The organism is Achromobacter sp. JD-1 (assembly GCF_038594925.1).
Lineage (GTDB): Bacteria > Pseudomonadota > Gammaproteobacteria > Burkholderiales > Burkholderiaceae_B > Achromobacter > Achromobacter spanius_C.
Genome location: NZ_JBCGCS010000025.1, coordinates 1 through 56,267, shown reverse-complemented (window position 1 = coordinate 56,267; position 56,267 = coordinate 1). Strand labels below are relative to the sequence as shown.

Genomic DNA, 56,267 nt, shown 5'->3' with positions numbered 1-56,267 from the left:
GGCCGGAAAGAGAGCATGAACGGACGCCAACGATTGCGGCGCCATGATCGCCGCCGATATCCCTTGCAGCAAGCGGCCGACGATAAGCAGGTCTGGCGATGGCGCCAGGCCACACAATGCCGAAGCAACGCCAAAGCCAAGCATGCCGCTCACGAATACGCGCTTTCGGCCGTAAAGATCGCCCAAGCGCCCGCCCAGGATCAGCGTGACGGCATAGGCCGCGGCATAGACCGAGATCACCAGTTGCGAAACATCCGACGTGGCTTGCAGGCCAACGCGGATGGCAGGCAGCGCCACGTTGACAATGAAGAAGTCCAGGGGCGGCAAGAGGGTGCCGGTCAGAAGGACAAGCAAGGCAAGCCAGCGGCGCGAGTCAGGGGCAGCTACCGCGCGGGTTTGAGTCAAGGTCATGGCGGGCTCGCGAGGTTCGAGAATCAGTGGGTTCGCAGGTGATCGGACGGGGGTGGGCGTTAACGATTGGGGCCATCATGCCACCCACAATGTTGTTTGTTCACTGCCATTTCTGTATATTTTTCGTACATATTTGAACGGGAAGGTGGGAGCATGGAATGGAGTGACGTACGCATCTTCCTGGCGGTGGCCCGTGGCGGATCTTTCGGCGAGGCCGCCCGTAGCCTGGGCGTAAGCCATCCAACCATTGGCCGCCGAATCAAGGTGCTTGAAGACGAAGCCCAACAGGCGCTGTTTCGTAGAACGAAGGACGGCCTGGTGTTGACGGATGCGGGTGATAACGTGCTGGCGCTGGCGGAATCGATGGAAGATTCCGCCTTGTCGATGGAAAGGCGTCTGGCCGGCAACCACCAGCGCCTTGAAGGCATTCTGCGGATTTCGTCAGCGGACTGGTTTGCCGGTTATGTCCTGGCGCCCGTGCTGGTTGAGTTGGCGCGCCGCCATCCAGCCGTGGTGCCGGAAGTGATTGCCAGTTATCGCTTGCTGGATCTTTCACGGCGCGATGCCGACGTGGCCTTTCGCATCGTTCCCTTCAGCGAACCGGATATTGTCCAGCGCCGCCTGATGCGGATCCCATACGGTCTTTATGCATCGGCGGAGACCGCACAGGCATTGCAGGACGATCCGGCTTCCGTCGGACTCATTCTGATGAATACGGCGCAATCCCATTTTCCCGACGTGGCCTGGGTGCTGGACACGTTCCCGCGCTCCCGGCGGGTGTTCACCAGCACGAACCGCACGGTCCAGGCGCAGATGTGCCTGCGGGGCCTGGGCTTGGCGGTGCTGCCACGGCCGCTGGGCGATGCACTGGCCGGATTGCAGCGCATCGACACGCCGGATCAACCGCCGATGCGAGACGTCTGGGTGGGCTATCACCACGACTTGCGGCATATGGATCGCTTGCGGGCCATGCTGGATATCGCGGACATGATGCTGTCGGATTCGCCCGCACAGTGACGCCGGCCCGGGCTGCATAGGTCGGTAAACCTGTCCGTCGCCGAACGCTCCCAACCGGTGCCGTTCATGCCCACATTCGGCGCATGACGCGCACCACATCGGGGCAGGGTTCACGCGCTTGGCGCCCGCGCTCCGGGCGTGCGCGAATGGCACGGAACTTGCTTTTCCAGTTTTGTATACCGAATTGGTGTGCAACGCATCGACCCGCCCCGGGGCGATGCGCGCCCTGGAGAGTCCCCTCATGAACCGTAGAACCCTGTTGTTGTCCCTTTGCACCGCCGCCACCCTGCTGGCCGCGCCGCTGACGCATGCCGACACGCTGGACGATATCGTCAAAGCCGGCACCATCAAGATCGCCGTGCCGCAGGATTTTCCGCCCTTTGGGTCGGTGGGCGCCGACATGAAGCCGCTGGGCTATGACATCGATACGGCAGCACTGATCGCCAAACAACTGGGCGTGAAGCTGGAGCTGGTGCCGGTCACCAGCGCCAACCGCATACCGTACTTGCAGACCCGCAAGGTGGATCTGGTGATTTCCAGCCTGGGCAAGAATGCGGAACGAGAAAAAGCCATCGACTTTTCCGATGCCTACGCGCCGTTCTTCAATGGCGTGTTCGGCCCGGCCGACCTGAAGGTGTCGTCGGCGGCGGACCTGGCCGGCAAGACCATCGGTGTCACGCGCGGCGCGGTGGAAGACATCGAGCTGTCGAAGATTGCGCCGGCATCCGCCACGCTCAAGCGCTATGAAGACAACAACGGCACCATCACCGCCTTCCTGTCTGGCCAGGTGCCGATGATTGCCACCGGCAACGTGGTCGCGGCCGCCATCCTGGCGCGCAACCCGCCCAAGAAGCCCGAAACGAAGTTCCTGATCAAGAACTCGCCTTGCTACATCGGCTTGAACAAGGACGAGCCCAAGCTGCGCGCCAAGGTCAACGACATCCTTGCCGCCGCCAAGCGCGACGGCTCGCTGTCGGCGATCTCGCAGAAGTGGCTGGGGGCCGAGCTGCCCAAGGACCTGTAAGTTCCGAAGGCGGCCATCATGGCTTATCAATACGACTTCACGTCGGTGTTCGACTACACGCCGGTGCTCATCAAGGGCATCGGCGTCACGGTCGAGCTGATTGCCTTCGGCGCGGTGGCGGGCGTGGCGCTGGGCATCGCCTGCGCATGGGTCCGCACGCAGGGGCCGCGCGCGCTACGCGCCCCCGTCACGGCCTATGTCGAGGTCATCCGCAACACGCCGTTCCTGATCCAGTTGTTCTTCGTCTTCTTCGGCTTGCCGTCCTTGGGCGTGCAGCTGGGCGAAATGCAGGCCGCCTGCCTGGCGATGGCCTTGAACCTGGGCGCCTACAGCACCGAGATCATCCGCGCCGGCATCGACGCCACGCCCAAAGGGCAGTACGAAGCCGGCGCCAGCCTGGCGATGACGCGCTTTCAGGTGTTTCGGCATGTGGTGCTGAAGCCCGCCTTGCAACGCATATGGCCGGCGCTGTCGTCCCAGATCGTGATCGTGATGCTGGGCTCGGCGGTGTGTTCGCAGATTGCCGCTGAAGACCTGACCTTTGCCGCCAATTTCATTCAGTCGCGCAACTTCCGCGCGTTCGAGGTGTACCTGGTTACGACCGGCATCTATCTGGCGCTGGCCATCATCTTGCGCCAATTGCTGCGCATGACGGGCCGGCGTCTGTTTCGCAAGGCGGCGCGATGATTGAATTTTCAATGTGGGACATCGTCCGCAACCTGCTGCTGGCCGCGCGCTGGACGATAGTGCTGTCGCTGGTGGCGTTCGCGGGCGGCGCGCTGATGGGCGTGCTGGCGCTGATGATGCGCACATCGCGCGTGGCGCTGATGCGGCGAGCCAGTTGGGCGTATATCGAACTGTTCCAAGGCACGCCGCTGCTGATGCAGCTGTTCCTGGCGTTCTTCGGGCTGTCGCTGCTGGGCCTGGAAGTGCCGCCGTGGCTGGCCGCGGGCGCGGCGCTGACGCTGTGGTCGGGCGCGTTCCTGGCCGAGATCTGGCGCGGCTGCGTGGAAGCGATTCCGAAAGGCCAGTGGGAAGCGTCGGCCAGCCTGGCGCTGGGTTACGTGCAGCAGATGCGCTATGTGGTGCTGCCGCAGGCGCTGCGCATTGCCATTGCACCCACCGTCGGCTTCGCGGTGCAGATCGTCAAGAGCACCGCGCTGACCTCCATCATCGGGTTCACCGAGCTGTCCAAGGCCAGCACGGTGATCACCAACGCCACCTTCAGTCCCTTCACCGTCTATGCCTGCGCCGCGCTGATCTACTTCGCGCTGTGCTGGCCCCTGTCGCGCCTTAGCCTCCGGCTGGAAAGGAAGTTGCATGCCCCTCATCGCCCTTGAAGACGTCCGCAAGAAATTCGGCGACAACGAAGTCCTGAAGGGGGTGACGCTGCGCGTCGAACCCGGTGAGGTCATCGCCATCATCGGCAAGAGCGGCTCGGGCAAGAGCACGCTGTTGCGCTGCGTGAACGGGCTGGAACAGATAGACGGCGGCGCCATCATGGTGGCCGACGCGCAACTGGGCGACGATGAACTGCGGCTGCGCGCGCTGCGGCTCAAGGTGGGCATGATCTTTCAGCAGTTCAACCTGTTCCCGCACCTGACGGTGGGGCGCAACGTGATGCTGTCGCCCATGGTGGCCAAGCGCATGCCGGAAGCGGAAGCGGCCGACATGGCGCGCGCCATGCTGACCCGCGTGGGGCTGGCGCACAAGTTCGATGCCTGGCCCGAGGAACTGTCGGGCGGGCAGCAGCAGCGCGTGGCGATTGCGCGCGCGCTGGCGATGCAGCCGCTGGCCTTGTTGTGCGATGAGATCACGTCGGCGCTGGACCCGGAGCTGGTCAACGAAGTGCTGGCGGTGGTGCGCGAACTGGCGGCCGATGGCATGACGCTGCTGATGGTCACGCACGAAATGCGCTTTGCGCGTGAAGTCTGCAACCGCGTCGTCTTCATGCATCAGGGCCGCGTGCATGAGATTGGCCCGCCGGAGGAATTGTTCACGGCGCCCGCCACCCCGGAACTGCGGCAATTCCTGGGGATGACGAATCTGTGATCAGTCGTCCGGCGGCGATCAGCGCGAAAAGCCGCGCGCCGCGATTTCCCAGATATCTTGCACCACGCCGTCGCGCACCACCACCAAGCCGTCATGCAAATTGAACGTCGGGTCCACATGCGAGGGCACCAGCCGCAGCACATCGCCCAGCGCGGGCGCCTGCGTGCCGGGGGCCACGCTCACCACGCCGTGTTCGTCGTTGATGGCGACATAGGTCAGGCCGTCCACGCCGAAGACGGCGGGCGGGCCGCATTCGGCGGTGGTGGATTTCAGGCCCGCATCCAGGATCACGCGCTCGGGCGCGGGCACGCTCATCACCGTGGACAGCACGAACAGGCTGTTCTGGAAGCTGAGCGGGCCGTCCCATTCATTGGCGCCGTAGTCGCCGTCCATGAAGGCATAGGACCCGGCCTGCAGTTCCGTATAGACGCCGCTTGCCGCGTCGAATTCCACGCTGCCCGTGCCGCCACCCGTGATGACGTCGCAGGCGATGCCGCTTTCACGCAGCAGTTGCGCGTAGGACGCGGCGATGCGCGCCGCCTGGCTGCAGACCTGGGCGCGCTCTTCGCGCGTACGGGCATGCTGCACCGAGCCGTGGTAGGCCTGCAAGCCCACGAAATTCACGCCGGGCAGGTCGCGCGCCTGCTGCGCCAGGGCCAGCACCAAGGCGTCGTCCGACACGCCGCAGCGGCCTTGCCCCACGTCAACTTCCACCAGCACGTCGATCTCGGCCCCGGCTTGCACCATGGCTTGGGAAATGTCCGCCAGGTTCTTGGCGTTGTCCACGCAAACGCTCATTTTGGCGATGCGCGCCAATTGGCCCAGCAAGGCCAGCTTGGCCGGACCGACCACTTCGTTGCTGATGTGGATGTCATGAATGCCGGCGGCCACGAAGGGCAGGGCTTCACTGACCTTCTGGCAGCAGATGCCGCGCGCGCCCAGGGCCAGTTGGCGCAGGGCGATCTCTGGGCATTTGTGCGCCTTGGCGTGCGGGCGCAGGGCCACATCGTGGCGGTCGGCCCAGGCCTGCATGGCGCGCAGATTGGCCTCGAACGGCGCCAGGTCCAGCACCAGGCTGGGGGTGTCGACGCGGGCCAAGGGATCGCCGGGTTGCGCGGCTGGGGGCAGCGCTATGCCGCGTATGACTTCCTGGGACATCGGGGGAAACTCCGTTATCTACTGCGCGTGGAATGTAACCGTGGGGCGGGACGCCATAACCAAAGCATGAGCATCCATAACCAAAGGGTTCATTGACCCCCAGGTAAACGATAGCTCCGTAACCATTGGCTACGTCCCCCCCTCATGCCAGAATTTCAACATGAAAACGGCCCCCAAGGGGAGGCCCATTTTTGCGCCAAGGCGGCGTTTTTTTTGAACCGCCAAGCGCAGGAATGACAAGACGATTTTCGTCACACGAACCCTACCTAACAACACCCGGAGAAGCACGCATGAAACTCAAACACTGGATCACCGCCCTGACCGTCGCGGTTGCCGCCGTCGGCACCGTGGGTTCCGCACAAGCCCAACAGTTCTTCCGCATCGGCACGGGCGGCACGGCCGGCACGTACTACCCCATCGGCGGCATCATCGCCAACGCCGTGTCGCAGCCGGGCAAGCTGGTCGCCACGGCGGTGGCGTCCAACGGTTCGGTGGCCAACATCAACGGCATCCTGGGCGGCTCGTTTGAAGCCGGCTTCACGCAGTCGGACGTGGCCTACTGGGCCTACAGCGGCACGGGCACCTTCGAAGGCAAGCCCAAGGCGCAAGACCTGCGCCTGATTTCCACGCTGTACCCGGAAAGCATCCACCTGGTGACGCGCAAGGGCGCGGGCATCAAGAGCGTGGCCGACCTGAAGGGCAAGCGCGTGTCGATGGACGAACCGGGCTCGGGCACGCTGGTTGACGTGCGCCTGATCCTGGGCGCCTACGGCATGACCGACAAGGACATCAAGGCCGAATACCTGAAGCCCAACCAAGCCGGCGACAAGCTCAAGGACGGCGGCCTGGATGCGTTCTTCTTCGTGGGTGGGGCACCGGCTGGCGCCATCGCCGAGCTGGCCTCCAGCGGCAACATTGAGCTGGTGTCGCTGGTTGGCCCCGAGATTGACGCGCTGCGCGCCAAGCAAGAATTCTTCACGCCCGATGTCATTGCGGCCAACACCTACCAGAACCTGCCTGAAGTGAAGACCATCTCGGTCAACGCGCAAATGGTCACGTCGGCCAAGCAGTCCGAACAGGTGGTGTACGACGTCACCAAGGCGCTGTACAGCGACGCCACGCGCAAGACGCTGGACAACGGCCACGCCAAGGGCAAGCTCATCACGCGCGAAAACGCCATCAAGGGCGCCGGCATCCCGTTCCACCCGGGCGCCGCGAAGTTCTACAAGGAAATCGGCCTGCTGAAGTAAGCCCAAGCCGATCTCCAACCGGCGATACGCTGGCGCGCCGGGTCACCCCGGTGGGGCGCCAGCATTGCGCAGGGCCGCCTAGTGCGGCCCTGTTTGCGGATTCACCTGAGAAATACGTCGATGGAAATAGACCACGAAAAGACCCAGCAACTAGCGGAAAAGTACGATTCCGAAATCCGCTTCCGGCCCCTGGACAAGACCGCCACCTGGATCGTTTCCGGCCTGCTGGTCACGCTCTCGATCTTTCACTACTACACCGCCGGCTTTGGCCTCTTGCGCGAAGCCACCCATCGCGGCGTGCACCTGGCCTTTGTGCTGAGCCTGATTTTTCTGGTGTTCGGCTTTTCAAAGTCGCACTACAAGCGCGAGCCGAAGTCCACCTGGTACGCGCCGGGCGGCATCCCGCTGTATGACTGGATCATCGCCGTGGCGCTGGCGCTGTCGGTGATGTACATCCCGTACATCTTCGAAGACCTGGCGTTCCGCGTGGGCAATCCACTGCCCATCGACGTGTTCATGGGGTCCATCCTCCTGATCGGCCTGTTGGAAGCCACGCGCCGCGCCATGGGCTGGCCGTTGCCAATCATCGCCATCGTGTTCATGGCCTACGCCATGTTCGGCCAGTACTTCCCCGGCCTGCTGCAGCACGCCGGCAACACCTGGTCCCAGATCGTCAACCACATGTACCTGACCAGCCAGGGCGTATATGGCGTGGCGGTCGGGGTGGTGGCCACCTACGTGTTCCACTTCGTGCTGTTCGGCGTGCTGGCTACCCGTATCGGCCTGGGCCAATTGTTCCTAGACGTGGCCTCGACGATTGCCGGCCGCTACGCGGGCGGACCCGCCAAGGTGTCAGTGTTCGGTTCGGCCATGTTCGGCATGCTGTCGGGTTCGTCGGTGGCCAACGCGGTCACGGTCGGGTCGCTGACCATTCCCGCCATGATCCGCGTCGGCTATCCCCGGCATTTCGCGGCGGGCGTCGAAGCCGCCAGCAGCACGGGCGGACAGATCACGCCCCCCATCATGGGCGCGGCCGCGTTCCTGATGATCGAGTTCCTGGGCATTCCGTACCAACAGATTGCGATTGCCGGCGTTTTCCCGGCCTTCCTGTATTTCTTCGGCCTGTTCATGCAGGTGCACTTCGAAGCCAAGCGTGAAGGGCTGCGCGGGCTGACGGCCGAAGAAATGCCGAAGCTGAAGCAGTCGCTCAAGATGCGCTGGCCCACCTTGATCCCCCTGTTTCTGCTGATCGGCGTGCTGGCCAGCGGCCGCACGCCTTATCTGGCGGCGTTCGCGGGCATTACGGGCTGCATCGTGGTGGGCTTGCTGAATCCGTTCCAGCGGTTGCGCCTGCGCGACCTCTACGAAGCCTTCGAGACCGGCGCCAAGTACGCGCTGGCCGTGGGCGCCGCGGCCGGCACCGTGGGCATCGTCATCGGCGTGGTCACGCTGACGGGCGTGGGCTTCAAGGTGTCGTACATCGTGATCTCGGCGGCGCAGTCCATCGCGGGCGTCGCCTCGGTGGTGATCCCGGAAGCCATCGCCAACACGCAATCGCTGACGCTGGTGGCCGCGCTGATCATGACGGGCATCGTCTGCATCCTGATGGGCTGCGGCATTCCCACCACGGCCAACTATCTGATCATGGTGGCGGTGGCCGCCCCCACGTTGGTGCAACTGGGCGTGCAACCGATTGCGGCGCACTTCTTCGTGTTCTATTTCGGCATCCTGGCCGACATCACGCCACCGGTGGCCCTGGCGGCGTATGCGGCAGCGGGCATGGCGGGCAGCGACCCGTTCAAGACCGGCAACACGGCATTCAGGCTGGGCATCACCAAGCTGATCGTGCCGTTCGTGTTCGTGTTTTCGCCGTCGCTGCTGATTTCGGTGCAGGGCTTTACCTGGTACGCGTTCTTCGTGACCTTGTTCGGCTGCATGGTGGGCCTGGTGCTGCTGTCGGCGGCATTCTCACGCTACATGCTGGTAACGATGAAGAGCTGGGAACGCTGGCTGTGCACCTTGGGCGCCTTGCTGACCATCTTGCCGGGGCTCACCAGTGGCTTGATCGGAATAGCCATCTGCATACCGGTGTTCATCCGCCAACTGGCCGGACTCAAGCTGGAGAACGGGGCCAAGATGGCGTAACGCGAACGCCAGGCACTTAATCTTGCAGAAGATAAAACAGGGGCGGACCTACGTGTCCGCCCCTGTTTTTCTTTCGGCCAATCGCGCATTTTGTCAGCAAAACCGGGCAGAATGGGGGCCGTCAAACGACAGGTGACGCCATACAACATTCCGCCTTTTCGCCGGTTGCCCGGCTAAATAAATCAGCGTAAAGTAAAATTCATGTTTGCTGGTCTGCCGATATGCGGGCCGACTGTGCAAACAGGCACACACTGCGCCATATGTTCGATATCCTGGTTTATCTGTTCGAGAATTACTACACGCCGCAAGCCTGTCCTGCGGCCGATGTGCTCGCTAAGCGGCTTGCCGCTGCCGGTTTCGAGCACGAAGACATCGACGACGCTCTCGGTTGGCTGTATGGCCTGGCCGAAACCACCGAACGATGTGTCGACCTCGCTCAGGCGCCCAACACCGGAACCCGGATCTACACCGACAACGAATACAGCCAGCTCGGCACCGAATCCATTGGCTTCATCGCCTTCCTGGAATCGGCCGGCGTGCTGCCGGCGCCCCTGCGTGAGATCGTCATCGACCGAGGCCTGGCTTCGCCCGAAACGCCCGTGCCGCTATCCAAGATCAAGATCATCGCCCTCATGGTTCTCTGGAGCCAGGAAGCCGAGATCGACAACCTGGTCCTGGAAGAGCTGCTGGACGAAGAAGGCGTGCGGCTGTTGCACTGACCCGACGCGCAGGCCCTTGCTTTTGCTGTGACCTACGTAGGCCGATTCGCCCCCAGCCCCAGCGGCCCGCTGCACGCGGGCTCGCTTGTGGCCGCGCTGGCCAGTTGGCTGGACGCGCGCGCCCACGGCGGTCGCTGGCTGCTGCGCATGGAAGACGTGGACACGCCCCGCACCGTACCGGGGGCCGCCGACGCCATCATGGCGCAGTTGAACGCGCTGGGCCTGCACTGGGACGGCGACATCATGTGGCAGTCGCAACGCAGCGCCGCTTACCAATCCGCTTTTGACACGCTTGCCGCACGTGGCCTGATCTACGGCTGCGGCTGCACGCGGCGCGAAATCGCTGATTCCGCCTTGCGCGGCCAGACCGCGCCGAGCGCCGACGGCGAACGCCCCTACCCAGGCACCTGCCGCCACGGCTTGCCGCCCGGCCGCCAAGCTCGCGCGTGGCGGCTGCGCGTGCCCGACGGCATCGAACGCTTTAAAGACCGCTGGCTGGGTCCGCAGGAACAGGACGTGGCAACAGCCGTCGGCGACTTCGCCCTGCGGCGCGCGGACGGCTTGTGGGCGTATCAACTGGCGGTGGTGGTGGACGACGCCGAGCAGGGCGTCACGGACGTGGTGCGGGGCGCGGACCTGCTCAGTTCCACGGCGCGCCAGCGTGTGCTGGGCCGCCTGCTGGGCTTACCGCCGCTGCGCTATCTGCATGTGCCCCTGATTCTGGACACCGTCAGCGGTTTGAAGCTGTCCAAGCAGAATGGCGCCGCCGCCATCGACACCGGCACGCCGATGGCCGCCTTGGCCGACGCCTGGCGCGCCCTGGGGTTCGGCCCCATCGCCGCGGCGGATCGTGATGACTTTCTTCGAACCGCCACCGCACAGTGGGCGCAGCGCTTTCCGCTGGCCCAGTCGCTGCCCTAGCCGCTGTCCTGGCTGCTGCCCTCGCACGGCACGCCGCGCCAAACCGGTGATTCGCTACAGCGGCTGCAAGTCCTCGCCCAGCATCCGCACCAGCAGCGCTTCACCGTTTTCAGCCACGCGCAGTTCGCCGTAACGCGCGACCTCATAGCGCTTGGCCTGGCCTTCGGGAAAGAAATAGGCATTGGTGACGATACGCACGCCACGATCGCGGACGCGATAGCGCAGCGGCACTTCGTCTTCGGCATGCGGCTGCGCGTCGGGCTGGATGCGCAGCGGCGTGGCGACCCCACGCGCATCGGCCTGCAACATCACATAGCCGTCGGGCTCGAAACCCAGAACCGAGTCGTCGTCCACCGGGCGATCGGCGCTGAGCCGCAGACGCGTGATGTCCCGGCTGGCCGCGAAGTTCAGCGCCATGTAGTCGCCCTGCATCAACGACCGGGGGTCGACCGGCGCCAATTCCAGAATCACCACCTTGCCCGTGGCCAGCAGCTTTTCGCGCTGCCAGATGCCGCCGTTGGCCACCACCAGCACCAGCGCCAGGCCGCCCAGGATGGCCAGCGTGCGCCAGCGCAACAGCGCCGACACCGGCGGCAGCGGCACGCGCCGTTGCGGCGCCTGCGTGCGCATCAACCTGGGCACCAGCCACACCAGGCCACGCAGCACGAACAGCAGCAGCGCGCCGCCGCCCAGCCACAATGCCTTTTGCAGCAAGGGCACATCCAGCTGGTAGTAATAGACGCCCAGGTAAGCCAGCAGGCTCAAGACCCCGAAAATGACCAGGCGCAATTGGTTCAGCCCAAAACCCAGCAACAGCCAGGCCAGCGCGAAGCCCACGCCCGGGCTGGGCAGCCAGAACAGCGCCAGCACCAGCAGGGCGATCGGCACGCCCCAGGTCACCCCGGCCGTCAGCACATGGCGGCGCGGCCATAGCACCGCCAGAGCAGCCGCCGCCGGCAGCAACGCGCCCGCCACGACCAGGAAAGCGCCTTGCGGGTTCAGTGTCCACATGGCCGGCAGATGCAGAGCCGAAATGCCACCGGCCAACCACACCATGCCCTGCACGGACAGCAAAAAGGCCCAGGCCAATGGCTCCAGCGCGTGGCCGCGCTTGCCGCCCACGCGGTGGCTCCAGGTCAGGATGACGGCGGTGGCCCAGGCGCCGATCACGGCAATGGGCAGCCAGACAAAGCCAGCGCGACCCGGGTCGAAATAAAGCCAGGCGTCCAGCAGATCGTCACGCATCAACTCCGGCGACAAGCCGCGCCAGATCAAGGCGGCGCCCGCCGCCGCGATCATCAGGCCCGACAGAAAGCGCAGGATCACGTCTGGCCCCAGCGCGTAGATCACCGCCGCCAGCAACAGCACGAAGAAGCAGGCGCTGGTGAACGACGTGGAACTGGACAAGCCGTAGATGATGAGGATCTGGCCGGTGAAGGCCATTGCCGTGCCGCATTGCCGCCAAAATGGCCCGGCGTCGCTGCGCAGCACCGCCACGCCCGCGCCGCACAGCACCAGCCCGGCCACCAGCGCCCCCTCGTCCGACGTCACAATGCCCGAGAACGCCACGAACACCAGCAGCAGCAAGGTCGCCAGCCAGGCGCTCAGGCCCAGCAGGCATTGCACGTACCAGGGGGGTTCGGCATGCGGCGTGGCAACGGGCGCCAGTTGCACCACGGCGGCGCCGGAATCACCCGGCTCGACGGCATTGCCCGCTGAGGCCGCGGCCGGTTCCGCGTCCGCGGCGGCCACGGGCGCCTGCGGTTCAGCCGCCAGCCTGCGCAGCCAGCGCGCCGCCAGCACCGCTTCGGCCATCAGCAAGGCAGCCAGGGGCAGAGCGGCCCAAACGCCGGGCTCCAGCCGCAGCAGCCATTCGCCCACCACGCGCAGCGACACGCAGATGACACCTGCGGCCAGCATGGCCAGAATGACCAGGTCCAGCCGGCCGCGCTGATAGTAAAGGCCGAGCCCCACCGTGGCAGCCAGCCAGGCGATGCCGTGCAGCGACCCCACCCCGCGCAGGATGAAGTCGCCGAACATCAGCGACAGCACCAGGGCGCTGATGGCGATGGCGGCCAGCACGCGCGGGCCGATCAAGGTGCTGGCGCGCCAACGGCGTGCCGCCAGTTCCCAGCCCAGCAGCAAAGTCAGGTTCAGGGCCGCCATGATCAGGTTGGGCAAACCCGTGCCGTCGTAGATGGCGTACCAGGTGAAGACGCGCTCACCCAGCCACAGGGCAACGGCCATATTCAGCACCAGCGCCCACAACAGCCACACCGCCTGGCTGGCCGAGGCCAGCGCCCAGGGCAGCAGCAGAACCGCCCACCAGGCGAACAATTCCCAGGTATCGGCGCCAGTCTGGTAAGTTTGACCCAATAACGCGAGCAAGGCGCCCAGCAAGATGCCGGCCAAAGCCAGAAGCGCGCCAGGGACGCTGCGTCGCACGCCAGGCTTGCCGCGAAGGCGCAAACCGGCCCAGGCCGCGGCCAGTGCCGCAATGGCCAGCAAGCCTTGCGTGCCGGCAAAGCGTTGCACTTTTGTCATGTCCTGCCAGTTGGCGGCGACCCAGCAAATTGCAGCGCTGCCCAGCAGCAAAACGCCTAGCCACAGGGTGCTTCGCGCCAAGAATTGACGCCAAGCGTGCAGTTCGGATCCCGCTTGCCTTTCAGTGCCGACTTGCATCTGGCGAATCTCCGATCTTATTATCCGCGCTACTAAGGCGGGACTACCGCCACTGGATACACATGAATAAAACGCTGATTATTGCCGAGAAGCCCTCGGTGGCCCTTGATATATCACGCGCCTTGGGAGGCTTTGCGCGCGAGGGCGACTATTTTGAAAGCGAACGTTACGTACTCGCGTCCAGCATCGGCCACTTGCTGAGCTTGGTCGCGCCCAATGATCCGGTCAAGGGAAAGTGGAGCTTTACGCACCTGCCCGTGATTCCGCCGGAATTCGAATTGGGCCCCACCGACAAGAAATCCGCGGAACGCCTGAAGCTGCTGGTCCGCCTGGCCAAGCGCAAGGACGTGGACGCCATCATCAACGCCTGTGACGCGGGACGCGAAGGCGAACTGATCTTCCGCTACATCATTCAGTACGCGGGCGTGAAAAAGCCGATTCAGCGCCTCTGGCTGCAATCGATGACGCAGGCCGCCATCCGCGAAGCCTTCGCCAACCTGCGCGACGACGCCCAGCTGAAACCGCTGGAAGCGGCCGCCCGCTCGCGCGCTGAAGCCGACTGGCTGGTCGGCATCAACGGCACGCGCGCCATGACCGCCTTCAACAGCAAGGACGGCGGCTTCTTCAAGACGCCGGTCGGCCGTGTGCAGACGCCCACGCTGGCCATCGTGGCCGAGCGCGAAGAGCGCATCCGCCGCTTCGTGCCGCGCGACTACTGGGAAGTGCGCGCCACCTTCATCGCCGCCGCCGGCCTGTACGAAGGCCGCTGGATCGACCCGCAGTTCAAGAAAGACGACCGTGACCCGGAAAAGCGCGAATCGCGCCTGTGGTCCGCCGCCGCCGCGCAAAGCGTGGTGGCCGCCTGCCGCGACCAGCCGGGTAACGTCACCGAGGAATCCAAGCCGTCGACCCAGATGTCGCCGGCCCTGTACGACCTGACGTCGTTGCAGCGCGAGGCCAACGGCCGTTTCGGCTTTTCGGCCAAGACCACGCTGGCGCTGGCCCAGACCCTGTACGAACGCCACAAGGCGCTGACCTACCCGCGTACCGATTCGCGCTACCTGCCCGAGGACTACATCACCACGGTGCAGGAAACGATGCGCGCGCTGGCCAAGGGCGGCTCGAACGCCGTGGGCGGCCTGTCACGCCACGCGGACACCGTCGTCAGCCAGCAGTGGGTGAAGCCCAACCGCCGCATCTTCGACAACAAGAAGGTGTCGGATCACTTTGCCATCATCCCCACGCTGCAGATCCCGCACGACCTGAGCGAAGCCGAGGCCAAGCTGTACGACCTGGTGCTCAAGCGCTTTCTGGCCGTGTTCTTCCCCGCCGCCGAATACCGCGTCACCACGCGCCTGACCGAAGTGCAGGGGCATCGCTTCCGCACCGACGGCAAGGTGCTGGTCACCCCGGGCTGGCTGGCCGTGTACGGCAAGGAAGCCCAGGGCGAAGACGCCAACCTGGTGCCGGTTGCCGACGGCGAAACCGTGCGCACGGAAGACGTGGAAGCCGTGGGCCTGTCGACCAAGCCGCCCGCCCGCTTCAACGAAGGCACCTTGCTGTCCGCCATGGAAGGCGCGGGCAAGCTGGTGGACGACGAAGAACTGCGCGAAGCCATGTCCGAGCGCGGGCTGGGTACGCCGGCCACGCGCGCCGCCATCATCGAAGGCCTGCTCAACGAGGTCTACCTGCGCCGCGAAGGCCGCGACCTGGTGCCCACCGCCAAGGCACGCCAGTTGATGACGCTGCTGTCGGGCCTGGACGTGACCGAACTGACCTCGCCCGAACTGACGGGCGAGTGGGAACACAAGCTCAAGCAGATCGAGCAGGGCGGCCTGGGCCGCGAGGCCTTCATGCGCGAAATCGCGCAGATGACGCAAGTGATCGTCAAGCGCGCCAAGGAATACGAGCGCGACACGGTGCCGGGCGACTACGCCACCTTGCAAACGCCGTGCCCCAAGTGCGGCGCCGTGGTCAAGGAAAACTACCGCCGCTTCGCCTGCACCGCCTGCGACTTTTCAATCGGCAAGCACCCGGGCGGCCGCACGTTCGAACTGCCGGAAGTGGAAGAGCTGCTGGCCAAGCGCGAGATCGGTCCGCTGCAAGGCTTCATCAGCAAGATGGGCCGTCCGTTTGCCGCCATCCTGCGCATCAGCGACGAATACAAGCTGGAGTTCGACTTCGGCCAGAACGACGAAGACGATACCGAAGCGGTGGACTTTTCCGGCCATACGCCGGTGGGGGCCTGCCCCAAGTGCCAGTCGCGCGTGTTCGAGCACGGCATGAGCTACGTGTGCGAAAAGTCGGTCGGCCCCGAAAAGACCTGCGACTTCCGCTCGGGCAAGGTCATCTTGCAGCAAGAGATCTCGGCCGAACAGATGGGCAAGCTGCTGGGCAACGGCCGCACCGACCTGCTTGAAGGCTTCGTGTCCAGCCGCACCAACCGCAAGTTCAAGGCCTTCCTGGTGCGTCAGCCCGACGGAAAGATCGGCTTCGAATTCGAACCGCGCCCTGAAAAGCCCGGCCGCGCCCCGTCCAAGACCGCCGCCAAAACGGCAACAAAGACGGCCGCGAAAAAGGCCCCGGCCAAGAAAGCCGCGGTAAAGAAAACGGCAGTAAAAAAAGCCGCCGTAAAGAAAACCGCCGCCAAAAAAGCCGCCCCCAAAAAGACCCCGTAGGATGGGTGAAGCGCGATAACCCGGAAAGAAGAACCCAACCGCAGAACGCGCGTAACCCATCACACCCGCCCCCAAAAACGCCCGGCCCCCCGGGCGTTTTCCATTGTTGCCCCCCGACCCCCTGCGTTATCGTCTACCCCAAAACAGCAACACCCAAACTCAACCGAGGACGACATGACCCATAGCCCCCGCTTCACCACCCGCCGCCGCATCCTGACCGCCGCCGGGGCCTTGGCCAGCGTTAGCCTGCTTGATGGCCGCATCGCCTTCGCCCAGCCCAAGCTGGGCCGCGTGGCCTACGGGCAAGGCAGCATCGACCCCTTCTTCGCGGCGGGCTACGTGGCCTTGAAAAAAGGCTACTTCGGCGAAGGCGGGCTGGACGTTGAATACCTGAATTCGCAAAGCGGCCCGCGCACCAACCAGTTGCTGGCGGCCGGCCAGATCGTGTTCGGCGCCACCGCCGCCACGGCCGCCCCCGCGCTGACCATCGCCGGCAAGGCCGCCACGCTGGTGTTCGGCTTTGACCGCAAGCTGACCTACGCCAACATCATCGTGCGCCGCGAAGACTTCGACAGCGGCAAGATCAAGTCGCTGAAGGACCTGGCCGGCAAGCGCGTGGGCGCCACGCAACCGCAGTCCAGCACCTGGCTGATGGCGCTGTACCTGATGCAAAAGGCCGGCGTGGCCGACAAGGTCGACATCCGTCCGCTGGGCGATCTGGCCACGATGCTGGGCGCGCTGAAGACGGGTTCGGTGTCCGCCAGCATGGCCACCATGTCCATGATGGAACAGGCCCGCCAGGAAGGCTGGGGCGTGCCGATATTCGACGCCACCACCGAGGCCTCATGGAACGAATTCATGGGCGGCGACGTGCCGGGCATTGCCGCGCTAACCCTGGAAGACACCATCCAGAAGCGGCCGGAAGTGGTGCAGGCCTTTGTGACCGCCATGGTCAAGGCGCAAGACTTCATCACCGCCAACAGCGCCGCGGGCGTTACCGACGCGATCTACGACGACTACCTCAGCGCCTTTCCGCGCGCCGCCATCGAAAAGACCCTGGGCGTCTACAAAGACACGGTGTTCCTGAAAGACAACCTCATCACCGAAGACGCCTACAACCGCATGACGGCCATTATGGGCGACGGCCGCCAGTTCTCGAACGACGAGATCAAGACCGTGCCTTACGCCAAGTGCGTGAACATGAGCTTCGTGCGCAAAGCGCGGGGCCTTTGATGATTACGCTGGACAAGGTTGGCAAGGCGTACCAGACCCGCCAGGGCACGACGCACGCGGTGGGCGAGGTCAGCCTGACGATCGAGGCGGGCGAGTTCGTTTCCATCGTCGGCCCCTCGGGATGCGGCAAGAGCACGCTCTTGAACATGATCGCGGGCTTTCTGCGTCCCACTACGGGCACGATCCAAGTAGACGGCCGGGTAGTCGACGGGCAGGTGCCGCCCGCGCTGGGCTACATCTTTCAGAAAGACACGCTGCTACCTTGGTTCAGCGTGAAGAAGAACGTGGCGCTGGGGCTGAAGTTCCAGGGCGTGGCGGCCGACAAGATCGAACGCCGCGTGGCCGAACTGCTGGAACTAGGCCACCTGAGCGCCTTTGCCGACGCCTTTCCGCATCAGCTATCGGGCGGCATGCGGCGGCGCGTGGCGCTCTTGATGAGCCTGGCGGTGGAGCCGCGCATCCTGCTGCTGGACGAGCCCTTCGGCGCGCTGGACACGCACACCAAGACGCACCTGCATCGCGAACTGATGGAGATCTGGCGCAAGCTGGGCCAGACCATCGTGATGGTCACGCATGATCTGGACGAAGCCATCCTGCTGTCTGACCGCGTGGTGGTGCTGTCTGGCCCGCCCAGCCGCGTGCTACTGGACGAGCGCATCCGCATCCCGCATCCGCGCGACGTCTTCACCTTGCGCGAAACGCCGCAGTTCGTCTCTCATGTGCAAAGCCTCTGGAGCGTGCTGGGCCAGCAGTTCCGTGCCGCCGCCTGATCCGATTCGCACCATGATTTCAACTGAAACTTCCGATTCGCTGCAGGACCAGCTGCGGCTGGACCGCCGCGCCGGCGTCAAGCGCCGCGTCCGCATCACCTTGTGGCAAGTGCTGATTCTTGCCGTCATTCTGGGCTCGTGGGAAACGCTGACACGCATTCCCTGGTTCACGCAAAACACCCTGTTCGACCCCTTCTTCATCAGCCAGCCGTCGCGCGTGGCGGTGCGGCTTTGGGAATGGATGCAGCCCGGCCCGCGCTCGGTCTGGCCGCATCTTTGGCTGACCTTGCAAGCCACGATGGTGGGGCTGGTGGTGGGCGTGGGCAGCGGCTTCATCGTCGGCATGACACTCAGCCGCAGCCGCTTTCTGGCTGACGTGTTCAACCCCTTCATCGTGGCGTTCAATTCCATGCCGCGCATCGCCTTCGTGCCGCTCATCACCATGTTCTTCGGCCTGGGGCTGGCGTCCAAGGTGGTGACGTCGTGGTTCGTGGTGTTCTTCCTGGTGTTCTTCAACACCTACAAGGGCGGGCGCAGCGTGGAACGCGAACTGGTCGACTTCTGCCGCACGCTGGGCGGCTCGCCGCGCCAGATCCTGTGGCGTGTGCGCATCCCGACCGCGGCTGCATGGACGTTTGCCGCCTTGCCCAACGCCATCAGCTTCGCGCTGATCGGCGTGGTGCTGGCCGAATTCGTGGGGTCCACCACGGGCATGGGGTATTTGATGATCACCGCGCTGGCCACGCTGAACGCCACCGACATGTTCGCGGCCGTGACGCTGCTGTCCATCGTGGGCATTGTGTTGGTTTATTGTGTGACCTGGCTGGAACGGCGGCTCTTGCATTGGGCGCCGGAGTTCAGGGAATGACGATGAAAAAATCGGGGCATCATTGATGAGCACACTTCCATATCTGCGTAACTTCGACTTGACCGGACAGGTCGCGCTGGTGACCGGGTCCGCGCGCGGGCTGGGCTTTTGCATTGCGCGCGCGTTGGCGGGTTGCGGCGCGCGTGTCTTGATCAACGGCCGCAACGGCGCGTCCGTGGACGCCGCCGTGGCCGAGCTGGCCAGCGCGGGTTTGGACGCACATGCCTTGCCCTTCGATGTCAGCGACGATGCCGACATGGAGCGCGCGTTCGGGCGCATTGACGACGAACATGGCCGGCTGGACGTGCTGGTGAACAACGTGGGCGCCCGCAACCGCAAGACGCTGCGTGACACCAGCCCCGCCGAAATCCGCGACTTGATCGATACGGATCTGGTGGCCGGCATGCTGTTGGCGAAGTTCGCCGCCGAGCGCATGATGCGCCAGGGCGGCGGCCGCCTGATCGCCATCACGTCAGTGGTGGGCGAGCTGGCACGCGCCGGCGATGCCGTTTACCCCGCCGCCAAGCAGGGTCTGACGGGCATGGTGCGGGCATTGGCGGCGGAGTTCGGCGGCCACCACATCACCAGCAACGCGATCGCGCCGGGTACGTTCGCCACCGAGACGAACGCGGCCATGGTGGCGGACCCGAATTTCGGTCCGCGTATTGCGGAGCGCAATCCGACGGGGCGGTGGGGTGAGCCCGAGGAAATCGCCGGGGCGGCGGTGTTTTTGGCGTCACCGGCGGCGTCGTATGTGAACGGGCACGTGTTGGTGGTGGACGGGGGGTTGTCGATTCAGTTTTGAGGTGATGGGCGTTTTTGTGGCGATGATGGGTTGCGCGCGAACGCGGGCATCGTGGAACAGTTAGACCGGAAAAATCTCGCCGCGCACGGTCAAGCCCATCGCGCGAACCCATCACTCCCGCCAAAAAATCAGGTCGTCTCGTCCTGATACCAAACCCCTTCGGCCAGCATCATCTTCTGATGCCCGTGCCCGGCGGGCATCATCGGAAAGCAGTTTTCCTGCGCCGTCACCGCCACGTCCAGAAAGTAAGGACCATCGTGCGCCAAACATTCCGCCAGCGCCGCGTCCAGCTTTGCCGGATCGTCCACGCGCGCCGCGCCCCAGCCGAACGCGCGCGCCAGCGCCACGAAATCCGGCAATGACGCGTTATAGCTGTGGCTATACCGCCCGCCATGGATCAGCTCTTGCCACTGGCGCACCATGCCCATGTAGCCGTTATTGCACAACACGACCTTCACCGGCGTTTCGTGCTGCATGGCGGTGGACAGTTCCTGAATGTTCATCAACACCGACGCATCGCCGCTGACGCACACCACCGTCTTGTCCGGATGCGCCACCTGCGCGCCAATCGCGGCCGGCACGCCGTAGCCCATCGTGCCCGCGCCACCCGACGTCAGCCAACGGTTCGGCTTGTCGAAACGCAGGTATTGCGCGGCCCACATCTGATGCTGGCCCACGTCGGTGGAGACGATCGCATCGCGGTCCGCCAGCGCGGCGTTCAGGCTTGCCATCAGGTGCTGCGGAAGGATCGCATCGGCGGCCGGCGTGAAGCCCAGGCAGTCCTGCGCGCGCCACGTATCAATACGCTTGAACCAGGGGGCCAGCCGCGCGGCGTCCAACGGCGCATCGCCCATTTCGGCGCGCAGCGCGCGCACCAGCGGCAGGCAGTCGCCCACCAGCGCCACGTCCACGCGCACCACCTTGTTGATGGAAGCGGGGTCGATGTCGATATGGATCTTGCGCGCATGCGGGCAGAACTCGGACAGCTTGCCGGTGATGCGGTCATCGAACCGGGCGCCAATGCACACCACCAGATCTGAGTTATGCATGGCCAGGTTGGCCTCGACCGTGCCGTGCATGCCCAGCATGCCGACAAACTGCGGGTCGGACGCGGGGAAGGCGCCCAGCCCCATCAGCGTCAGGGTGCAGGGCGCGCCGGTGTGGCGGACCAGGTCCGTAAAGGCCTCGCAGGCTTCCGGGCCGGCATTGATCAGGCCGCCCCCGCCGTAGAAGATGGGCCGCTTGGCCTGAGCGATCAGCGCGGCGGCGCGGCGCACGGCCGACTGCGGCAGCTTGGCCGCCAGCTTGCCGGACTGCCGGCGCGCGCGCAGCGCGGCCAGCTTTTGCTGCGACGGCAAACCCGGCACATCGTCATCCGCGTCGCGCGGCACGGCCAGTTGCACGTCTTTCGGAAAGTCCACCAACACCGGGCCAGGGCGGCCCTGGCGGGTCAATTCAAATGCACGCGCCACCACATTGGCCACGTCATCGACGGCGCGGATCTGGGTATTCCACTTGGTGACGGAACGCGAAATGCCGATGGCGTCGCACTCTTGAAATGCATCGGTGCCGATGGCGGCCGTGGCCACCTGACCGCTGACGCACAGCACCGGAATCGAATCGCACATCGCATCCAACAGGCCCGATGTGGTGTTGGCCATGCCGGGGCCCGAGGTCACGAACACCACGCCCGTGCGGCCCGTGGTGCGGGCATAGCCTTCGGCGGCATGCACGGCGGCCTGTTCGTGGCGCACCAGCACGTGGCGCAAGCGCGGCTCGGCATACAGGGCGTCGTACAGAGGCAGGACCGCGCCGCCGGGGTAACCAAAGACCGTGTCGACCCCGTTCGCAATCAAGGTGTCCAGCAGAATCTTGGCCCCGTTTGCAGGGGGGGTTTCAGTGGCGGCAAGCGCGGCGGTGGCGGTGGGGTGCAGGCGATCGTTCATGCTATCTATCTTATTCGGAGCGGCGAAGAATTTTTATCTTCTTTTCTACTAATCAGGGCCATCCAGAGTAAATTCATCTCTGATTTTGAGGAATCAAAGAAAATGAACCTGGACAAATTCGATCTGGCCATTTTGAAGGTCTTGCAAGACAACGCGCGCGCCAGCCTGAATGAAATCGGCGCGGCGGTGGGGCTGTCGTCCACCCCGTGCTGGAACCGCATCAAGCGCATGGAGGGCGCCGGGGTCATCCGCGGCTACACCGTGGACATCGATCCGGCCAGCCTGGGCTTCATGGACACGGTCATCGTCCACGTCACGCTGGAAAGCCACAGCGAAGAAACGCTCTACGAGTTCGGCCGCGCCCTGGCGGCCATACCCGAGGTGCTGGAAGCGTTTCTGGTGTCGGGCGACTACGACTATTACATCCGCATCGCCGTGCGCGACACCCGCGACTACGAACGCCTGCTGCGCGAACAGCTTTACCGTATCCCCGGCATACGCCACAGCAAGTCGTGCTTTGTGCTGCGCCGCCTGAAAGAAACCATGCTGCCGCTGACCGGGCCAGTGGGCTAAGCCGGCGTCAGCGCAGGATGAAGTCTTCAGGCACCGCGGCGTCCGGCAACGGGCGCACGCCCAGGCCTTCCAACAGGTCGATCTCGATCACGCGCGCCAGGGCCGACAGCGGCAGGTCGTTCTCTTCCAGGCCGAACGGGTCTTCCAGCTCGTCACCCAAGGCATCCAGCCCGAAGAAGGTGTAGGCGATGATGGTGACCGCCACGGGCGTCAGATATTCCAGCGTGCCCACCAGGCCGAAAGGCAGCAGCAGGCAGAACAGCCATGCCGTGCGATGCAGCAGCAGCGAATAGGCAAACGGACAGGGCGTGAACTTGATGCGTTCGCAGGCAGCCTGGATGGCGGCGCACTGCGCCACCCGCTGGGTCAGCGCCTGGTAGAGAATGTCGCTGAGTTCGCCGCGCCGCAGACAGCCGGCCAGGTCGCGGTTGATGGCCATGAGCAGCGCATCCGGCACATTGCGGCAACCGGCAAGCGTGTCCAGCTCGTCTTGTTGCACCCAGGGGCGCACGGCCTGCACCATGTCCTGACCGCGCAGCCGGGCGGCCAGCCCGTAGCCGAAGCCGATGCAGCGCCGCACCAGCCGTTCCTGAATGGGATTGCCCGTGCTGGCGGCCAACAGCACCGCGCTTTCGCGCGCCAGGCTGCGCGCCTGCACGATCAGGTCGCCCCATTGCTTGCGGGCTTCCCACCAGCGGTCATAGCAGACGTTGTTGCGAAACCCCATGAAGACCGACAGCGCCAGGCCGAACAGCGAAAACGGCACCGCCGTCAGGTGCGCGGGCGAGAACCATAGCCGGTGGTACATCCACACCACCACGCACGACAGCAGCGTGATGACAAGGATCTTGCCGAAGATGCGCGGGATGATGGAACCGCGCATCACAAAGAACAGAGCCAGCGCGGAAGGACGCGGACGGACGATCATGATGAAATCAACCAAGGACAAGGCGGCGCCAACTATACGCCTGTGATCCTGTCACGGGCGCGTCGATATAATTCTGTTTCCTCTCACGTGCCCACCCGTCTCCGCCCACGCCTACATGACCACCGAAGCCACCCCGATCAAGCCCTGGCATGTTGTTCGCCGCTCGAAGCTGCATGGCAACGGCGTCTTCGCCGCCCGCAAGATCCCCGCCGGCACACGCATCATTGAGTACGGCGGCGCGCGCATCAGCGCCAAGGAAGCCGACCGGCGCCACCCGACCAACCCCGACGACCCCTTCCACACCTTCTTCTTCGCGCTCAGCTCCGGCCGCGTGATCGACGGCGGCGACGAAGGCAATGACGCCCGCTGGATCAACCACTCCTGTGAGCCCAACTGCGAGGCGCAGGAAGGCAAGCACGGCAAGCGCGTGTACATCGTCGCCTTGCAGGACATCGCCCGCGGCACCGAGCTGTCGTATGACTACGGCCTGGTCCTGGATGGCCGCATCACCAAGGCGCTGAAGGAAGGCTACCGCTGCCTGTGCGGCACGCCGCCGTGCCGGGGCACGATGCTGGCGCTGCCGAAAAAGAAGGCGGCGAAGAAAGCGCCGGAGGCAGCTAAGAAAGCAGCGGCTGAGAAGGCGTCGGAGCCAGTGACCGATAAGGTGTCGCAGCCGGCGACGAAGGCGCCCACCAAGAAGACGGCGACCAGGAAGGCGACGACCAAGACCGCCCGGGCCGACAAATCCGTCCCCTGAAAATCCGCGTTCACATCCCGCCCGGCCTGTTCCGCCATCCGCGCGGACAGGCGTACAATCGCCGATGTCGTTAACACGACATGCAGTACGTCTTCAGGGCGGGGTGTAATTCCCCACCGGCGGTATGCCATGCAATGTGGCGAGCCCGCGAGCGCCCGGCGTCCTTCACGGACATCGGGGTCAGCAGATCTGGTGAGACGCCAGAGCCGACGGTCATAGTCCGGATGAGAGAAGATGTGCCGGCACAACACCCCGTCATCCGGGCGCCCATGCGCCTGGAACGTCGTATTGCGTTCGGCTGTCGATTAGCCCTGAAACGTTTTTCGCCCACTTCATTTTGCGAGAGCGTTTCAATGTCCAACCTCAATACCCCGCAGTCCCTTCCCAGCCTGGCTTCACAACCCTTTGCCGCCCGCTTGCAGCGCGCGCTGCATCATCTGCGCCTGGGCCGTCCGGTCATCCTCATGGACGATTTCGACCGCGAAAACGAAGCCGACCTGATCGTCGCCGCCGACAAGCTCACCGTGCCCGTCATGGCGCAGCTGATCCGCGACGGCAGCGGCATCGTCTGCCTGTGCCTGCCCGGCGAAACCCTGGACCGGCTGGCACTGCCGCCCATGGTCACGCGCAACCAAAGCCGCTTCGCCACCGCGTTCACCGTGTCCATCGAAGCGCGCGAAGGCGTCAGCACCGGCGTGTCGGCGGTTGACCGCGTCACCACCATCCGCGCCGCCATCTCGCCGTCGGCCCAAAGCGACGACATCGTCAGCCCCGGCCACGTGTTCCCCCTGCGCGCGCAACCCGGCGGCGTGCTGACGCGGCGTGGCCACACCGAAGGCTCGGTGGACCTGGCCGTGCTGGCCGGCCTGCGCCCCGCCGGCGTGCTGTGCGAACTGATGAACGCCGACGGCACCATGATGCGCGGCGCCTCGCTGGAGCGCTACGCGGCCCAGCACGGCCTGGTCGCGCTGACCATTGCCGAACTGGCCGATCACCTGCAGAAGCTGAAAGACGGCAACGCCGAAGCCGTGGACGACGAAGTCCTGGAAATGGCCGCCACCGTCTAAGGGGAACCGCATCCCGTCGGGGCTGCGGCCCCGATGGGTTATTGCCCTGCCGGACGCCGCAGCGCCAGGGCCACGAACACCGCGGCCAGCGCGCATGCGCCGCCCATCGCATACACGGCGCCAACGCCTTGCGCGCCGGCCAGCCCGCCCGCCACCGGGCCGCTGATACCCAGCGCCACGTCCAGAAACGCCACATACGCCCCCATGGCCGCGCCACGGCTTGCCGCCGGCACGCGCCGCACGGCCTCGACGCCAAACGCCGGGAATGCCAGCGAATAGCCCGCACCAGTCAGACATGCGCCGGCATACGCCCACATCGGCGTGACGCTTGTCCAGATCAGCCACTGGCCCACGGCCTCGATCAGCACGCACACCAGCGCCACGCGCGCGCCGCCCAGCTTGTCAGGCAGACCCGCGAAGAAGACGCGGGCAAGAATGAACCCCACGCCGAACGCGCTGAACATCCATCCCGCGCCATCCCAGCCACGTTGCGCAAACAGCAGGCTGACAAACGCGGTGATCACGCCAAAGCCCACACTGGTCAGGGCCAGGCCCAGACCGGGCAGCAGCACCATGCCCAGCACACGATAGAAGGGCGTGCGCACCCCACCCACGGCAGGCGCGGCGCGTTGCGGCAGCACCAGCGCCAGGGCCGCCAGCGGAATCACGACCGTTGCCCACGCCAGGCCCGCGAAACCTGAATAGGCGTACAGCCGCATGCCGGCAGGTGCGCCCAAGGCATAGGCGGCGTAAATGGCGACGCCCACCCAAGCCATGACGCGGCCCGCGTTCTGCGGCCCCACGCGGCCCACGCCCCAGCTCAACGCACCGGTGACGATCAGGCTTTCGGCGCATCCCATCAGCGCGCGGCCCGCCAACAGCGCGGTCAGCGCCGCTTGTGGCCGCGCGGACAAGGCGTCGGCCAGCACATACAGCACACCCGCCGCCGCGCCCAGCAGGCAACCGATCACCACCGCCCGCTTGGCGCCTTGGCGGTCGGCTAGCGCGCCAGCATAGGCGCGCGACAGCAGGGCGGCGGCAAACTGCAGGCCGGCCACCACGCCCACCACCAGCGCACTCATCATCAGCGTGCCAGTCACATAAAGCGGCAAGACCGGCATCGACAGGCCGACCATGAAAAATGCAATGAACACCACCGCCACCAATGGCGACAACTGCACAAAAACAGCGCGCACGGGTACACCGGCTGCGGGCGCGGCCCCAGCCGTCGATACGTTCGACATGAGAAATCCTTGATAGGGTTGTGGCAATCCGAAACCATCGCGGAGAATTCGTCGATGGCATAATCCGCGCTTGCGGGTGAACAATCAGATTGCCTGCCCTGAATTTTATGAGCCATTGCTCAGGTTTGATACTCGCCTTTCCACGCATCCATGACCGCTATCCCTCAGCCCCGAAAATCGCCGCGCCAGCTCAGATCCCAGCACACCGTCGACACGATCCTGCAAGCCACTGCTCACATTCTGGCCACGCACGGTTACGCGGGCACCAACACCAATCTGATCGCCGAAACGGCTGGCGTCAGCGTCGGGTCGCTGTACCAGTATTTTCCGAACAAGAATGCGCTGATCGCCGCCTTGCATCAGCGGCACGACAACGACATGCTGGATGTCATTGATGAAGTGCTGAACAGCAACCCCGCCGCCACCTTGAAAGAACGCGTGGCCGCCATCGTGCAGGCCATGCTGCACGCTCACCTGCTGGAACCGGCCTTGCACCGGGTGCTTGAACGCGAGTTTCCGCTGTTCGACACACCGCGCGAGCACAGTTTGGCCGACCAGGACATCCACCGCCGCATGCGGCATCTGCTGGAGCTGCATCGGGCCGAGATCGCGCAACAAGACCGCGACCTGGCCACCTATGTGGTGCTGCGCATCATGGAATCGTTGGTACATGCGGCGGCGTTGGAGCCGCCCGTGGGCTTTTCCACCGAGCAGCTTGAGCAAGCCGTGGTGGACGCGGTGATGGGATATCTGGGTACGCCTACGGCCAAGAAGGCGGCGCGCAAGAGGGCGGCATACAAGAAGGCGGCACACAAGAAGGCCGCGAAATAGCAGCCTGCAAAGGCTTGCCGCCGGGGATCCCTGCTTAGCGCAGGCGATTCACCGGCTGGCCTCCGCGGCCATCAGGGCCAGGCAGTCCGACGCTTTACCCACGACGATGCGCGCGCTGCACGTCAGCATCAAATTCAGGTTCAGGCCGAAGTCTTCCACTGTATAGCCCTCGGCATCCACCATGCGCGACGCGCCGTCGTCCACCGCCGCCCCCACCGCCACCTGATCGATCAGCGACCCGGCCTGGCTGGTGTAGCCCCAGACCGGCTTGCCGCAGGCAATGGCGTAGCCCACCTCGAAGGCCGTGCCTGAATCCGGTTCGGCGCCACGAAAGGTATTCAGGTTGGCCATCACCATGTCGGCGCGGCGGATCAACGCGACGTTTTCTCGATAGATCCATTGCGCCAACGCGGGCCCCGACAAGTCCTTGGGTGCCGCGTTGTCCAACGGGAACAGGCCGTCGAACCCGTAGGTGGCGCATAGCGCCTTCAGGCGCTGGCCATGCGCCACGGCATCGGGCAGGAAGACGTCGAACCCCGCGAGATACACGCTGCGCATAAGGGCTACTCCGATTCTGAAACGTTGAAGGCTTCGCCGGTGGCAAAAAACGAACCGCCCGCCAGGTAGTGGATCGAACGCCGCTCGTCTTTGGGAAAGTGCCAGCGGTTTTGAGAAAACACATCCGGCGCGGCCCAGGCGGCGACGACTTCGCCAATGAACAAATCATAAGCCTGTTGATTGTGCGGCTCGGGCACCACCTTGCATTCCAACCAGCCCAGGCAGTCGCTGACCAATGGCGCGCCGATCTTGCTGGCCGCAAACGTGTTCAAGCCGCAAGCCTTGAACTTGTCCACATCCCGGCCCGTTTCCGAACCCACTTTCAGCGTGGCGGCCGCCTGCGCGCGCGAAGGAATACACAGCGCGAACTCGCCGGACGCCTCGATCAATTCGCGCGTGTAGGTGTTCTTGTCCACCACCACCAGCATCTTGGCCGGGTTGAAGTCCAGGGGCATCGCCCAGGCCGCGGCCATGACGTTGCGCGCCGCGCCATGGGCACTGGTGACAAGCACCGAGGGCCCATGGTTCAGAAGCAGATAAGAGCGAGGCAGTTCGACGGGTTCGATAGGGGACATGGGGTCGCGGGGTAGGGTTGCTGGCTTCAGGGCGCCGACTTCAATACCCGACCGTGAAGCGGCGTCGGGAGTGTTTAGGGGACTCGATTTCATCGACCAGCGCAATCGCGTAGTCTTCCATCGAGATCCAGCTTTTGCCATCCTCGTCGGCCAAGAGGGTGTCATCGCCGACCCGGAATGCCCCGGTACGCTCGCCGGGTTCGAACATGGCCGATGGCGACAGGAAGGTCCAGTTCAGCACCTTTTCCTGGCGCAGCGTGTCCAGGAAGACGACGCCCGCGCGCGCCTCGGGCTTGTACGCGTCCGGGAATTCGGGGGTGTCGATCAGCAGCATGCCGGGCGCCACTTGCAGGCTGCCCGCGCCGCCCACCACCAGCAGGCGCGGCACGCCCGCGTTCTTCACGGCAGCCAGCAGCGGCTTGGCGTCGGTGGACACAAAGCGCGTGGCGCTGACCACCGCGTCGTGGCCGGTCAGCAGGGGGGTCAGGGTTTCGGGGTCGGTGGCGTCGCCCTGTTGCACGGTCAAGCCGGGCTGGCTGTTGACGTCGGCCGGATTGCGGGCGATGCCGGTCACCTGGTGGCCGCGCTTGAGCAGCTCATCCGCCACTCGCGAGCCTACGCGGCCCGAAATGCCGATCAATGCGATTTTCATGGTCTTGCTCCTTAAGAGGGAAACCGGGGCGGCTGGCGGCGCACCACGCGCCTTTGCCCTGCGCCGCCCCGAAAGGCAATCCATACTATTCGGTCAAATCCGAACAAAAAACCCAATAAATCAGACGAGTTTTTTGCAATCCATGCATCAATAAATCAATGCCACGATGTCTCAAGGCCGCCGCCCCAGGCAGCAACTCAAGCCGCCGCGCGCTGCGCTTGATAAACCTGCAAGTGCGAATAGGCCACGCGCAGATACGTCGCATCCACGCCCAGCGTACGGGCACGGTTGACCATGTCGCCCACGATGTGATCGGCCTCGACCGGCAGGCCTTGGCGCAGATCGCGGAACATGGAGGCCGTCATGGGCTGCGTGCGGTCGCTGATCAGGTTCTGCACAAACGCATCGGCTTCAGGGCGCACGGCATGGCCGGACGCTGCCGCCACGGACTGCGATTCCTGCAACAGGCTTTTCAGGATATCGATACCGTCATCGGTGGACGCGATCTGGCCGATCGAGCCGCGCATCAGACACGTGGCGGCCGCCAGCGTGGTCAGCATGACGTACTTTTCCCACATGTCCTGATGGATGTCTTCACTTAGGCGGCTGACGTATTCGCCCCCGGCCAGCGCCTGCTCCAACGCCACGCAACGTTCACTGCGGGCCGGGCCGGCGCGTTCGCCAAAGACAATATTCGCGTGCTTGCCCAAATGCACCACTTCACCTTCGGGGCCCAGCGTGGCGTTGATTTGGCACAGGCCACCCAGCACGCGATGCGGCTCGAACTCGCGGTCCAGCACGTCGTATTGCAGCACGCCATTCATGATGGGCAGCACCGCCGTATTCGGTCCGACAGCAGGGCGGATGGCGTCGATGGCGCTGGCCAGGTCATACGCTTTGCAGCTCAGCACGACCACGTCATACGCGCCCTGCAAGGTCTGCTGCGTGACCAGCTTCGGCTGCAACGTGACATCACCCAGCGGACTCTGGATGCGCAGCCCTTGATCACGCAGACGCGCCGCGCGCGGCTCGCGCACCAGAAAGGTCACATCCGCGCCAGCCTGCGCCGCGCGTCCGCCAAAATATCCACCGGTGCCGCCAGCACCCAAGAACAACAACCGCATTCGTCTCTCCTGTAGCCGCCCGCCTGTTTTGCGGGCTGATATGGAATTATGCGCTTGGCGTGGAACATCGCCCAGCTTGGCCCAGAGGGGCAGTCCAGCGGGCGGCCAGGCCAGGCCAGGCCAGGCCACGCCGAACCCGGCGTCACGGCTGAGGGTCGCCAGTGGCCTGCTGCTATTTCAAGAACCTTACCAACACCCAGGTCACGTCCTGGCCGTTGACTTGCGGCAAGATCACTTGATGCATGAAGGTCTGGGGACCCGTGGGAAACTCTTCGCACGTCCACGTTCCGGGGTAAGGGCAGGGCGCGCCAGATCGCACACGCACGGCGCTCGCGGGGGCCACCACGGCGTCGTGCATCCAGTGCCACGTTACCGATTCTCCGCGATACGCCGGCAAGGGTTCGTGCTTGGACACGACGCAGAGGATTTCGCCCTTCTCATCGGCCCGCCACTGGCCGGCGCGGGGCGCAAGCTGGCCGGTCTCGGCGCGACGCGCCGGCTCGGGCTCCGGCGCGTGCTGGTCTACGTCGCGCTGCCAGATGACACGCCCGCGCGACGTGTCTTGCGATATCGGCGGCGCCAGCTCGCCCGCCTTGAAGTAGCGGCGTGAATGGGTTTTCGCCAGGGTGTACCAATAGCCTTCCGACGGAATCGCTTCGCCCACAACGACGTGGGTCGGCGTGGGTTCGACCGCCGGGGCCCCCGGCGCGCCAGGCACACGGCCACGGATTTCAGGTGTGGGCCAATCGCTGTCGTCATCGAACCGGCCCAGCCAACGCTGCGTATCGCGGCGGTCGAAGCGTTCGTTGGGATCGCCATCCCATTCGCCGAATCCGATCAGGTCCAGTTGCGGATGACGGATGCGACGCAGCACGCGGTTCAGCAACACGGGAAGTTCGGGCACGCCGTCTTCGACGGGGTAGAGCTCGGGCTGAGGGCCGAGTTCTATCCATTGCCCGCAACTCAAGGTGTCGACGCGAATGCGCGGGTCGGCAAGCTGCGTGGCGACGTCGTCGCAGGATAGGGAGAGCTTTTCACGCCAGATGTCGGACAGGAAGAAGCCCCAGGTGGGCGGGCGGATGCCTGAAGGCAGTTGCGGCGTGAGTGACATGCCGAACGGGTAATCGGTATCCAGGCCATAGAAGTGCGGGGTCAGCGCACGGTCCCACACCGCCGCTTCGGCGCGCATGCCGAATTCCAGCGGGTTGCCCATCGAGAATCCGCTATAGACTTGCGCGGGCTTCAGGCGTCCGATCGTATCGAGCACGAATCGGCGCCAGGCATCTTTGTTATCCAGCCACCATTGCCAGCGGTAGTAGAACTGGATTGACGAGTAGTCTTCGTCCGAATCGCTCCAGTGGGAGGTTCGCCACAAGTAGGCGGAATGCGTTGGCGAACTTTGAGGGTTCTTTTCGTCAGTGAACTTCACGACGAAGGCCTTTTCCAGAGGCGTTCGCCTCGCCCATTCCCTTAGATCACCAAGCCGCTTTGACCCGTAGGGATGCGGACGTTCCGAATCCGGATGTGTAGCGATGGTGAATGGGTGGCTAAGCAACTTCTCAAATGCCTCTTGCACATCGATCATCGCAAGCGTTGTTTGAAGATAATTTGCTGGCTCGTAGGTGAAGTAGAACGTGGAGAACAGCGTTGTAGACAGCTCGAACGTGCCATTATCAATCGCGGTGTGTGGCCATTTCTTCAGGTCCGCGATCATGCCCGACAGGTCGTCATCGTTAATCAAAGGATGGCTTGTACTCATCGCCCTTTCCTTCTTGGCTGATCGACATGGGCCGCGCTTTCAGGCCGGTAACCTGTGCAATCTTCTGGAACGCGCAACAGCGCGACTTTTTTTGAATCGCGGCCCATCAGCTTTAGGTAGTCGTTCATCTGCTTCCCTTTCACCCAATCATTCGGAAACTTGATCTCCACCGCCGCGAACACGTTGCTAACTTCAAACGGCTGCTGCCGGTATTCCACGATCACTAGATCCGGCGCCAGACTACCCTTCGGCCTTGGCCAGAAGGGAAAAACCTCACTGATACGCATGGGTTTCGTCGCGGGCTCGCCCAGCATCGCCGCGCGCGTCGTTGCGTTGTAGTTCGGTTCCGCCTTCAAGGGACTCTGCCACGACAGCAAGTCATCCACCGCTTCAAATACCAGCGATGCCGTGGTCTGCTTCAGCGCAATATCGATCGTGGTTTCGATGACCTCGCCGGGGATTTTCTTGCGTATCCGCCTGGGCACGACCAGCGGTGACTTCAACGCCCATTGGCACACCCTGCTGATGACGGGCCGGAATGGAATCTTGCGTTCGATGTACTGCTGGTACGTCACATTTTCGCGGCGGCCGCGCGACACCGTGGCGTTGCCGCCAGTGAGCACGAACGTCGAGCTCTTGATGTCGATTTCTTCTTTCATGCCGCCAATGACATCCTTCAGGATGGTCTCGACGTCCCTTCTGCGCTGGCTGATCTGCGCCAGCGTCTCGGCCGTCTCGATGGCGGTTTGCGCGGTTTCGTACGCCGCATAAGCACGATAGGCGCGATATCCCCAGATAAGCGCGCCGACAGCGGGGGCTGCCATGGAAGACCTCCTTGCGACGGGGGAAACGGGAAGTCGTCCATGCGTGATGGCGCGGTGCTCCCCAGAACTCAACCGAAGCCAAGATCTTGCGCAAGGGGCGCAGGGGGCGTCTATAGGATCTGTACGATTCCGCGTGTCAGGGGCCAGGCGTCCGCCAGGCGCGCGCGTCGATAGCAGTGCCTTCCAAGCCCGGCGGCTCACGCCTCGTGATTGCGTTCCATCCACGCTTCAAAGCCGCCCCGCAACGCCCACGTCTTCGGATACCCCGCCGCGCGCAGGCGCGAAGCCAGCAGCGCGGCCGAGACCTCGTTGGGGCAGGCGCAATAGACCACGATGTCGGACTCCAGCGCTTGCGGGTCCAGCGTGGGCAGGGGCGCCTTCAGGTCCACGGCGATGGCGCCGGGTATGCGCGCGGCGTCGCGCTGCGCGTCGGGCCGCACGTCGAAGACCAACGTGTTGCGGCCGTCCTGGCGCCATTGCATGAGCTCGTCGACGGACACGCGGGGGATGACGCGCAGGCTGCGCAGCAGAATCCGACGGCGTAGAAAACGCGCCAGGATGTACAACCCCAGCACCGCCGCCAGCACGCCCAGGCCCATCGGGCCGTAGGTGCCCAGCACGTCGAGCACATCGTTGATCACGCTGTGGAACAGCCCGCCCAGCAGCAAGCCGGAGCCCGCCCAGAGCATGGCCCCAACAAGGTCATAAAGCAGGAAGCGACGATAGGCCGTGCCGGTCAGGCCCGCCATGACGGTCGACAGCGCGCCCGCGCCGGGCAGGAACTTGCAGACCAGCAAGGCCCGCACGCCGATGCGCAAATACAGGCGCTGCGTCTGGCGGATGCAGGAGTCCTGCGACAAGGACATCTTGCACACCACGCCCAGCAACCGCGCGCCATAGCGCCGGCCCGCCACATACCAAAGCGTGTCGGCCAACAGGCAGGCCACGGTAGCGGCCAGCCAGGGCGTCAGCCAACCGGCCGCACCGCCCAACGCGCCCGCGGCGATCAGCATGGGGTAGGCGGGCACGGGCAAGCCCGCTTGTTCGACCAGGACGTTGGCGAACACCAGCCACCCGCCGTATTGCTCGAGCAGCAATTGAATGTCTTGCATGAATCTTCCAGCACGCCGCGCCGCGCGCGACCGAAGCGACGATTTTAATGGCGTGGCCCCCTGCCCAGCGGCTTGCCCGCGTGGCTGACAGGGGAACCCCGCGTTTTGCCAACACGTGTCCATTGCATGGAACGACGGGCACCAAACTGGTGCCACGGATCCCAGCCAGGGTGCCTATAATCCTGCCCGTCCATCAGGTTTCCCCGACTTGTCGCGAGGAATGCCGCATGGCATACAACTTGCTTCGCCAGGATGGGCCGCGATGCCGATCCTGCCGCCGCATCGCTGCCATCCCATCACGTTTCCATCCCCCGCGAAGGAGTCATCCGCATGAAATCCCTGTCCACCCCGTCCGCTGGCGGCATTGCCCGCCGTGGGCTGCTCAAGCTGGCCGCGGCCGCCGCCACCGGCGCGCTGCTGTTCTCGGGCGCAGTGCAAGCCCAAGCCCAGGCTCCCGCCAAGACCAAGGTTGCCGCCATCTATACGGTGCCGGTCGAGCAGCAATGGGTGTCGCGCATCCACAAGGCGCTGACGGCCGCGCGCGACCGTGGCGAGATCGACTACACGTTCTCGGAAAACGTCACCAACGCCGACTACGAGCGCGTCATGCGCCAGTACGCCGAGCAAGGCAACAAGCTGGTGGTGGGCGAAGCCTTCGCGGTGGAATCCGCCGCCCGCAAGGTGGCCAAGGACTATCCGCAAACCGCCTTCCTGATGGGGTCCTCGGGCAAGCCGCAGCAGCCCAACTTCTCGGTGTTCGACAACTACATCCAGGAACCCGCCTACCTGACCGGCATGATCGCCGGCGGCATGAGCCAAAGCGGCAAGATCGGCCTGGTTGGCGGCTACCCCATCCCGGAAGTGAACCGCCTGATGCACGCCTTCATCGAAGGCGCCAAGGAAGTGAACCCGAAGGCCGAATTCACGGTGACCTTCATTGGTTCGTGGTTTGATCCCCCGAAGGCCAAGGAAGCCGCCTTTGCCATGATCGACAAGGGTGCGGACGTGCTGTACGCCGAGCGCTTCGGCGTGTCGGACGCCGCCAAGGAACGCGGCAAGCTGGCCATCGGCAACGTGATCGACACGCAGCCGCAGTACCCGGAAACCGTGGTGGCATCGGCCCTGTGGAGCATGGAGCCCACCATCAACGAGGCGCTCAAGCAGATCAAGGCCGGCACGTTCAAGGCCGACGACTACGGCCAGTACTCGCTGATGAAGTACAAGGGCTCGTCGCTGGCGCCGCTGGGCACCTTTGAAAAGAAGATTCCCGCGGACCTCGTCGCCAAGGTTGAAGCCAAGCAGAAAGCCATTCTGGACGGCAGCTTCACCGTCAAGGTCAACGACAAAGAACCCAAGTCCTCGGCACGATGAACCAAGCGCCTCTCGCCCTGCAACTGACGGGGATCACCAAACGCTTCGGCAGCCTGACGGCCAACGACGATATCTCGCTGACGCTGCGGCAGGGCGAGGTCTTGGCCTTGCTGGGCGAGAACGGCGCCGGCAAATCGACGCTGGTGTCGATTCTGTTCGGCCACTATCTGGCCGACGCCGGCAGCATCGATGTATTCGGCAAGCCCTTGCCGCCCGGCCGGCCCGACGCCGCGCTGGCGGCGGGCGTGGGCATGGTGCATCAGCACTTCACCCTGGCCGACAACCTGACCGTGCTGGACAACATCATGGTCGGCACGGAATCGCTGTGGAAGCTGGCGTCCGGCCGTGGCAAGGCACGCAAACGCCTGGTTGAACTGGGCCAACGCTTTGGCCTGGGTGTGGACCCGGATGCGCGCGTGGGCGGCTTGTCGGTCGGTGAAAAGCAGCGCGTTGAAATCCTGAAGGCGCTGTATCGCGGCGCGCGCGTGCTGATCCTGGACGAACCCACCGCGGTGCTGACGCCGCAGGAAGTGCAGGACCTGTTCGCCACGCTGCGCGGCTTTGTCGACGACGGCCTGGCTGTCATCTTCATTTCGCACAAGCTGGACGAAGTGATGGCCGTGTCGCGCCGCGTGGCGGTGCTGCGCCAGGGCAAGCTGGTGGCCGAACGCGACACCGCCGCCACCAGCCCCGCCGAACTGGCGGAACTGATGGTCGGGCGCAAGGTGGTCATGCCGCGCGCCGAAGCGGTGGCCGCCGCCGAACAGGCAGCGCCCGTGGTGACGTTGTCGCAAGTCACCGTGCGCGACAACCGCGCTGGCGCGCCGCGCCTGGACAGCCTGGACCTGACCGTTCACAAACATGAAATCGTGGCGATCGCGGGCGTGGCCGGCAACGGCCAGCAGGCGCTGGTGTCGGTCTTGACCGGCTTGGCGCAACCGTCCGACGGCACGATCCGGCTGGGCGCGGAACACGCCCCCGCGCCCACCTCGCCCGCCGGCTGGACCGCTGCCCGTGTGGGCCGCATCCCCGAAGACCGCCACGGCGAAGGCATGATCGGCGACAGCCCGCTATGGGAAAACGCCATCGTCGAAGACCTGAAGGACAAGCGCTTCGCACACTACGGTTTGATCCGCGCGCGCGCGGGCCGGGCCTACGCCGCGTCGCTGGCCAAGCAGTTCGACGTGCGCGCGGCGTCGCTGGATGTGCGTACGCGCAGCCTGTCAGGCGGCAATATGCAGAAGCTGATCCTGGGACGCACGCTGGCGCGCGAACCGCGCTTCATCGTGGCCGACCAGCCCACCTGGGGCCTGGACATCGGCGCGGTGGCCTATGTGCGCGAGCAGTTGCTGGCCGCCCGCGCGCGCGGCGCCGGCGTGCTGCTGGTGTCCGAAGACCTGGAAGAAATCTTCGCCCTGGCCGACCGCATCGCCGTGCTGTGCGGCGGCAAGCTCGTCGCCATCAAGCCGGTGGCTGAATGGACACCCGCCACTGTCGGCCTGGCCATGACGGGAACCCGCGCGTGACGGTTCACGCCGCCTTGCGCCGCTTCCTTTTCTATTGAGCATTCTTCGCATGAAACTGATCCTGGAACGCCGCCTCGAGCCCAGCCGCATGGCGCTGGCCTTGGCCCCCATCGCGGCCATCCTCTTCACCCTGGCGATCTGCACCTTGCTGGTGGCGTGGGCCGGTGCGCCCGTGGGCCGCACCTACGCGCTGCTGTTCGAAGGCGCGTTCGGCTCGCGCTTCGCCTTGTCTGAAACGCTGACCCGCGCCACCCCGCTGATGTTGACGGGCCTGGCCTGTGCCGTGGCGTTTCGCGCGCGCTTCTACAACATCGGCGCCGAAGGGCAGTTGTATCTGGGCGCGCTGGCGGCGGTGGCCATCGGCGGGCTGCATGACGGCACGGGTTTCGATCTGCCGGTGCCCGTGCTGTTCGGCGGCATGATGTTGGCGGCGGCCTTGGCCGGCGCCTTGTTGCTGCTGATTCCCGCGCTGCTGAAAACCCGGCTCGGCGTGGATGAAGTGGTGACCACCTTGCTGGGCAACTTCATCGTGCTGCTGTTCGTGTCCATGATGCTGGACGGCCCCATGAAAGACCCGATGGCGATGGGCTGGCCGCAATCCGTGGCGCTGAACGGTGACCTGGAACTGGGCAAGCTGATCGAACGCACGCGCGCGCATACCGGGCTGTTGTGGGCGGCGGGGCTGGCGCTGGGCTTGTGGCTGCTGAACCGCTATACCGTGTTCGGCTTCCAGATGCGGGCCGTGGGCGCCAACGCGCACGCGTCGCGCTTTCTGGGCCTGCCCGTCAACCGCGTGATGCTGGGCACCGCGATGTTGTCCGGCGCGCTGGCGGGCCTGGCGGGCGCCATTGAAGTGGCGGGCCGCACCGGCTACGTCACGCTGGATATGTCGCCGGGCTACGGCTACACCGGCGTCGTCGTCGCCATGCTGGCCGGCCTGCATCCGCTGGGCGTGATCCTGGCCAGCATCTTCGTGGCCGGCATGCTGGTGGGCGCCGACAGCATGAGCCGCGCCATTGCCGTGCCGAACTACATCGCCGACGTCATCGTCGCCACTTCGTTGCTTGCCATGCTGGTCGCGACGCTATTCGCGCAGTACCGCCTGCGCCGCAACCAGGCTTGAGGAGCACGCCATGGAATGGATGGATCTACTAAGCACCTCGGCCTTCTGGGTGGCCGTGCTGCGCCTGGCCACGCCGCTGATTCTGGGTACGCTGGGCGTGCTGCTGTGCGAACGCGCCGGCGTGCTGAACCTGGGCATCGAAGGCATCATGGCCGCGGGCGCCTTTACCGGCTGGCTGGTCGTGTACCTGGGCGCGCCGCTGTATGTGGGCGTGCTGGCGGCGGCCTTTGCCGGGGCTGTGTTCGGCCTGTTGCACGCGGTGCTGACGGTGCCGTTGGGGCTATCGCAACACGTGTCGGGGCTGGGGGTGACCTTGCTGGCGACCAGCCTGTCTTACTTTGCGTACCGCGTGACGTTTCCCAGTGTGAACACACCGCCCACGATCACGCCGTTTGCCGAAATGAAATTCCTGGATGGCATACCGTTGATCGGCCCCGTGCTGGCCGGGCAAACGCCCATGACGCTGATCGCGCTAGCCGCCGTGCCGATTCTGGCCTGGGTGCTGAACCGCACGCCGGTTGGTCTGGCGATCCGCATGGTGGGCGAAAACCCCGCCGCCGCCGAAGGGCAGGGCCTGTCGGTCACGCGGCTGCGCATGGGCGCCATCGTGGCGGGGTCGGCGCTGATGGGAGTTGCCGGCAGCTTCCTGACGCTGGCCGCATTCAACGCCTTCTTTTTCAACATGGTCAATGGCCGTGGCTGGGTCTGCGTGGCGCTAGTCGTGTTTGCGTCCTGGCGCCCGGGCAAGGCCTTGCTGGGCGCGCTGATCTTTGCTTTCTTCGATGCACTGCAACTGCGCCTGCAACAAGGCGGCGCGGCCTTGCCCGGATTGCCTGAGCTACCGTATCAGGTGTATTTGATGCTGCCCTACATCCTGTCCATCCTGGCCCTGGTAGTGATGGCGCGCCGCGCCGCCTACCCGCAGGCTTTGATGAAACCCTATCGCAAAGGCGAACGCTAAAAGGGTGGATCCCACCCCCGAAGCGCTACGCGCTTCCCCCTCAAGGGGGCGTCGCGACGGACCGGCGGAGCCGGCTCCGTGCGACCTGGCGGGGCCGGTGACCATTGCAGCGTTATAACTATTGAGAATTTCCGCTAGGACCTGAACATGCTCGATCTCATCATCAAGAACTGCACGCTGCCCGATGGCCGCACGAATATCGACATCGGCGTGGCGCAGGGGCGTATTACGGCGGTGGAACCGGCGTTGAAGGCTGACGCTGGACAGACCATCGATGCGGCCGGCCAGTTGGTGTCGTCGCCTTTTGTCGACGCGCACTTTCATATGGACTCCACGCTGTCGTTCGGGCTGCCGCGCGTGAACCAGTCCGGCACGCTGCTGGAAGGCATCGCGCTGTGGGGCGAACTGAAGCCGCTATTGACGCAGGAAGCGCTGGTGGAACGCGCGCTGGCGTATTGCGACTGGGCGGTGGCGCGCGGCCTGTTGGCCATTCGCTCGCACGTGGACGTCTGTGACCCGCGCCTCTTGGCCACCGAAGCGCTGCTGCACGTGCGCGAGAAGGTCAAACCGTACCTGGACCTGCAACTGGTCGCCTTCCCGCAAGACGGCGTGCTGCGCGCACCCGGCGCGCTGGACAACCTGAAGCGCGCGCTCGACATGGGCGTGGACGTGGTGGGCGGCATTCCGCACTTTGAACGCACCATGCAGGACGGCGCCGAGTCCGTACGCATCCTGTGCGAACTGGCCGCCGAACGCGGCCTGCGCGTGGACATGCACTGCGACGAAAGCGACGACCCGCTGTCGCGCCACATTGAAACGCTGGCGTATCACACGCAGCGCCTGGGCCTGCATGGCCGCGTGACCGGTTCGCACCTGACGTCCATGCATTCGATGGACAACTACTACGTGTCCAAGCTGATCCCGCTGATCCGCGAAGCGGGCGTGGCTGCCATTGCCAACCCGCTGATCAACATCACGCTGCAAGGCCGCCACGATACCTATCCCAAGCGCCGTGGCATGACGCGCGTGCCGGAATTGCTGGCGGCCGGCGTGCCGGTGGCTTTCGGCCATGACTGCGTGATGGACCCTTGGTACAGCCTGGGTTCGGGCGACATGCTGGAAGTGGCGCACATGGGCCTGCATGTGGCCCAGATGACGGGCCAGGACGCCATGCGCGCCTGTTTTGAAGCCGTGACGACCACGCCCGCCAAGATCCTGGGGCTGGACGACACGGGCATCGCGGTCGGCAAGCGTGCCGACCTGGTGCTGCTGCAGGCGCGCGACCCGGTCGAGGCGCTACGCCTGCGCGCAACCCGTCTGATGGTGCTGCGCGCCGGCCAGGTCATTGCGACCACGCCGCCTGCCACCGCCACGCTGAATCTGCCGGGCCGCCCCAGCCAGATCAGCTTTCAGACACCGGCCCGCTGACGTAACCCGGCCGCTTGGCGGCCGTAACGATGATCTCCACCAGCAGCTCCGGCGCGGCCAGCTTGGCCTCGCAGGTGGCGCGGGTGGGCATCGCCTCGGGCAGCGCCCATTCCGCCCACACGCTGTTCATGCCGGCGAAGTCGCGGTCGATATCCTTCAACCAGATCTGCACCGACAACAGCCGCGATTTATCGGTGCCGGCCTGCGCCAGATAGCCGTCTATTTTCGCCAGCGCATCGCGCGTCTGCGGCACGATGCCGCCTTCGGCCGTAGAGGTCACGCCGGCCACGTAGACCGTATCGCCATGGATCACGATGCGGCTCAGGCGCTGGTTGGTGTCTTTGCGCACGATATCGTTGTTCATACGTCTTGCTCCTTTTCTGATGGGGTGGGCGCCATCGTGGCGTCCGAAAAACGTTCGATCCGGAATGGCTCGATCGGCATGCCCGTTGTGCCGGTAGTGATCAGGTCGGCCATGATGCGGCCCACGATCGGGCCCAATTCAAAGCCATGAGCCGAAAAGCCGAAGGCATGGAAGGCGGTCTCGTGGCGGCTGCTGCGACCTATGACCGGGATCTCGTCCGGCATCGCCGCTTCGATGCCTGCCCAACCCCGGTTCACGATGGCTTCACGCATGTGCGGAAACAGGTCGCAGACCGTGCGCGCGCCTTCGGCCAGGGAACGAAAGTCCAGCTCGGTCCATTCCGCGTCGCGATCCACCCAGGCGCGCCGCCCGCCGCCGATCAGCACCGTTCCGTTCGTGCGCTGCTTGAACGATAGCGCGCGCCCCGTGCCCAGCACGACCGGATCCAGGAAATGGTCCATGCGCAAGGTCACCAGCATCATCGGGCTGATGGCAAGCAGCGGCACGGGTTCGCCCCATTGCGCCGCGATGCGGTCGGCCCAGGCGCCCGCGCAGTTCAGCACTTGCGGCGCGGTGTACGTGCCCGCATCGGTGTCCACGCGCCATTGACCGTCGACGTGCGCCACACGGTCCACGCGCACCCCTTCCAGAAAGCGCGCGCCCAAGCTTGCCGCCTTGCTGCGAAACGCCAGCGTCGTGCGGTAGGGGTCAGCCGCCGCATCTTCACGCGCGATCAGGCCGCCCTGGATGCTGGGCGCAATCATCGGGATCATGTCTCGCAGGTCGTCGGCGCTGATCCATTGTTCGTGCGTGTAGCCGTGATCGGTCATCGTGCGCAAGCGCGTTTGCAGCGTTGCCACGTCGGCGGCGTTCTCGGCCACGCGCACCTGGCCGTGCTGCTCGAAACCGCAGTCGTCATCCACCAGCTCGCCGATGCGATACCAAAGTTCACGCGAGGCCAGCGCCAGCGGCACTTCGGCCAGATGCCGCGACAAGGTGCGCACACCGCCCGCGTTCACGCCCGAGGCATGCCGCCCCACGTAGTTCTTTTCAATCACCAGGGCCGACACGCCCGCGCGCGCCAGATGCAGCGCGGCCGAGCTGCCATGCAGGCCGCCGCCGATGATGATGACTTGCGCCGACCGCGTTGCATCGGTCATGGCATTACTTCTTCAGGCGGACCACGGCCTGGCGGGAATCATCCGTCTGCGGCAGCGACGCGAGTTCTCCCAAGGTCAGCGGCTTGGTCGGGAAGCGCAGCCGGTAATAGCCCACTTCCTGCGTCGGCACGCCGCGTTCCTCGGCAATGATCTCGGCCACGGTCAGCCCGCAGAAGCGGCCTTGGCACGGCCCCATGCCGCAGCGCAGAAAGGCCTTCATCTGGTTCGGACCGGTGCAGCCCAGCTTGACCGTCTGGCGCACTTGCGCGGCGGTGACTTCCTCGCAGCGGCACACGATGGTGTCACCGGTGGGCCGCCGGAAGGCATCTGGCGCCTTGTACAGCGCGTCGAAGAACTCGCGGCCCCTGACGGCACGGGCCAGCGCCTCGCGCGGCGCCACGGCCTGGCTATCGCGTTTGCGCGCGTCGATGCGGCCCAGCAGATGTGCGGCTTGCAGCGCGGCCAACCGGCCCCGGTGTTCCGCCGCCAGCGCGCCCGCGATGCCCGCGCCGTCGCCCGCCATGCCGATGCCGTCCACCGACGTCAGGCCCCATTCATCGACCTGTGGCTCCCAACAGTCCAGCGCGTCGTTCCAGCGGTGCTCCGCGCCCACGGCGCGCGACAGGTTCACGTTGGGCACCACGCCCTGATGCAGCATCAGTTGTTCGGCGGGCAAGGTCTTGGTGACGCCGCCCGCCGTGTAGCGCACGCTTTCCAGCTTGCCGTTGCCTAGCGCTTCCAAGGCCGTTACGCCACGCGTGATCGGCACCGCCGCCTTGACGGCGCGCAGCAGCTTCAAGCCCTTGCCCAGATAGGGTGATCGTAAAAATCCCCACACCTTAGGCAGCGCCTGGCCCATGCGTCCAGGCGGCGTGGTTTCCAGCAGCGCGTCGATCTTCACGCCCGCATTCAGGTATTGCCAGGCCACCAGATAAAGCAGCGGGCCGCTGCCCGCCAGCACCGTGCGGTCGGCCGGCACCACGCCCGCCGACTTCAGCAGAATCTGCGCCGCGCCCGCCGTGATCACACCAGGCAGCGTCCAGCCCGGAATTGGGAAGGGCCGCTCTTGCGCGCCCGTGGCCAGCAGCAGCCGGCGCGCATGCACGATACGCGCCTCGCCCGCCACCGAGTACGCCACCTCGAAGCCTTTGTCGGGCTGCGGCGCGGTGCGTTCGGCCACCGCCCAGACGGTGGCGCCCGGCACGTAGCGCGCGCCCGATTGCTGGAACGGCGCCACCAGCGACGCGCCATGCCAATAGTCTTCGCCCAGGATGCCCCGGTCAGTGACCGGGGTGGTGGTAATGGCGCGATAGATCTGTCCGCCAGGCGCCGGCTGCTCATCCAGCAACATCGTATCCACGCCCAACGTGGCCGCCAGCGTTGCCGCCGCCAAGCCCGCCGGGCCCGCGCCCACCACCAGCAAATCGCATTGCGTTGTTTCGATCATGCCTGCACCTTGCGCGCGCCCAACTGGCGCTCGATCTTCATGCCTTCGCGCACGGCCGTCATACAGCCCTGCTGGTTCGCCTGGCCATCAATGGTGACCAGGCAGTCGTAGCACACGCCCATCATGCAATATGGGCCGCGCGGCACTTCATTCACGGCCGTGTCGCGACAGGCCGACACGCCGCCCGCGAACAACGCCGCCGCCACCGTATCGCCCGGCCGGCATTGCAGTTCGGCCCCATTGACCGTCACGCGCACGGGCGCGCTTTGCGTCTGGCGCTGCGCCTCGTCAAGCCTCTTGAACATGAAACCTCCGGGTCGAGAAGGGCGTCATGTCGTCGGCAAGCTTGCCGGCCACGATCATGGGCGCCAGATTAAGCGCGTGCGCGGCGGCCAACGTCACGCCGCTATGACAGGTGGCGACGAAGGCGCCGGGGCACGTTTCGGATTGTTGATAAATGGGGAAGCCGTCTTTTGACATCACGCGCAGCGCCGCCCAACTGCGCACCACGCGCACGTCGCGCAGGGCCGGCAGCGTGCGCACGGCGCGATCGGCCAGCGTACCCAGGATGGGCAGGCCCACCAGGTTATCCACATAGCCCGCTTCTTCCTGCGAATCACCGATCAGCCAGGTGCCTTCATCGGTCTGGCGCAAGGTGGATAGCGGCGTCTCCAGCATGCGGCGCGTGCGTTCCAGCACCACGATCTGGCCGCGCTGCGGCCGCACCGGCACGTCCAGGCCAACTTGCGCGCCCAGGTCTTTGTTGGAAAGGCCCGAGGCCAGCACCACCTTATGTGCGCGCACCGTGCCGCCCGGGGTCGCGATCTCGAACACGCCATCGCGCTGCTTGATGCTCTGCGCCGGACGGCGCGGCAGGTAATCCACAACCCGCTGTGCAAAACTCGCATGCAACGCGCGCAACAGCTTGAGCGGGTTGGCAATGCCATCCACCGGTGTCCACGTGGCGCCGCGCACGTCGGGGCCGATGCCCGGCACAAGGTCTGCCACTTCTGCGCGGTCCAACAGCTTCCAGTCGTACTGCGCCATGCCGGGCTGTGCCAGCAGGGTCTTCATGAACGTGCCGCGCGCTTCCACCTCTTCGTCGCTCAGCAGCGCGTGCAGGCCGCCGCGCTGCTCCAGATGCACGTCCACGCCGGTTTCTTCCAGCAGTTGCGCGGCCAGGCGCGGCCAGCCGGAGGCGGACGTCATCGTCCACACGCCGTAGCGCGGCAGGCCCATGCCCTTGCTCTGCACCCACACCAACCCGAAGTTCCCGCGTGACGCGCGGTAAGCCACGTCGCCTTCGTCCAACACGGCCACGTGGTCCAGTTCGCGCCGCAAGCCATAAGCGATGGCCGAACCCACCAAGCCCCCGCCAATCACCACGGCGTCATAAATGCCGCGATGCACGGGCGCGCGGGGCGCCAGTTCTTTCTCGTCCGTCATTAGCGTCCCTTTCCTACAAACAGCTTTTCCAGGCCGACCACGCGGTCCAGGATGAAGATGGCGATGATGGTCACGTAGATCAGCACGGCCGATACGGCGGTGACCAGCGGGTCGATCGTGTCTTCGATGTGCAGGAAGATGCGCACCGGCAACGTCGTCGTGGACGGCGAGGCAATGAAGATCGACATGGTCAATTCATCAAAGCTCGTAATGAAGGCGATCACCCAGCCGCTGACCACGCCCGGCAACAGCAGCGGCAGCACCACGCGCCGGAACGCCGTCCAGTTGGACGCGCCCAGCGACTGCGCGGCGCGCTCCAGCGCGGGGTCGATGCCGGTGGCCGACGCCAGCACCAGGCGCAGCGCGTAGGGCATCACCAATATCACATGCGCCACCACCAGGCCCACATAGGTGCCGGCCAGGTCCACCGTGGTGAAGAACTTCAGGAAGGCCAAGCCCAGCACCACATGCGGAATCATCAGCGGCGACAGGAAGAAGGCCACCAGCGCCTCGCGGCCGGGGAAGCGGTTGCGGGCAAGCGCCAGCGCGCTGGGCACGGCCAGGCCGATGGCCAAGGTGGCCGACAGCGTACCCAGCCCCAGGCTGAACCAGAACGCTTCAATGAAGCGCGGATTGTCCAGAATGGCGCGGAACCAGCGCAGCGACAGCCCGCTGGTGGGCAGCGAAATAAAGCCTTCGGAGGTGAACGCCACCGCGCACACCATGACGATGGGCGCCAGGATGAAGAGGATGAACAGCGTGTGGAATACCAGGCCGATGGGGCCATTTCGAAATTGCATCTCAGCCTCCGGCCTGGTTGAAGACGGCGCCGTACTTGCGCTCGATGATGCGGTTGGCCGACAGCAACACCACCACGGTCGCCAGCAACAGCACCACCGCCAGGGCCGCGCCCAAGGGCCAGTTCAACGTGTTCAGGAATTCGTCGTAGGCGGCGGTCGCCACGTTCTTCAGGCGCCGCCCGCCGATGATGGCTGGCGTGGCGAAGGAACTTGCCGCCATCGCAAACACCATGATGGCGCCCGACAGAATGCCCGGCATCACCTGCGGCACGATCACGCGGCGGATCACGGTGAACTGCGACGCGCCCAGCGACAGCGCCGCGGCTTCCGTGGCCGGGTTGATCCGTTGCAGCGACGCCCACACTGAAATCACCATGAAGGGCACCAGCACATGCGTCAGCGCGATGCCCACGCCCAGGTTGCTGTACATCAGGTCCACGGGGGTCGAGGTCAGGCCGATGCCCATCAGCACCTTGTTGATCAGGCCGGTGGAACCGAACAGAAGCGCCCAGCCCAGCGTGCGAACCACCACCGAGATCAAGAGCGGCCCCAGCACCACCATCAGGAACAAACCCTTCCATGGGTTGGCCATGCGTGACAACACATACGCTTCGGCCGTACCCAGCACCAGGCAGGCCACGGTCACGGCAGCTGCCACGCCGAACGTGCGCGCGTAGATCTCGTAGTAATAGCCGTCGCTGAAGATCTCGAAGTAGTTCTTCCAGGTGAACGTGGCCTGCATGCCGCCGTAGAACTGGAAGTCGAAAAAGCTGATCAGGAACACCAGCGCCATCGGCACCACCAGGAAGGTGGCGTACACCACCAGCGCCGGCGCGCTCAGTACCCAGGGGTTGGTGCGCGTACTCATGACGGGCGACCCTGCGGCGCGGGCGCAACCTCGCACATGTCTTGCGCGCGCCAGCGCAAATGCACGGCCTCGCCCTCGGCGGGCACCGGCACGCCGTCATTCTGGCGGATCACCATCACTTCGCCCACCGACGTATCCACCTGACATAGCCAGTGGTTGCCCTGGAAGACGCGGGTCTTCATGCGGCCGGGCAGGGCACAGGCGGCGGGTTCCGAGAACAGGATTTTTTCAGGCCGCACGATCACCGCGCCTTGTGGCACCGGTGCGCCGGCCATCGGAATATGCGCCTCGCCAATGCGGGCGCGCGTTTCGTTTTCGTACTGCTCGGCTTTGGGGGTGAACACATTGGCCTTGCCCAGGAAGCCGCCCACGAAATGGCTGGCCGGCCCTTCGTAAGCCTGGAAGGGTTCCGCCACCTGCTCCACGCGGCCCTGGTTCATGACCACGATGCGGTCCGACAAGGCCAGCGCCTCGGACTGATCGTGTGTAACCAGGATGGTGGTGGTGCCGATGGTGCGCTGGATACTGCGCAGTTCCAGCTGCATTTCCTCGCGCAGCTTGGCGTCCAGGTTGGACAGCGGTTCGTCCAGCAACAACACGCTGGGCCGGATGACCAGCGCGCGGGCCAAGGCTACCCGCTGCTGTTGTCCGCCCGACATCTGCGCGGGATGGCGATCCGCCAGGTGCGACAAACCCACCAGCTTCAACGCATCGGCCACGCGCGCTTCGCGTTCGTCCTTCTTGACCCGCTGCATCTCCAGACCAAACGACACGTTTTCGGCCGCCGTCATGTGCGGGAACAGCGCGTAGTTCTGGAACACCAGGCCCAAGCCGCGCTTGTTGGCCGGCACGCGGCTGACGTCGCGGCCGTCCAGCACGATGCTGCCGCCCGTGGGTTCGACAAAGCCCGCAATCATCTGCAGCGTAGTCGTCTTGCCGCAACCCGAGGGCCCCAGCAGCGAAATGAATTCGCCCCGGTTCACGGACAGGCTCAGCTCTTGCACAGCGGTGGTCTCGCCATAGCGCTTGCTAAGGCGGTTCAACACTAGATAGGTCATGAAGGCTCCCGTGGGCGGCGCGCCGCGCCGCCCCGTATTGCACTACCGGCTGCGCCTTAGCGCTCGACTTCCCGCGTCCAGCGCTTGTTCCATTCGTCGCGGTTCTGGTTGACGGTGTCCCAATCAATCACGATCAGGTCATCGGCGCGCTTGCCGATCGGCAGCGGCACACGCGGGTCGTCAACCGCCTTGGCCTTCTTGTTGACCGGGCCGTAGCCATAGGCGGAGGCCAGTTTTTCCTGCACCTCGGGCGACACCAGGTATTGCACGAAGGCCTGGGCGGCGGGGTTGGCGTTGGGCTTGGCCACCGGGCACACGGACGACAGCAAGGCATAGGCGCCTTCTTGCGGGTACACGAAGCCCACCGGGAAGCCGGTGTCGGCGAAGGACTTGGCGCGGCCGCTGCCCCAGACGGAGATCAAGGCCTGGCCGCTGGAGAACAGCTCGGTCATCTTGCCCGGCGACGGCTCGTAGACCAGCACGTTGGGGCCGATCTCCTTCTTGAAGGTGGTGAAGCCGGGGTCGATATTCTTTTCACCGCCACCGCCTTCGCGGGCGTATTCCACCACGGCGTGCAGGCCGTAGGTATTGTTCAGCGGCGGCACCACCAACAGCTTCTTGTACTTCGGGTCTTTCAGGTCTTTCCACGACGTGGGCGGGGCCCACTTCTTCTCTTCGAAAGCCTTCTTGTTGTACATGATGCCGGTGGCCACGATGCCGATGGCCACCGCCTTGTCGTCCTTGTAGCGCGCGGTGGCGTAGAGGTCGTCGGCGGGCAGGCCCTTGATGGGTGCGCAAAAGCCCAGCGCGATGGCTTGATACATGGGGCCGTCATCAATGATGGCCACGTCGATCTGCTGATTGCTTTTCTGCGCCTGCAGGCGCGCCACCGTGTTGGTGGAATTGCCGGCAACATAGTCCAGCTCAACGCCGTGCTGCTTGGCGAAAGGCGGGAAGATGTCCTTGCGCATGATGTCTTCGAACGAGCCGCCATAACCTGCCACCACCAACTTCTGCTGCGCCATGGCGTTGGCGCTGAGCCCTGCGGCCACGGTTGCCGCTGCGAGTACTGCAAGTACCTTGCTCATGAGAAACCCCCGATTTGTTGGTACACTTTGTCCGTACATGAATGTCCGGACAAATAATGAATCCGACCGGACATCGTTGTCAATCGGGTTATTGTCCGTACAAACCCCATATAACAATTCAAGGAGCCTCCCCATGACCCGATCCTCCGAGCGCGCAACCGGCCCCGGCGGAGCACGGCAAGCGCGTGGCAAGCCCGAATCGCAAGCGCCGGACGTAGACGCCGGCGGCCCCCGCTACAAGAGCATTTTTCAAACCTTGTCGCAGGACATCAGCGCCGGCCGCTATCCCGTGATGACCCTGCTGCCCACCGAGCACGAGCTTTGCGACCAGTTCGACGCCAGCCGCCACACCATCCGTGAAGCCATCCGCATGCTGACCGTGGCGGGCATGGTGTCGCGCCGCCCCGGCGTGGGCACCCGCGTTGAAACGGCCCGCGCCAGCACGCGCTTCACGCAGCGCATCTCGCAATTTCCCGACCTGCTCCAGTACGCGCGCAATGCAGCCCTGCTGGTGCAGGACGTGCGCACCATCAAGCTGCCCAAGCGGCTGGCCGAAGCCTTGGGCTGCCCCGCCGACAAGTCCTGGCTGCATATCAACTCCATCAAAACGCTGGACGACCAGGGCACCGCCGCGGCCAGCACGCTGATCTACGCCGACCCCGAGCATTCGGACGTGCGCGTGGACGTCAAATCGCGCATTTCGCTGCTGCGCCTGATCGAAGACCATTTCGGCGACCGCATCACCGAGGTCAACCAGGAGTTCTCGGCCACGCCCATCAACGCCACCATCGCCAAGCAGCTCAAGGTGGAACCCAAGACGGCGGGCTTCGTCATCACCCGCCGCTACTACGGTGATGGCGGCTTGCTGCTGCTGGCCACCATCACCACCTTCCCGCACGACAAGATGAAGTACTCCATGACGCTCAACGTGGGGTAGCAACCCCCAAGCCTTCGGTCGCGCGCACGCCTCGCATGCCGTAGGCCACGCGTGCCGCATCCACGCTTATCTTGCCGTCGGCCAGGTCCTGCGCGATGCGTGCCTGGGCGCGTTCGGCGGGCGGACCAAAGCCGCCACCGCCGGGCGTTTCGATACGCACGCTTTCGCCGGCCGCCAACGCAATGTTGGCGGTCTTGGAAAACAGTTCTTCCTCTTGCGGCGTGCCGAAGTTGCGCACCAACCGAGCGCGCCGCCCGTCGCCACCGCCCTCCACGCCCACCGCCACGCCCACCGTATGGCTATCCGAACGCGCCGAGAACACGATGCCTGGGCCTACGGCACGAATCTGCTTGGCAATCGCCATGCCGCCGCGCGTGCGGCCGGGGCCGCCGGAGTCCTGGATCATGGCGTACTCGTCCATCAGCAAGGGGTATTCGTTTTCCAGCGCTTCCACGGGCAGGTTCGAGGTGTTGGTCATGTGTACATGCACCGCGTCCATGCCGTCCGCATCGAAGCGCGCACCCGCGCCGCCGCCCAGGGTTTCCAAGTACACGAAGTGGCCCGCGCGCTCGCGCCAGCGGCCTGAGAACACGATGGCCGGGCAGCAATCATTGCTGGACGCCATGGTCTTTTCCGGCGGCAGCAGGCCACGGAAGGCGCCGAAGATCGCACCCGCGACTTTCTGCGCGGTGATCGACCGCGCGCCCACGGCGGCGGGGTGTTCGGGGTTGGTGATGGTGCCCACCGGGGCCGACAGCGTGATGGGGTCGAACAAGCCGGCGTTGGGCGCAAGGTCCGGGTCCAGCAGCGCCTTCACGGCGTAGTACACGCAGGCGCGCAAGGCATTGATCGGCAGGTTCATCGCGCCGCGCGCCTGCTTGCCCGAGCCTGCAAAATCAAAGTGCAGCTTGTCGTGGCTGACGGTCAGCGTCACCTGGATGGGCACGGGATCCCCGCCCATGCCGTCGTCGTCCAGGTCGCTGCGAAAGGTATAGCTGCCGGCCTGCAGTTCGGCGATGCGGTTGAGCAGGCGGCGGCGCGTGTAGGCGATGACGTCGTCCACCGAACGCAGCACGGCGTCCAGACCCATCTGGCGGATCAGGCCTTGCACGGCGGCCGCGCCACGGCGGTTGGTGGCCATTTGCACGCGCAGGTCCAGCACGCGCTCTTCGGGGTCGCGGGTGTTGGCGCAGATCAGGCGCAGCATGTCTTCATCGTTCTGGCCGTGGCGCGCGATGCGGCACGCGGGGATGCGGATGCCTTCTTCGAATATCGACTTCAAGCCGCCCGCGATGGACCCGGGCACCGCGCCACCCACGTCTGAATGGTGCGCGATGTTGGCGGCGAAGAAGCGCAGCACGCCGTCCCAGAACACGGGGGTGACGATGTTGATGTCGGGCAGGTGGCTACCGTCGGCCAGATAGGGGTCGTTGCAGATGAACACGTCGCCCTCGCGGATGTCATCCACGGCGTAGGTGCGCAAGATCGCGCCCATGGCCCCGTCCAGCGAACCCAGGTGCAGCGGAATCTGCGTGCCTTGCGCCACCAACCTGCCGGCCGCGTCGAACAAGGCCACGGAGCAGTCCTTGCGTTCCTTGATGTTGGTGGAGAACGACGCGCGCACGAGCGTGTTGTTCATGTCCTCGGTAATGGACAGCAGGCGGTTGCAGAACACCTCCATGCCGATGGGGTCAGCCAGCGTCACCGCGGCGTTGGCGTTGTCGGTCTTGGCGTCTTCGGGCTTAGTCATGCAAGCCTCCTTGCAAACGAATGATCAGGTTGCCGTACTCGTCCACGCTGGCCGCATGGCCCACGCCCACCAACGTGGTCGAGCTCATTTCCTCAAGCAGGGCGGGGCCGGTGAAGCACGCGCCGGTCGGCACACGGTCGCGGTCGTAGACGGGCGTTTCCTTCCAGCCGTGCACCGCGCCGAAGTAGGCCTTGCGCCGCCCCAGGCTGGCGTCTTCAAGCTCGCCGCCGACGTAGCGCGGCGCAAGCGGCGCCTTCACCACCTGGCCCACGGCCTGCATGCGGCAATTGATGATCTGCACTTTGCGGTCATCCACCGTGTAGCCGTATTCGCGTTCGTGCGCCTCGGCAAAGCGGCGTGCGAATTCGGCGTAGCCGCCCGCGCCCATGTCGACGCCGTCCAGGCTGACCTGCACTTCAAAATTCTGGCCCTCGTAACGCGCGTCGATGGCGCCATGGCACACGCGCAGCGCCGGGTCCACACGCTCTGCTGCAAGCCAGTCGTCGGCCTGCGTGCGCAAGCCTTCGAAAAGGGCGGCGATGGCGGGCCAGGTGTCTGACGACGCCACCGAGATTTCGCTTTGCACGAAGTCAAACGAGATGTCGCTGAGCAAGATGCCGCGCGCACACATGGTGCCCGGCTCCTGCGGCACGATGACCACGGGGATGCCGCATTCCTCGGCCACTTCCACCGCGTGCAACGGCCCCGCGCCACCGTAAGCGTAAAGCGCGAAGCAGGACAGGTCGTAGCCGCGTTCGGTGGATACGGCGCGGATGGCGCGGCTCATGTTGGCCGCTGCAATGCGCAGGATGCCTTCGGCCGCGGCTTCCATGTCCAGACCCAGCGGCTGCGCCACGCGCTGCTCGATCACGTCGCGCGCGGCTTGGGCGTGTACCGGCATGCGTCCGTTCAACAATGCGACGGGATTCAAGCGTTGCAACGCGATTTCGGCATCGGTAATGGTGGGTTCCTGCCCGCCACGGCCATAGCCCACCGGCCCGGGCACCGCGCCCGCGCTGTGCGGCCCCACCTTCAAGGCGCCCGCGTCGTCCAGCCAGGCGATGCTGCCGCCGCCCGCGCCGATCACATGAATGTCGACCATGGGCGTCTTGACGGGGTAGCCCGCCACCTGCCGATGGGAAGTAAACAGCGGACGCCCGTCGCACACCAGCGACACGTCGGTGCTGGTGCCGCCGACGTCGAAGGTGACCAGGTTCAGGCTGCCGATGGCGCGTCCCACCGCCGCCGCACCCACCACGCCGGCCGCCGGCCCCGACAGGCAGGTGCGCACGGGGTATTGGCGCACGGTGCCGATCGACATCAGGCCGCCGTTGGAATGGATGGTGTGCGGCTCGTGGCCGATGTCCAGGTCTCGCACCCGTTGCAGGAAGCGTTCCAGATAACGCGCCATCTTCGGCCCCACCGCCGCGTTCAGCACCGTGGTGGACAGGCGTTCGTATTCACGAAATTCGGGCAGCACATCGGACGACATGCTGATGTAGGCGTCGGGCATGAGCTCGGCCACGATCTGCGCGGCGCGGCGTTCGTGCGCGGCGTTGCGGTAGGCATGCAAAAAGCAGATGGTGACGGCTTCGATGCCGGCTTGCGCGAATTGCCGCGCGGCGTCTCGCACCTGGGCTTCGTCCAGCGGCGTGAGCACGTCTCCCGACGCGCTCACGCGCTCGCTCACTTCAATGCGGAACTCACGCGGCACGGCCACGGGCGGCTTGCCGACGCTGTAATCGTACAGGTGGGGCCGCGTCTGCCGGCCAATCTCCAGCACGTCGCGAAAGCCGCGCGTGGTGATCAGGCCAACGCGCGCGCCCTTGCGTTCGATGATCAGGTTGGTGGCAACCGTGGTGCCATGCCCCACGTGCGACACCTGCGACGGCGCCACGTCGTGGTCCGCCAGCATCTGCCCGATGCCGGTGGCAATGGCCTCGGACGGGTCGTGCGGGGTAGAGGGCACTTTGTGAAAGTGCACCACACCCGCGTCCTCGTCGATCATCGTGAAGTCGGTGAACGTGCCGCCGACGTCTATCCCTATGCGATACATATCGTGTGTTCCAAAGAAGGTGTGCAGCCAGGTCAGATCAGTCCAGGCGGATGCCGGCTTGCTTGACCACCCCGCACCATTTGCTGATCTCGCTTTTGATCATTGCGCCGAAGGCGGGCCCCGCCACGTCGGACACCTGCGCGCCCTGTTGTTCCAGATACGTCTTCATGGCGGGTGCGTGCAGGGTCTGCACCAGGCCGTCCGTGAGCTGCTGGCGCAGCGGCTCGGGCATGTTGGCGGGGGCCAGCATGCCGAACCACACCATGGCCTCGTAGCCGGGGTAGCCGGATTCCGCGACGGTGGGCACGTTGGGCAACAGCGACGAGCGTTCGGGCGAGGTCACGGCCAGCGCCTTGATCTTGCCGTCCTTGATGTAGGGGTATGACGTCATCACTACGTCCATCATCATGTTGACCTGGCCGCCCACCAGATCGATGAGCGCGGGGCCTGAGCCGCGATACGGCACGTGCACCATGGAGACGCCCGCGGTGGACTTGAACAGTTCGGCCGCCAGGTGGTTGGACGTGCCCTGGCCGTTGGAGGCGAAGGAGTATTTTTCGGGTTCTTTTTTCAGCAGCGCCACGAACTCCTTCAAGCTGTTGGCGGGCACCGATTGGTTCACCGACATCACGTTGGGAATGGTGGCCACCACGGTCAGTGGCGTGAAGTCTTTGACGGCGTCGTAGGGCAGCTTGGAATAGATGCACGGGGCGCTGCCATGCGTGCTGACCGAGCCCATCAGCATGGTGTAGCCGTCGGCCGGCTGGCGGGCCACGTATTCGGTGCCCACGGTGCCGCCCGCGCCGGGCCGGTTTTCAACGATGACGTTGGCGGACAGGCGCTGGCCCAGTCCCTCGGCGATCTTGCGGGCGATGAGGTCGGTGGACCCACCCGCGGCAAACGGCACGACGATGCGGATCACCTTGTCTGGCCACGCGGCGGTGGCGGTGCCGGCGGCGGCAAACAACGCGACCCCGGCGGCAATGCGGAAGCAACTGCGTATCAGCCCTTGGTTCATGGCTTGGTTTCCCCTTGTTGATAGAACTTCGTGGTGGCCGGATCATGCGTGTCCGGTCCTGGTTCGCTGCAACAACAGGGCCATCCTAGGCTTCTGACTTCGATGACAGCAGTCCTACAGGTTTATATTTGTATAGATGCCATTTATAGGTGTGCGGCCGTGAAGAATCCAGACTTGAATCTGCTGATGCATTTCGACGCCTTGATGGCGTGCCGCAACGTGTCGCGCGCGGCCGAGACGCTGAACATCAGCCAGCCTGCGATGAGCGCGGCGATGAACCGGCTGCGTCATTTGTTTGGCGACCCCTTGTTGGTGCGCGAGGGCGGCACGTGGCAGCCGACGCCGCGCGCGATGGAGCTGCATCAGAACTTCAAGCCTTTGCTGGAAAGCTGGCATCGCGCAACGCGCACGCGCGATGCATTCGACCCGGCGCATTCGTCACGCACGCTGTCGCTGTATGCGACGGACTATGTTCAATACACCTTGCTGCCCAAGCTGATTCCGCGCCTGGCGGTGGATGCACCGCATTTCCAGTTGCAGATCGTGCCGGCGCGGCCGCAGCATGGCTTGAGCATGCTGGACACGAATCATGTGGAGTTGATTGCGGGCTATTTCCCGGACCCGGCGCCGGATCTGCGCACGCGGTTCTTGTATCAGGAGCCTGCGGTGTGCATCGTGCGGGAAGGCCATCCGTGTTTGCGCAAGCGTTGGAATCTGGATGCGTACCTGCGCTATGGCCATCTGGATCTGGCGGCGCATACGCGCTATTTCAGTACGGCGATTGACCGCATTCTGTTGGGGCAAAATCGCAGCCGCAAGATCGTGGCGACGCTGTCCAGTTATCTGGTTTGCCCGTTCATTGTGGAAGGGTCGGATCTGATTGCGACGATGCCGGCAAGCATTGCACGGGCGATGGCGGGCGCGGCGCGCATCGTGACGCAGAAGGTGCCGCTGACCTTGCCGCCGATTGCGGTGTCGCTGTACTGGCACGAGCGCTATCAGGACGACCCCGCGCACGCCTGGCTCAGGCAGTACCTGGCGGGCGTGCTGGGGTAGCGTGGGGTGCTATTTCAGCGGCAGGCAGATGCGGGTTTGCAGCTGGGCGGGCGGGGTGGTGCGAGGGTCGTTGAGGTATTGCTCGAACATGGGGATGTCGGCGGGGACCATGCCGCTGGCGGGTAGCCATTCCGAGAACATCCATTGGTAGGGCTTGGCCATTTCGTTGTAGGGGCCGGTGTAGGTGAGGATGGCGCAGCGGGTGGCGGGGATGTCGAAGCGTTCGAGTTCGTCGCCAAGGTCGGCGTCGGGTTCGACGACCATGCCGGCCAGCGAACGCAGTTGGCGTTCGGGCACTTGTTCGGGGTCGTCGAAGTAGATGCCGAAGCCGGTGGATTCTGGGTTGGCGATGCCACGGCCCAAGGCCAGCAGAAAGGCGCGGGTGAAGACGGGTCCGATATCCTGGTAGCTGCCTTGGTGCGGCAGGACGGCCAAGGTGGCGCCGGGAAAGTTTTCGATGACGATGGGGTACATGGCAATCTCCTGGGAGGCTAGGGGTTGGGAGCGCGCGGCGCGATACCGGCCCGGCGGGATGCCGAATAAAGCACCGAAGGCCCGGTTGAACGCGGCGTCGGAGTCGTAGCCGGCGCGTTGTGCAACATCCCTGAGCGAGGCCTGTGATTCCGTCAATGCCGCCGCTGCGCGATGCATGCGGAGGCGTTGGACGGTGGCGTTGACCGTTTCGCCGATCATGGCGCGGTAGACCCGGTGAAAGTGATACGGCGACAGGCAAGCCAGGTCGGCAAGCTGGTGCAGATCGGGGTCGGCGTCAGGGTGGGCGGCAAGCCAACGCAAAACGGGGTCGAGGCGTTCGGTGTACAGGGTTCGGGTTTCGGGCTTCATGCTTGCTCCTTGGAGGGCAATGTAGCTTTGGTGGATTTGCGGATTTTGCGGTTTTTTTGGGTGGGTGCGGGGATTTTTGACAGGGGGATGGTGGCGTCTTGGGACGCTCGGCGGGGCGCGTTCTGGTGGCGCACGGCGGGGCGGCGGCTGGTGGGGAGCGGGTCAACGATTGCGGTCCGGAGCCTTCGCTCCGGACTGCCCCCTTGTCATCCTTGTATGGTGTAGGTGCGCCCTCTGCAGTGGGGAGGGCGCTGGGGTATGGGACGTCGTCATCCATCAGCCGG

At 65.0% G+C, this 56,267-nt stretch carries 51 protein-coding genes and 1 riboswitch (1 of these 52 running past the window's edge); of the genes, 25 read left to right on the top strand and 26 right to left on the bottom strand.

The genetic code is table 11. The features are described from left to right. Positions 1-411: the beginning of an MFS transporter gene (locus tag WBR68_RS27145; RefSeq protein ID WP_230695767.1), read on the bottom strand. It extends 996 nt beyond the left edge of the window; only the first 411 of its 1,407 coding nucleotides appear in the window; the start codon lies at positions 409-411; the stop codon falls past the left edge of the window. Between the two features lie 153 nt (positions 412-564). On the opposite strand from WBR68_RS27145, the gene WBR68_RS27140 reads away from it, so the two are divergent. The 5 genes from WBR68_RS27140 to WBR68_RS27120 all read left to right on the top strand — a co-directional run bounded on the left by WBR68_RS27140 (position 565) and on the right by WBR68_RS27120 (position 4,504). Beyond that, on the top strand, positions 565-1,428 hold the full coding sequence (locus WBR68_RS27140; RefSeq protein WP_230695766.1) for a LysR family transcriptional regulator: 864 nt from the start codon (positions 565-567) through the stop codon (positions 1,426-1,428). 241 nt (positions 1,429-1,669) lie between these two features. Next, positions 1,670-2,452 (top strand): transporter substrate-binding domain-containing protein, encoded by a 783-nt coding sequence (locus tag WBR68_RS27135; protein WP_050447437.1) that lies wholly within the window; start codon positions 1,670-1,672, stop codon positions 2,450-2,452. 18 nt (positions 2,453-2,470) lie between these two features. Next, on the top strand, positions 2,471-3,139 hold the full coding sequence (locus tag WBR68_RS27130) for an amino acid ABC transporter permease (RefSeq protein ID WP_127183077.1): 669 nt from the start codon (positions 2,471-2,473) through the stop codon (positions 3,137-3,139). After that, complete coding sequence (locus WBR68_RS27125; RefSeq protein ID WP_050447435.1) at positions 3,136-3,792, top strand: amino acid ABC transporter permease; 657 nt, start codon at positions 3,136-3,138, stop codon at positions 3,790-3,792. Before WBR68_RS27130 ends, WBR68_RS27125 begins: the two co-directional genes overlap by 4 nt. Next, complete coding sequence (locus tag WBR68_RS27120; protein ID WP_050447434.1) at positions 3,773-4,504, top strand: amino acid ABC transporter ATP-binding protein; 732 nt, start codon at positions 3,773-3,775, stop codon at positions 4,502-4,504. Before WBR68_RS27125 ends, WBR68_RS27120 begins: the two co-directional genes overlap by 20 nt. An 18-nt stretch (positions 4,505-4,522) precedes the next feature. Here WBR68_RS27120 and WBR68_RS27115 read toward each other — a convergent pair whose 3' ends face one another. Next, positions 4,523-5,662, bottom strand: a complete 1,140-nt coding sequence (locus WBR68_RS27115; RefSeq protein ID WP_050447433.1) for a DSD1 family PLP-dependent enzyme — start codon at positions 5,660-5,662, stop codon at positions 4,523-4,525. A 290-nt stretch (positions 5,663-5,952) separates the two neighbouring features. Between WBR68_RS27115 and WBR68_RS27110 the strand changes: the two genes are divergently transcribed. The 4 genes from WBR68_RS27110 (at position 5,953) to gluQRS (ending at position 10,697) form a co-directional block, all read left to right on the top strand. Next, positions 5,953-6,912: a TAXI family TRAP transporter solute-binding subunit gene (locus tag WBR68_RS27110; protein WP_127183075.1), complete on the top strand. Its 960-nt coding sequence runs from the start codon at positions 5,953-5,955 to the stop codon at positions 6,910-6,912. Positions 6,913-7,032: 120 nt separating this feature from the next. Beyond that, positions 7,033-9,057 carry a TRAP transporter permease gene (locus tag WBR68_RS27105; RefSeq protein WP_050447431.1) on the top strand — a complete coding sequence of 675 codons (2,025 nt, stop codon included), beginning with the start codon at positions 7,033-7,035 and terminating at the stop codon, positions 9,055-9,057. Between the two features lie 260 nt (positions 9,058-9,317). Further along, entirely contained in the window at positions 9,318-9,776 is a 459-nt protein-coding gene (locus WBR68_RS27100) for a DUF494 family protein (RefSeq protein ID WP_050447430.1), read from the top strand. A gap of 27 nt (positions 9,777-9,803) precedes the next feature. Beyond that, positions 9,804-10,697: a tRNA glutamyl-Q(34) synthetase GluQRS gene (gene gluQRS / locus WBR68_RS27095; RefSeq protein WP_230695765.1), complete on the top strand. Its 894-nt coding sequence runs from the start codon at positions 9,804-9,806 to the stop codon at positions 10,695-10,697. A gap of 54 nt (positions 10,698-10,751) precedes the next feature. Here gluQRS and WBR68_RS27090 read toward each other — a convergent pair whose 3' ends face one another. Beyond that, positions 10,752-13,379, bottom strand: coding sequence for a GDYXXLXY domain-containing protein (locus WBR68_RS27090; protein ID WP_230695764.1), 2,628 nt, complete (start codon positions 13,377-13,379; stop codon positions 10,752-10,754). Between the two features lie 62 nt (positions 13,380-13,441). On the opposite strand from WBR68_RS27090, the gene WBR68_RS27085 reads away from it, so the two are divergent. The 5 genes from WBR68_RS27085 (at position 13,442) to WBR68_RS27065 (ending at position 19,733) form a co-directional block, all read left to right on the top strand. Continuing rightward, entirely contained in the window at positions 13,442-16,057 is a 2,616-nt protein-coding gene (locus tag WBR68_RS27085) for a DNA topoisomerase III (RefSeq protein ID WP_230695763.1), read from the top strand. 174 nt (positions 16,058-16,231) lie between these two features. Further along, the gene (locus WBR68_RS27080) at positions 16,232-17,290 is read left to right on the top strand and encodes an ABC transporter substrate-binding protein (RefSeq protein WP_230695762.1); all 1,059 of its coding nucleotides are present in this window, start codon (positions 16,232-16,234) and stop codon (positions 17,288-17,290) included. Beyond that, on the top strand, positions 17,290-18,060 hold the full coding sequence (locus WBR68_RS27075) for an ABC transporter ATP-binding protein (protein ID WP_050447425.1): 771 nt from the start codon (positions 17,290-17,292) through the stop codon (positions 18,058-18,060). Before WBR68_RS27080 ends, WBR68_RS27075 begins: the two co-directional genes overlap by 1 nt. A 13-nt stretch (positions 18,061-18,073) precedes the next feature. After that, positions 18,074-18,928 carry an ABC transporter permease gene (locus tag WBR68_RS27070; protein ID WP_050447469.1) on the top strand — a complete coding sequence of 285 codons (855 nt, stop codon included), beginning with the start codon at positions 18,074-18,076 and terminating at the stop codon, positions 18,926-18,928. Between the two features lie 25 nt (positions 18,929-18,953). Continuing rightward, the gene (locus tag WBR68_RS27065) at positions 18,954-19,733 is read left to right on the top strand and encodes an SDR family oxidoreductase (protein ID WP_230695761.1); all 780 of its coding nucleotides are present in this window, start codon (positions 18,954-18,956) and stop codon (positions 19,731-19,733) included. 128 nt (positions 19,734-19,861) lie between these two features. On the opposite strand, the gene ilvB is transcribed toward WBR68_RS27065, so the two are convergent. Then, positions 19,862-21,688, bottom strand: a complete 1,827-nt coding sequence (gene ilvB, locus WBR68_RS27060) for a biosynthetic-type acetolactate synthase large subunit (RefSeq protein ID WP_127183068.1) — start codon at positions 21,686-21,688, stop codon at positions 19,862-19,864. Between the two features lie 93 nt (positions 21,689-21,781). Here ilvB and WBR68_RS27055 point away from each other — a divergent pair, with 93 nt between their 5' ends. Beyond that, positions 21,782-22,252 carry an Lrp/AsnC family transcriptional regulator gene (locus WBR68_RS27055; protein WP_050447422.1) on the top strand — a complete coding sequence of 157 codons (471 nt, stop codon included), beginning with the start codon at positions 21,782-21,784 and terminating at the stop codon, positions 22,250-22,252. Positions 22,253-22,259: 7 nt separating this feature from the next. On the opposite strand, the gene WBR68_RS27050 is transcribed toward WBR68_RS27055, so the two are convergent. Beyond that, positions 22,260-23,180, bottom strand: coding sequence for a bestrophin family protein (locus WBR68_RS27050; protein ID WP_050447468.1), 921 nt, complete (start codon positions 23,178-23,180; stop codon positions 22,260-22,262). Between the two features lie 115 nt (positions 23,181-23,295). Here WBR68_RS27050 and WBR68_RS27045 point away from each other — a divergent pair, with 115 nt between their 5' ends. Then, a complete protein-coding gene (locus tag WBR68_RS27045; RefSeq protein WP_050447421.1) occupies positions 23,296-23,937 on the top strand; it encodes an SET domain-containing protein in 642 nt (213 codons plus the stop codon). An 85-nt stretch (positions 23,938-24,022) separates the two neighbouring features. Next, a riboswitch (FMN riboswitch) is annotated at positions 24,023-24,177 on the top strand. A gap of 113 nt (positions 24,178-24,290) precedes the next feature. After that, entirely contained in the window at positions 24,291-25,004 is a 714-nt protein-coding gene (ribB, locus tag WBR68_RS27040; RefSeq protein WP_127183066.1) for a 3,4-dihydroxy-2-butanone-4-phosphate synthase, read from the top strand. Positions 25,005-25,042: 38 nt separating this feature from the next. On the opposite strand, the gene WBR68_RS27035 is transcribed toward ribB, so the two are convergent. Then, the gene (locus WBR68_RS27035) at positions 25,043-26,248 is read right to left on the bottom strand and encodes an MFS transporter (protein WP_050447419.1); all 1,206 of its coding nucleotides are present in this window, start codon (positions 26,246-26,248) and stop codon (positions 25,043-25,045) included. A 150-nt stretch (positions 26,249-26,398) separates the two neighbouring features. Between WBR68_RS27035 and WBR68_RS27030 the strand changes: the two genes are divergently transcribed. Continuing rightward, on the top strand, positions 26,399-27,079 hold the full coding sequence (locus tag WBR68_RS27030; RefSeq protein ID WP_230695759.1) for a TetR/AcrR family transcriptional regulator: 681 nt from the start codon (positions 26,399-26,401) through the stop codon (positions 27,077-27,079). Between the two features lie 48 nt (positions 27,080-27,127). Here the strand turns inward: WBR68_RS27030 and WBR68_RS27025 are convergent, their stop codons facing one another. From WBR68_RS27025 to WBR68_RS26995, 7 genes are all read right to left on the bottom strand, one after another. Next, the gene (locus tag WBR68_RS27025; protein ID WP_230695758.1) at positions 27,128-27,637 is read right to left on the bottom strand and encodes a nucleoside 2-deoxyribosyltransferase; all 510 of its coding nucleotides are present in this window, start codon (positions 27,635-27,637) and stop codon (positions 27,128-27,130) included. A 5-nt stretch (positions 27,638-27,642) separates the two neighbouring features. Beyond that, complete coding sequence (locus WBR68_RS27020; protein ID WP_050447416.1) at positions 27,643-28,212, bottom strand: flavin reductase family protein; 570 nt, start codon at positions 28,210-28,212, stop codon at positions 27,643-27,645. A gap of 40 nt (positions 28,213-28,252) precedes the next feature. Continuing rightward, a complete protein-coding gene (locus WBR68_RS27015) occupies positions 28,253-28,864 on the bottom strand; it encodes an NAD(P)-dependent oxidoreductase (RefSeq protein WP_230695757.1) in 612 nt (203 codons plus the stop codon). Between the two features lie 197 nt (positions 28,865-29,061). After that, positions 29,062-29,988: a 2-dehydropantoate 2-reductase gene (panE, locus tag WBR68_RS27010; RefSeq protein ID WP_230695756.1), complete on the bottom strand. Its 927-nt coding sequence runs from the start codon at positions 29,986-29,988 to the stop codon at positions 29,062-29,064. 172 nt (positions 29,989-30,160) lie between these two features. Beyond that, on the bottom strand, positions 30,161-31,747 hold the full coding sequence (locus tag WBR68_RS27005) for a type VI immunity family protein (protein WP_050447413.1): 1,587 nt from the start codon (positions 31,745-31,747) through the stop codon (positions 30,161-30,163). Further along, positions 31,744-32,571, bottom strand: coding sequence for a VRR-NUC domain-containing protein (locus tag WBR68_RS27000; RefSeq protein WP_230695755.1), 828 nt, complete (start codon positions 32,569-32,571; stop codon positions 31,744-31,746). The genes WBR68_RS27005 and WBR68_RS27000 overlap by 4 nt, the downstream gene beginning before the upstream one ends. Positions 32,572-32,768: 197 nt before the next feature. Then, positions 32,769-33,683, bottom strand: coding sequence for a DedA family protein/thiosulfate sulfurtransferase GlpE (locus WBR68_RS26995; protein ID WP_230695754.1), 915 nt, complete (start codon positions 33,681-33,683; stop codon positions 32,769-32,771). A 330-nt stretch (positions 33,684-34,013) separates the two neighbouring features. Between WBR68_RS26995 and WBR68_RS26990 the strand changes: the two genes are divergently transcribed. The 5 genes from WBR68_RS26990 (at position 34,014) to WBR68_RS26970 (ending at position 40,092) form a co-directional block, all read left to right on the top strand. Then, positions 34,014-35,054, top strand: a complete 1,041-nt coding sequence (locus tag WBR68_RS26990; protein WP_230695753.1) for a BMP family protein — start codon at positions 34,014-34,016, stop codon at positions 35,052-35,054. Next, positions 35,051-36,580, top strand: a complete 1,530-nt coding sequence (locus WBR68_RS26985) for an ABC transporter ATP-binding protein (protein WP_230695752.1) — start codon at positions 35,051-35,053, stop codon at positions 36,578-36,580. Before WBR68_RS26990 ends, WBR68_RS26985 begins: the two co-directional genes overlap by 4 nt. 49 nt (positions 36,581-36,629) lie before the next feature. Continuing rightward, the gene (locus WBR68_RS26980; protein WP_050447409.1) at positions 36,630-37,703 is read left to right on the top strand and encodes an ABC transporter permease; all 1,074 of its coding nucleotides are present in this window, start codon (positions 36,630-36,632) and stop codon (positions 37,701-37,703) included. Positions 37,704-37,713: 10 nt separating this feature from the next. Beyond that, the gene (locus WBR68_RS26975; RefSeq protein WP_127183055.1) at positions 37,714-38,664 is read left to right on the top strand and encodes an ABC transporter permease; all 951 of its coding nucleotides are present in this window, start codon (positions 37,714-37,716) and stop codon (positions 38,662-38,664) included. Positions 38,665-38,811: 147 nt separating this feature from the next. Further along, positions 38,812-40,092: an amidohydrolase family protein gene (locus WBR68_RS26970; protein ID WP_050447407.1), complete on the top strand. Its 1,281-nt coding sequence runs from the start codon at positions 38,812-38,814 to the stop codon at positions 40,090-40,092. Here WBR68_RS26970 and WBR68_RS26965 read toward each other — a convergent pair. Genes WBR68_RS26965 through WBR68_RS26925 form a run of 9 tightly spaced genes read right to left on the bottom strand, consistent with a single transcriptional unit; the run spans position 40,067 to position 48,323 of the window. Next, positions 40,067-40,456, bottom strand: a complete 390-nt coding sequence (locus tag WBR68_RS26965; RefSeq protein WP_127183053.1) for a RidA family protein — start codon at positions 40,454-40,456, stop codon at positions 40,067-40,069. The genes WBR68_RS26970 and WBR68_RS26965 overlap by 26 nt on opposite strands. Beyond that, complete coding sequence (locus WBR68_RS26960) at positions 40,453-41,616, bottom strand: NAD(P)/FAD-dependent oxidoreductase (protein WP_230695751.1); 1,164 nt, start codon at positions 41,614-41,616, stop codon at positions 40,453-40,455. Before WBR68_RS26960 ends, WBR68_RS26965 begins: the two co-directional genes overlap by 4 nt. Positions 41,617-41,620: 4 nt before the next feature. Next, entirely contained in the window at positions 41,621-43,063 is a 1,443-nt protein-coding gene (locus WBR68_RS26955; RefSeq protein WP_230695750.1) for an FAD/NAD(P)-dependent oxidoreductase, read from the bottom strand. Then, positions 43,060-43,368 (bottom strand): (2Fe-2S)-binding protein, encoded by a 309-nt coding sequence (locus WBR68_RS26950; protein WP_100853655.1) that lies wholly within the window; start codon positions 43,366-43,368, stop codon positions 43,060-43,062. The genes WBR68_RS26955 and WBR68_RS26950 overlap by 4 nt, the downstream gene beginning before the upstream one ends. Next, positions 43,352-44,509: an NAD(P)/FAD-dependent oxidoreductase gene (locus WBR68_RS26945; RefSeq protein ID WP_230695749.1), complete on the bottom strand. Its 1,158-nt coding sequence runs from the start codon at positions 44,507-44,509 to the stop codon at positions 43,352-43,354. The genes WBR68_RS26950 and WBR68_RS26945 overlap by 17 nt, the downstream gene beginning before the upstream one ends. Next, the gene (locus WBR68_RS26940; RefSeq protein ID WP_050447400.1) at positions 44,509-45,309 is read right to left on the bottom strand and encodes an ABC transporter permease; all 801 of its coding nucleotides are present in this window, start codon (positions 45,307-45,309) and stop codon (positions 44,509-44,511) included. The genes WBR68_RS26945 and WBR68_RS26940 overlap by 1 nt, the downstream gene beginning before the upstream one ends. Before the next feature lies 1 nt (position 45,310). After that, on the bottom strand, positions 45,311-46,177 hold the full coding sequence (locus WBR68_RS26935; protein WP_050447399.1) for an ABC transporter permease: 867 nt from the start codon (positions 46,175-46,177) through the stop codon (positions 45,311-45,313). Beyond that, a complete protein-coding gene (locus WBR68_RS26930; RefSeq protein WP_050447398.1) occupies positions 46,174-47,235 on the bottom strand; it encodes an ABC transporter ATP-binding protein in 1,062 nt (353 codons plus the stop codon). Before WBR68_RS26930 ends, WBR68_RS26935 begins: the two co-directional genes overlap by 4 nt. A gap of 56 nt (positions 47,236-47,291) precedes the next feature. Further along, positions 47,292-48,323, bottom strand: a complete 1,032-nt coding sequence (locus WBR68_RS26925; RefSeq protein ID WP_230695748.1) for an ABC transporter substrate-binding protein — start codon at positions 48,321-48,323, stop codon at positions 47,292-47,294. A gap of 133 nt (positions 48,324-48,456) precedes the next feature. On the opposite strand from WBR68_RS26925, the gene WBR68_RS26920 reads away from it, so the two are divergent. Beyond that, a complete protein-coding gene (locus tag WBR68_RS26920; RefSeq protein WP_050447396.1) occupies positions 48,457-49,260 on the top strand; it encodes a GntR family transcriptional regulator in 804 nt (267 codons plus the stop codon). Here WBR68_RS26920 and WBR68_RS26915 read toward each other — a convergent pair. Genes WBR68_RS26915 through WBR68_RS26905 form a run of 3 tightly spaced genes read right to left on the bottom strand, consistent with a single transcriptional unit; the run spans position 49,247 to position 54,084 of the window. Beyond that, on the bottom strand, positions 49,247-51,010 hold the full coding sequence (locus tag WBR68_RS26915) for a hydantoinase B/oxoprolinase family protein (RefSeq protein WP_230695747.1): 1,764 nt from the start codon (positions 51,008-51,010) through the stop codon (positions 49,247-49,249). The genes WBR68_RS26920 and WBR68_RS26915 overlap by 14 nt on opposite strands. Further along, the gene (locus WBR68_RS26910) at positions 51,003-53,066 is read right to left on the bottom strand and encodes a hydantoinase/oxoprolinase family protein (RefSeq protein WP_230695746.1); all 2,064 of its coding nucleotides are present in this window, start codon (positions 53,064-53,066) and stop codon (positions 51,003-51,005) included. Before WBR68_RS26910 ends, WBR68_RS26915 begins: the two co-directional genes overlap by 8 nt. Before the next feature lie 37 nt (positions 53,067-53,103). Further along, a complete protein-coding gene (locus WBR68_RS26905; protein WP_050447393.1) occupies positions 53,104-54,084 on the bottom strand; it encodes a Bug family tripartite tricarboxylate transporter substrate binding protein in 981 nt (326 codons plus the stop codon). Positions 54,085-54,243: 159 nt separating this feature from the next. Between WBR68_RS26905 and WBR68_RS26900 the strand changes: the two genes are divergently transcribed. Further along, positions 54,244-55,140 (top strand): LysR family transcriptional regulator, encoded by an 897-nt coding sequence (locus WBR68_RS26900; protein ID WP_230695745.1) that lies wholly within the window; start codon positions 54,244-54,246, stop codon positions 55,138-55,140. Between the two features lie 9 nt (positions 55,141-55,149). Here the strand turns inward: WBR68_RS26900 and WBR68_RS26895 are convergent, their stop codons facing one another. Further along, a complete protein-coding gene (locus WBR68_RS26895) occupies positions 55,150-55,983 on the bottom strand; it encodes an AraC family transcriptional regulator (protein ID WP_230695744.1) in 834 nt (277 codons plus the stop codon). Positions 55,984-56,267 lie beyond the last annotated feature (284 nt).

Excerpts from the sequence above, each read along its gene's own strand:
- WBR68_RS27140 (WP_230695766.1), top strand. The coding sequence starts at position 565 with ATGGAATGGAGTGACGTACGCATCTTCCTGGCGGTGGCCCGTGGCGGA.
- WBR68_RS27135 (WP_050447437.1), top strand. The coding sequence starts at position 1,670 with ATGAACCGTAGAACCCTGTTGTTGTCCCTTTGCACCGCCGCCACCCTG.
- WBR68_RS27130 (WP_127183077.1), top strand. The coding sequence starts at position 2,471 with ATGGCTTATCAATACGACTTCACGTCGGTGTTCGACTACACGCCGGTG.
- WBR68_RS27125 (WP_050447435.1), top strand. The coding sequence starts at position 3,136 with ATGATTGAATTTTCAATGTGGGACATCGTCCGCAACCTGCTGCTGGCC.
- WBR68_RS27120 (WP_050447434.1), top strand. The coding sequence starts at position 3,773 with ATGCCCCTCATCGCCCTTGAAGACGTCCGCAAGAAATTCGGCGACAAC.
- WBR68_RS27115 (WP_050447433.1), bottom strand. The coding sequence starts at position 5,662 with ATGTCCCAGGAAGTCATACGCGGCATAGCGCTGCCCCCAGCCGCGCAA.
- WBR68_RS27110 (WP_127183075.1), top strand. The coding sequence starts at position 5,953 with ATGAAACTCAAACACTGGATCACCGCCCTGACCGTCGCGGTTGCCGCC.
- WBR68_RS27105 (WP_050447431.1), top strand. The coding sequence starts at position 7,033 with ATGGAAATAGACCACGAAAAGACCCAGCAACTAGCGGAAAAGTACGAT.
- WBR68_RS27100 (WP_050447430.1), top strand. The coding sequence starts at position 9,318 with ATGTTCGATATCCTGGTTTATCTGTTCGAGAATTACTACACGCCGCAA.
- WBR68_RS27090 (WP_230695764.1), bottom strand. The coding sequence starts at position 13,379 with ATGCAAGTCGGCACTGAAAGGCAAGCGGGATCCGAACTGCACGCTTGG.
- WBR68_RS27085 (WP_230695763.1), top strand. The coding sequence starts at position 13,442 with ATGAATAAAACGCTGATTATTGCCGAGAAGCCCTCGGTGGCCCTTGAT.
- WBR68_RS27080 (WP_230695762.1), top strand. The coding sequence starts at position 16,232 with ATGACCCATAGCCCCCGCTTCACCACCCGCCGCCGCATCCTGACCGCC.
- WBR68_RS27075 (WP_050447425.1), top strand. The coding sequence starts at position 17,290 with ATGATTACGCTGGACAAGGTTGGCAAGGCGTACCAGACCCGCCAGGGC.
- WBR68_RS27070 (WP_050447469.1), top strand. The coding sequence starts at position 18,074 with ATGATTTCAACTGAAACTTCCGATTCGCTGCAGGACCAGCTGCGGCTG.
- WBR68_RS27065 (WP_230695761.1), top strand. The coding sequence starts at position 18,954 with ATGAGCACACTTCCATATCTGCGTAACTTCGACTTGACCGGACAGGTC.
- WBR68_RS27055 (WP_050447422.1), top strand. The coding sequence starts at position 21,782 with ATGAACCTGGACAAATTCGATCTGGCCATTTTGAAGGTCTTGCAAGAC.
- WBR68_RS27050 (WP_050447468.1), bottom strand. The coding sequence starts at position 23,180 with ATGATCGTCCGTCCGCGTCCTTCCGCGCTGGCTCTGTTCTTTGTGATG.
- WBR68_RS27045 (WP_050447421.1), top strand. The coding sequence starts at position 23,296 with ATGACCACCGAAGCCACCCCGATCAAGCCCTGGCATGTTGTTCGCCGC.
- ribB (WP_127183066.1), top strand. The coding sequence starts at position 24,291 with ATGTCCAACCTCAATACCCCGCAGTCCCTTCCCAGCCTGGCTTCACAA.
- WBR68_RS27035 (WP_050447419.1), bottom strand. The coding sequence starts at position 26,248 with ATGTCGAACGTATCGACGGCTGGGGCCGCGCCCGCAGCCGGTGTACCC.
- WBR68_RS27030 (WP_230695759.1), top strand. The coding sequence starts at position 26,399 with ATGACCGCTATCCCTCAGCCCCGAAAATCGCCGCGCCAGCTCAGATCC.
- WBR68_RS27025 (WP_230695758.1), bottom strand. The coding sequence starts at position 27,637 with ATGCGCAGCGTGTATCTCGCGGGGTTCGACGTCTTCCTGCCCGATGCC.
- WBR68_RS27020 (WP_050447416.1), bottom strand. The coding sequence starts at position 28,212 with ATGTCCCCTATCGAACCCGTCGAACTGCCTCGCTCTTATCTGCTTCTG.
- WBR68_RS27015 (WP_230695757.1), bottom strand. The coding sequence starts at position 28,864 with ATGAAAATCGCATTGATCGGCATTTCGGGCCGCGTAGGCTCGCGAGTG.
- panE (WP_230695756.1), bottom strand. The coding sequence starts at position 29,988 with ATGCGGTTGTTGTTCTTGGGTGCTGGCGGCACCGGTGGATATTTTGGC.
- WBR68_RS27005 (WP_050447413.1), bottom strand. The coding sequence starts at position 31,747 with ATGAGTACAAGCCATCCTTTGATTAACGATGACGACCTGTCGGGCATG.
- WBR68_RS27000 (WP_230695755.1), bottom strand. The coding sequence starts at position 32,571 with ATGGCAGCCCCCGCTGTCGGCGCGCTTATCTGGGGATATCGCGCCTAT.
- WBR68_RS26995 (WP_230695754.1), bottom strand. The coding sequence starts at position 33,683 with ATGCAAGACATTCAATTGCTGCTCGAGCAATACGGCGGGTGGCTGGTG.
- WBR68_RS26990 (WP_230695753.1), top strand. The coding sequence starts at position 34,014 with ATGAAATCCCTGTCCACCCCGTCCGCTGGCGGCATTGCCCGCCGTGGG.
- WBR68_RS26985 (WP_230695752.1), top strand. The coding sequence starts at position 35,051 with ATGAACCAAGCGCCTCTCGCCCTGCAACTGACGGGGATCACCAAACGC.
- WBR68_RS26980 (WP_050447409.1), top strand. The coding sequence starts at position 36,630 with ATGAAACTGATCCTGGAACGCCGCCTCGAGCCCAGCCGCATGGCGCTG.
- WBR68_RS26975 (WP_127183055.1), top strand. The coding sequence starts at position 37,714 with ATGGAATGGATGGATCTACTAAGCACCTCGGCCTTCTGGGTGGCCGTG.
- WBR68_RS26970 (WP_050447407.1), top strand. The coding sequence starts at position 38,812 with ATGCTCGATCTCATCATCAAGAACTGCACGCTGCCCGATGGCCGCACG.
- WBR68_RS26965 (WP_127183053.1), bottom strand. The coding sequence starts at position 40,456 with ATGAACAACGATATCGTGCGCAAAGACACCAACCAGCGCCTGAGCCGC.
- WBR68_RS26960 (WP_230695751.1), bottom strand. The coding sequence starts at position 41,616 with ATGACCGATGCAACGCGGTCGGCGCAAGTCATCATCATCGGCGGCGGC.
- WBR68_RS26955 (WP_230695750.1), bottom strand. The coding sequence starts at position 43,063 with ATGATCGAAACAACGCAATGCGATTTGCTGGTGGTGGGCGCGGGCCCG.
- WBR68_RS26950 (WP_100853655.1), bottom strand. The coding sequence starts at position 43,368 with ATGTTCAAGAGGCTTGACGAGGCGCAGCGCCAGACGCAAAGCGCGCCC.
- WBR68_RS26945 (WP_230695749.1), bottom strand. The coding sequence starts at position 44,509 with ATGACGGACGAGAAAGAACTGGCGCCCCGCGCGCCCGTGCATCGCGGC.
- WBR68_RS26940 (WP_050447400.1), bottom strand. The coding sequence starts at position 45,309 with ATGCAATTTCGAAATGGCCCCATCGGCCTGGTATTCCACACGCTGTTC.
- WBR68_RS26935 (WP_050447399.1), bottom strand. The coding sequence starts at position 46,177 with ATGAGTACGCGCACCAACCCCTGGGTACTGAGCGCGCCGGCGCTGGTG.
- WBR68_RS26930 (WP_050447398.1), bottom strand. The coding sequence starts at position 47,235 with ATGACCTATCTAGTGTTGAACCGCCTTAGCAAGCGCTATGGCGAGACC.
- WBR68_RS26925 (WP_230695748.1), bottom strand. The coding sequence starts at position 48,323 with ATGAGCAAGGTACTTGCAGTACTCGCAGCGGCAACCGTGGCCGCAGGG.
- WBR68_RS26920 (WP_050447396.1), top strand. The coding sequence starts at position 48,457 with ATGACCCGATCCTCCGAGCGCGCAACCGGCCCCGGCGGAGCACGGCAA.
- WBR68_RS26915 (WP_230695747.1), bottom strand. The coding sequence starts at position 51,010 with ATGACTAAGCCCGAAGACGCCAAGACCGACAACGCCAACGCCGCGGTG.
- WBR68_RS26910 (WP_230695746.1), bottom strand. The coding sequence starts at position 53,066 with ATGTATCGCATAGGGATAGACGTCGGCGGCACGTTCACCGACTTCACG.
- WBR68_RS26905 (WP_050447393.1), bottom strand. The coding sequence starts at position 54,084 with ATGAACCAAGGGCTGATACGCAGTTGCTTCCGCATTGCCGCCGGGGTC.
- WBR68_RS26895 (WP_230695744.1), bottom strand. The coding sequence starts at position 55,983 with ATGAAGCCCGAAACCCGAACCCTGTACACCGAACGCCTCGACCCCGTT.